This is a genomic window from Gordonia sp. NPDC058843, assembly GCF_042743165.1.
Taxonomy (GTDB): domain Bacteria; phylum Actinomycetota; class Actinomycetes; order Mycobacteriales; family Mycobacteriaceae; genus Gordonia.
The window spans coordinates 172,887-230,557 of record NZ_JBHYNC010000003.1 but is presented as its reverse complement, the minus strand read 5'-3'; the positions used below and the strand labels follow the sequence as shown (position 1 = coordinate 230,557).

Here is a 57,671-nt window from a genome sequence, read left to right as displayed (position 1 = left end):
CGGTCTGGTGATGCGGTTGTTGTTACGTCGGTGACTAGGTTCGATATAGAACCGCCTCCAGTTGCGCAAATATGCGCAACTGCGAGTGATTTTCTGCGCGCAACCGTAGGTGAGATTCCGCCGTAACTCCGGCGCTGTCCCTGTACCGCAAGCGTCTTATACGTTTGGGCGGGACCTCATCTCAGGTCGCTGCGCTCGGCCGTCCATCTCGCGTCTTCAGGATCCAATCTGTCAGTGCTCCTCGACGTCCACCCCATGCCGAACTGCAAACTCGGCGAGGCCGTCGTCGTAGCCCTGGCCGACTGCGCGAAAACGCCACAGGCCATTTCGTCGATAGATCTCCGCGATGATCATCGAGCGTTCAGTGGTCGCGGCATCCAAAACGGCTGTTGCAAAGGTGAACTCGGCTGCGTCAACCGTTACTGAAATAGCGCCGACATCCCCGAAGGTTGCGTCGCCGTCGATTGCGGCTCCGATCGTGAGCCTCTCAATCTCGTCTGGAGCCGCGGTGAGGTCGATGCTGACGCCTTGCTCGCGGTCACCGTCGATCGAAAGTCGTGCGACACCATCTGGACTGGCCGGTTGGTTGTAGAAGATGAACTCATCGTCCGACGGGACTTTCCCATCCCCCGCCAACTCGAATGCGACGACGTCGACTTCGGGGTCGTAGGACGGGTTGCCCTGCGTAGATGTCCACGCGATGTTGACTGTGAATCCATCCACCCCCTGTGGAATGTCAACGACGGCGCCGGCGGACAACGAAGTCGGCGCGGAACTCGTTTCCGCGCTGCCGTCGTAGACGCCCTGTGGTTCAGGTATAGCTGGGGCACTGGTGTCCGCGAGACTCGAGACATGATGGGCCTCAAGGACCGGGAGACCCCGATCCCGCGCTTTCGCAAAGCGACCATCGGCTTCTCCCCCATTCAAGACAAGAACGTGCGTGACTGCAGCCGTCAAAATGATGGCGGGCACAGCACCAAGCTGGACGAGGCGTGCCCGCACCGCCGTCGCGTCGCGGTGGAGTCCTCCCAGCACGAGAACCCGTCGACCGGACCATGGCAGTGAACTCGACGCCCGTGGCGGGGGTGTCCTGCGAGTCCGTGCCGGCGAAGGACTGATCTCCACCACCGGAACCGATTTCGGTGTGCCGGGCACGACGCGCTCGGCCAACGAGAGCGCAGTCGCTTCGTCAACCAATGAGATTCCCAGTTCTCGGGCGCGCTGCAACTTGCGGCTGTCCGGTGCCCCAGGATTGGCGACAAGCAACCCCGTCTTGCCGCTCACCGCGTTCATCACGTCCAATCCTGCATCGGCCAGGCGGCGAGCCAGCTCGAGGCGAGGCGCATGCGTCGGTCCTGTGATCACGACTTTGGTGCCCTGGATCAGTCCCACAGCCGAGTCATAACGGCCGGGGTCGGTCCACGGGCAAGGCACTCTGGTGACCTTGTCTGGATACGCACGAGTCGCAGCACCGCACGCGACGACGGGCAGTGGCAATCCCAAAGTGCTTGCAAGACCGGTACTCCGTCGAAACACCTCCAGTAAGGTTCGCACGTCATCGCCGGCGTCGTGGGCGGCTCGTTGTGGGACCGACCAGTGTTGAGCAAGTGTCGAGAGTTTGGCGTTGGGGACGTCCAATTGGAGCCGCCGCGTCAAGGTGATGGTGCACAGACGATGAGTGATCGGGAGAGTAACCCCTGCTCGTCGCGCCTCCTCGACGAGGAAGCCGTGGTCGAAGACCGCGTTGTGCGCAACCAGCGTCCGACCTTCGAGCAGTTCACGTAGGTGCTCCACTGCAGAGTCAAAGGTCGGCGAACCGTTGAGACGCTCGCGCGTAAGGCGATGGATGTGAACGGGACCCGGATCGCACCCGGGGTTGAACAACGACGAGTACTCGCCGACAACGTGTCCGTTTGCGTCCAACGCGAACGCGGCCAAACTGAGTACACGGTGCTGACGCGAACTCAATCCGGACGTCTCGACGTCGACAAGCGTCCAACCTCGCCCTACAGATGACACAGCAACCCCGCATTCGACAGCTCGACTGGTGCATCCGGCATGCGGATCCTCGGCCAGCGGACTGGCCCTGGGCGCAAGGCGCATCCGGACAACTCGGACACTGTAGCGGTTGGCCAACCGACGGGAGGCAAACCGTGGATTCGAACCACAAGTTCTGCACAGAACTCGATTCGTCTGCGGGCCTACTGTTTCCGCGACCTGGTGACGGGTGTCCATCCAGCACGCGAGACGTTGTAGTCCGTTCGGACCAACCGCGACGGTGTCGGACCTGTCCGATACATTCGGTGCGTTCCCACGCAGATAAAGGTCCGATGTCCAACGAGCTCGTCCAGGTACCGGTGTGGACGCTGGCCACAGATGAGGCGGATATCCCCGCTGTCTTGAGCGACACAGCGGTGACTCCCGAAAGACTTACGGGCCTTCGGCGTGCGCTCGCCGAGTTGAGCGAGACGCCCCTGACGACGCTGGAGGCTCATACGGCGCCCGAATCGCTCGACAGGTCGAAGGGGATCCACCTGCACGGCGTGAGTCCGTTGGCGCAGCAGCTCTCACAGCTTGTCAAGAACACGCCGCAGGTCGTCACAGACGGCGGCGAAACGCTCTACCGAATGCAGGTGCCCGCTAAGTTCGCGGCGCAGGTAGCAGGTGGGATGGTGAAGCCGATGGCGTCGTCGACCGCTGCGAGTGGGGTTCACACTGCGCTCACCGACGGATCAAGGATCGTCGGGCAGGCAACGATGGTTCCTGTGACCGCGGGAAAGGCAGCCGCTGCCGGTGCCGGTGCCGCGGCACTGACTGTCGCGGCGCCCTTGGTCCTGATGGCTGTGGCCGTTGGCGTGAGCGCATACGCCGACCAGCAGCGTCAGAAAACCCTCGAGAGGATCACTGAACTACTCGAGAAGCTTGTTGCTGACAACCTAGAGTCCGAACAGCACGCGCTGGAGGCATGCCGGGGTGCTATCCAGAAGGCGACCTCCATCGTCCTGGACGAGGGGCGAATAGGGGTGTCCCTGGGACTTGACTCCGCAGTGTTTGCGATCGACAGCGCCGTGTCCAAAGCGTCGTCCCGAATCGTCAAATGGGAGAAGGCACTGCAGACGTTCGACAGCGACAAGGTCGAACTGAACAAACTAGTTGGGGCGATCCCGGGTGTAGAGGCCGCAGGCAGCGAGTTCTACGTGCACGTCCAGCTAGCCCGGCTTGCTATCGCGATGAAGCGGCGAGTCATCGTGCTGCAAGCGGTTGAGCACGCGCAACTGTCCGAAGGGAACCCGTTCGAACGCTTCGCTGCGGTGCTGCATAAGGAGCAGCAAGATATCGAAGCAATCGATCGCCGCCTTGACGGCGTCTTGCTTCGCCTGTCAGCGCTGCAACTCGACCGGTCTCACGGCATCCGCGACATCATGTTCTCCTCCGGCGAGGTGGACAAACTGCTGAACACAACGCGTCGACTGCGCGATCTCGGGCAGACGGTGCAGATTGCCGGACGGCAGTCGGAGGTCACCATCGACATGGTCCAGGAGAAGGACGGTTCGGTGATCGTCTTTCCTGCGATCGCGTCGTAGGCTGCGATCTTGGGCACGGTAAACGGACGCAACGCGGACCCCAGCGTGGCCGCGGCGAAGATGGCGCGGATTCGCGAACCCCACGTAGCGCCACTCAACGAACTCGCCGATCGGGTAGCCGACACCGAAGGCCTACGTCGAGGTGAGGTGCCCTACGTCGACCCCGACACCGGCGGTGTCAACGCTCGGATGCTCGTGCTACTGGACAACCCGTCGACCAAGGCCGAATCGACCAGCGGCTCGGGCCTTTTGAGTCTGGACAACAACGACCGGACCGCACGGAACTGCCGCGAGGCGTATGCGCGCCACGGAGTCGACTGGGGCGATGTCGTGCACTGGAACGTGGTGCCGTTCCCGGTTGCCGGTGTAAAGAACGGTGGATCGACCCCGGCGGAGCGGGCGCGGGGGGTCCATTGGACCCGGGAAGTGGTGAGTCAGCTCCCTGACGTCGAGATCGTCCTGCTTCTCGGTGGTTCCGCTCGCGATGGTTGGCGTCGTGCATCCATCACGCGCGCCGGCATCTACGTGCCGGCAGGCAAGATTCCGCACTGTTCGATGCGCGGCTTGAACACCGCGGGCGGGCGCGAGCGGTTCGAAGCCGCGATAGCCGACGTATCGACGAGACTCATGCTGGCCTGAGCACCCACCTGGAACGGATGAGGACTGCGGTGACGTTCTCCCACCGGCGTGCAGTCGTAGCTTCGGGACGCCCACACGGTTCCGACGAGCACGGGCCAATGCGCTGTGCAGCAGAATCTCTCGCTGCCGTCGAACCGCCCTATTGTCATCGCATGACTACTGACACGGGTGGCGCGCAACCAGTGCCGAGAACACGCTCCGCGTCCACACCGTCCACGGTGTGGCTAGCCACGGGACTGATGATCACCGGAGCGAGCATCCAGCTCATCGGCTTGTTCCACGCGCTCTCGTTGGTCGACGCAGTTAGGGAAGAAGCACGTCTGCGGCAGTCCGTTCTCCTCAGTGACGGATCGACTTATCGGAGCTCTGACGCACTAGATGTCGCGAGCGAGACCGGGACCAACGTCGCGACCGGTTTGATCGTCGCGTCCTGCCTCGCTCTTGCCGGACTCTGGCTACTACTTGCGTACGCCAACCTGCGCGGTTTCCGCTGGGCACGCTTGGCGGCCACCGTCATCGGCGCGGTAGGCATCGTCTCCGGGATCACGTCCGTAGCAACCTATGACAGGTCAGTGACCAGCACGCTCGACGTCCTGCTGTTGGTCATCGAAGTCGCCGCACTGAGTCTCCTTTGGCATCCGCGTTCAGCGCCCCACTTCCGCCAGAAGTGACCTGACAGTCGGCCAACGCCCCGCTGCGTTTCGGCACGGTCGATGCTTCCGGAACGTTTGGCACAATGCGGGCATGGTCGAACAGAGCATCTGGATGCAGAAGTCCGCCGCCGATCCCAACCACTCCAGCTGGTACGTCGAACGCTTCCGCACCCTGGCGCGCGAGGGCAACGATCTGGTCGGTGAGGCTCGGCTCCTCGATGCGATGGCGTCGCGAGGGTCCCGCATTCTCGACGCCGGGTGTGGTCCGGGCCGCGTGGGCGGCTACCTCGCCGAAGTCGGACATGATGTCGTCGGCGTCGACGTCGACCCGGTCCTCATCCAGGCCGCCGAAGAAGACCACCCAGGCCCACGTTGGCTGGTGAACGACCTCGCCGAGCTCGACCTCCCCGCCCGCGGCATCGACGAACCGTTCGACCTCATCGTCTCGGCCGGCAACGTGATGGCGTTCCTCGCGCCGAGCACCCGTGTCACCGTCCTCGAGCGGCTGCGTGCACATCTGCGCGACGACGGTCGCGCGGTGATCGGCTTCGGCGCCGGCCGGGACTACGCGTTTGATGAGTTCCTCGAGAACGCCACCACCTCCGGCTTCGCTCAGGACCTACTCCTGGAATCCTGGGACGTCCGCCCGTTCACCGAGAAGTCGGAGTTCCTGGTGGCGGTCTTGCGGCCCGCATAGAGGTCACCTGCTTGGCATCTGTAATGCCAACCGTCAAGAGCTATGAGCGACACCCGAATCAGCCGTCGGCGGTCCCGAACGTCCCCTCGGTGATCTCGACGTCAGGTGACAGTGGCTGCCGCAGCCGCCAGCGTTCAGTCAGCTTCGACGCGGCGATCTTCCACTTGCCGTCTTCGACGACGTACTCGTCGTCGTACTCCCCCAGCATGACCGTCTCGGTCCGGTCGAGCAGGTTCACCTGTCGGAAGCGTAACGACCACCGCCCCGTCGCAGTCGTATCGCTGGTGAGGGTGATGTCCGGATGCATGCCGTGGTGCATGTCGAGGATGGCGAACCGGTCGTCGACCTTGTGCAGAGCGACCCGCCGAAAGATGTCCGTCAGGGCGTCGGCATCGTCGAAGCTGCCCATCGGCCCGTAGTCGATCCGCGCGCCGGTGCGGATGAAGCAGCCGCGAAATGCGTCCGCGTCTTTGGCATCTGACGCTCGCCAGTAGCGGTACTTGAGTCGCTCGATCGCAGCGACGTGATCATGCTCCGAATCAGTCGTCATCGTCATCCGTTCTCAGTTGCACAGGCCCCGCCCGCGGTCCGCTGGGGCGTCAGGGGCAGCCTATTTCCGATCGCACCAACCTGGACCGGATTCGCGGACACCGACGGGCTGGTCTGCGGAGGCGTTCGCAACGATGTTTCGGGGCGCTACCGCGAGTTGGATCACACTTATGGACACTTTTGATCGAACTGCTAACAGGGTAAGCTTTTGCGGTTCATCAGGGTGTTGGCTACACTTTGCCGCCGAGATGTTCGATCAACCGCCGCATTTCATCATCCGTGACATGCACAATGTTCGGTCCACCTCCAGCCGCGACGCGCACACCGTTCGAGATTTCCTTGGGGATTGGATCATCGAAACGATTTCGTAGTTGTATTCCGAAAGCCACCTTCTCGACGCCGAACCTGTACGGATAAAGCAATTGACGACTGTCGACCTCGTCGGGCCAGAAATGGTCGGAGAACTCTTGGATTCGGGACGTAGCCCGCAACACATAGATATCCGTCTTGCCGGTTACCCAAGTCTCTGGTTGGGATCTTGGTCCATGTGGCAGGCCCTTCGTTCGGGTACCCAACACCATCCATTGGAATCCGACGCCGCCCTCGGAACTGATTGGAAGCCGGGGCAGACCCCATCTCCCCTGCCTTAGACCCCATTTGAGGTTGACCTGTGAGTTCGGAGCAACCGGAACGTAGGTTGCGAGGACCGCGGTCATCGCGCCGACATCTCATCAGAGACCAGGGTTTGCAATAGCGCCTGGGTCTCTGGGTCTGTTGAGTAGATACGCATGCCCCTCATGCCCCGAGTGAGTAGCACCTTGTAGGTATTGCGGATCGCCCGATCGAAAGACAGGCCCTCGCCCCGTTTGACCTGCTTGTCGTGGCTGTACTCAGGGCGGGCTTCCCAATGATCCGTGCGCCACACCAGATCGGGTCCGAAAATTACTGCGCCATAGTCGTACTCGAACCCTTGCGCGGTATAAACACAGCCGACTTGCCCGAAGCCGGCCGGGTCAAACGCCCAGTAGGGAGTGCCAGGCGCGCCACCGTGCGAGGTCGACTTCTTGTTATTCCACGGGCGTTTCCATTCGCCTATTACAACGTCCTCAACGAGGCCTCCACCCTTCACGGGATCACTCCACTCCCAGCAATAGCCGGCCGCGATCCGGGCAGAGTAACCCTCCTCTAGCACCCGGCGGAGTTCCAGTTCGACCAGCGAGGGCGCCTCATCGACGTGAACCTCGAAGGCTTCGTCTCCCTCCCACTTGACCGGGCCTCCGGGCTCCAACTGGAGAAGACGGTGGACCCAGTGCTCATACGCCCGACTACCCCCACATCGGAACTGTCCGTCGAGATCAATCTCGGTGACTTTGCAACCCATCTTGCTGGCCGCTCTTCTTATCTCAGCAACACTTCCGCGTTCTGACGGCTTCACTACCTGATGCTCGTCGAGCAGAAAGACGGGCACCCGCGCAGACTCAATCAGTTCCTCCACCTGCGGACGTCCCGTGCGCAGCAGTGCCTTTGTGAACCGGTTGGTGGATGTCTCGCGTATGCGGTGCGCTTCGTCGCAGATCAGCACATCAACACCATTCGGCTCTGCGTTGATGAACTGGTTGTAGTACGTGAAGAGTCGCTGAACCCGGGGCTGCCTTGCCCCCGCAACTTTCCGTAGGGTCTGGGTGAACGCTGACGATCCAGTTGCGTGGAGTGTCGTGCGTCCCTGACGCGACAGTTCTCCAAGAAGACTGAGCGCGATAACAGACTTCCCCGAGCCAGGTCCACCCTTGATGATCACGACTTCCTTGGTCGAGGCGCGGGACGCGTTGCGAACGGCGCGCATGACGTCTTCGTAGGCAACCTGTTGCTCGTCTAACAGGACGAATTGCTCGCGGCGCTGCACCTCGTCCGCGGCCAGCTTCATGAGTTGCTTGCTGGGACGGACGGCCGAGTTCATCAGCTGATCTGCTGCTGCAGCGCCGTTCGAGGCGGACAGCCTTGACTTCAGGAAGGTGACAAACTGCCCTCTGCGGTCGGCTGTGAACAATCGGCCGGTTTCGGATTGCTCGAAGTCCCACAGTTCGTCGACGCCACCGCTGGATGCGTTGTGAAGGTACGCAACTCCGGCGAGTTGTTTCGTACTTCCATCGAGAGTCGCGATGAAGTCAGCGATATGCGTGCAATACCGACGAACCTGCTCGACAGGGTGAAGCCGCTCCAGCGCGCCGTCGAGCAGGACCACGCTCTCGGTGCCCGGCGACTTGCTTGCCTTCGTCCACTGCTTCAGTTCGACGACAACGTATGAAGGTTCGCCAGTCTTGGGATGCTCGCCGCACAGGACGACGTCGGCACGTTTGCTGGTCAGCGGGAGCCGATACTCAATCAGCATCTCGACCTTGTCGAGGCCGGCATCCTCCAGGTCGCTAACGAGCACCTGGAGGCTGCGTTCCCACGAACGCACCTCACCGGGCGATGGCTGGTATCCGAACTCGTAGGCGAATTGACTAGTCAGCGTTCCGACCAGACCACTAGAGGCGATCTGGCCACGCACACCGGCGACCGAGGCTCTGTACAGCGACAATGCGGCTCCAGGAAGACACGAAGGACTTCCCGCTCGGGTTGGAGCCTTGTCGTAGAGACGCGTCTGTCGGGCCGTAGCGGATTACCGGACTGAGTGTAGTGACACCGTCCGACATTCAAGGGGCCGGACACGCAGATGCCAGCCGCTTAGTGGGCGGTTTCGATCTCGCTGACGGACGGCGGGATCACACTCAGGGAGTCCGAAGCGTGATCGTGTCCATAGACAAGCGGCGCCTCCCCGACCCGGTTCCATTCCTAGCTAGGATCAGCATCATGCATGGGATGGAACCGAAGTAGTGGCGCTCGGAGTGCTGTCGAAGGAAGCGATCGACCGCGCTATCGGCGAATTTGACGAGCTTGGCAGGGATGCTTTCCTCAGCAAGTACGGCTTCGGGCGCGCTACGCACTACGCGCTCGTCGTTGATGGCCGCGAGTACGATCCGAAGGCCATCGCCGGGGTTGCGCACGGATTTGACCATCCAGACGAAGGACCATTGAAGAACACCCACTTCAACGGCGGCATCGAACTTCGGAAGGCGTATGAGCCTGCCGGATACGACGTGGTGCTAAAGGTACCTGCAGGTGAGACTGCGATTCAACAGTCGCTCGAACAGTTCATGGGGTCGTACCTTGACGCAAGACGCGACAAGTTCACTGGCTCGCACCCGATAATGAGCACGATGAACACGCTTGTCGAACAAATCCGTCAGAGCGGGCCCGTCAAGTCACGTCCCAACGTCATGGTTAAAGGATCCAGTGGACAGGGAAACTGGGCTTTCATACCGTGGATCGCATTTCTCGATGATCGAGAAACTACAACGACAAAGACCGGGGTCTACCCAGTACTGCTCTTCAGCCACGACATGTCAGGTGTCTTCGTTACGGTCGCTCAGGGTACAACCGAACTCAGGGACCAGCTCGGTAGGAGGGAGATGTTAGCGCACCTCCAAGCCACAGCAACACGGGTGCGAAGGCTCGACACGAGTGAACTCGCCGCGCGCGGATTCGCGTTGGACAATTCCATCTTTCTTGGCGACGGGACCCTCGCCCGCGACTACGCAGCCAGCACAATCGCTTTCAAATACTACGAGCGAGGTCAGGTGCCAGAAGACTTAGAGATTCTCCGTGATCTGGACGCAGTCCTTGAACTTTCCGACAGGAACATTGAGAGCACCTCGGTGGGCCAATCTGCCGTCACTGTTTCCACACTTGACACCATCGCTATCGAGTTTCGGGCGGCTGTCGATTCGTCGGGTCTACGCATACCGCGCGGACACGGCGACCTCGTTATTAGTCTGCTCGCCGCGTTAGTGACGAAGCCATTCGTAATCCTCTCCGGGCTTTCAGGTAGCGGTAAGACGCAGCTTGCGCTGCGACTCGGCGAGTGGTTCGGCAGCGGCTCCAACGGACGCAGATTCTTGCCCGTAGCCGTACGACCAGACTGGACCGGACCGGAAGCGCTGTTCGGCTACGAAGATGCTCTACGCCCTCCAGCAGATGGGCGCGCCGCCTGGTTCGTCCCTGACACACTTCGGTTCCTGCTCAGCGCCGCAGACGAACCGGACATGCCTCACCTCCTCCTACTGGACGAGATGAATCTTGCGCACGTCGAGCGGTACTTCTCGGACTTCCTCTCGGGCTTCGAGTCTCGCGATGCTGTGCTGCCCAACCTCGCTCTCGGCGACGATGGCGAGTGGCGACTGCGCAATTCACAGGAACGACTCGTTGCCATCCCGCGCAATGTCTTCGTCATCGGCACCGTCAACGTCGACGAGACCACCTACCAGTTCTCGCCGAAGGTGCTGGACCGAGCCACGACCTTCGAGGTCCGAACAAGCACGGACGATCTCGTTGATGATGTAGTCCGCCCAAACGCAGTACATCCGGCGGAAGTCGCACATCTCCGCGGGCTTGTCGAGCTCGCCCTAGATGACACTTGGCAGCGAGACTCCCCTGGAATTGGCCCAGTCGCGAACGCCCTTCGCGACCTACATGGGCGACTTGCCGAAACCAATGACGAGTTCGGGCACCGTGTCTTCTACGAGAGCCTTCGATTCGCGGCCGCACTCGCGAAGTTAGGAGTGACCGAACGAAACCACGCGCTGGATCACCTCGTCCTGCTCAAAGTCCTTCCGAAGATCCACGGTTCGAGGCGGCGAGCTGAACCGGTGCTAAAGATGCTGGCCGATTTCGGAGCGGATCCCGATGGCGCCCCGGGGCACCAGAACGTCGACCCTGCAGCAGTAGCTCTGCCACTGAGCGTGCTAAAGATTCAAAGGATGTTGCGGGACGCCGAGGTAAACCAGTTCGTGAGTTTCACGGTCTAACAGTGGAATCGGTCGAAGTCCACCTAGCGTCAGACGTTAGCTCCAGCGGCACAATGGTGCTATCCAGGTTGCCAAGCTCCCAATACGCACCCGGAACCACTCCGATGGACCAGTTGGTCACACTCCGCGAGGCGACGGCTTACCGATACGCCCTCGCCCTTCCCGGAGACATCCGCGCTATTGAACCTGCCGAACTATTCAACTTCGACGACGAGACTCAAGCTACCGGCCGTTTGAACACGGGCGAGACTGTCGGCGTCGTGTCGATCGAGATCACCACAACCGACGAGACGGTGTACCGGGGTCGGATCGACATACGAAGTGCCAAGTTTGCCGACGAGCAGGCCTTCGGGACCATGCTGGCGGACCTTGCTCAACTTGCTATCGAAGCGATGCATCAAGGATTCGCGCCGGGTGCCGGCGAGTTCGGAACTGGTGCCGGTGGCTCCCCACGACTTCTGTATCAACGATTTGCGGTCCTCCACTCCCTGCTCGTCGGTTCGGATCTCGGCTGGGCTATATCCCACGTGTTTCACGACCCTCACCGTGAATGGTCTGTGCAGCATGAACTGCGCCCACCCGGCCTTCCACTGCGTGGGTCCTCACGACTCAGAAGTCAACTCACCAAACCGGGTCCCCGGGTTCCGACTCCGACGGCGCGGCTTCCGACGATGCCCCGGATGATGCCGGTTGAGCGGACAGAAGAGACCTTTGACACCATTCCGAACCGATTCGTTCGCTTTGTACTCGAGGGTTGGAGGGCACTCGCGGCCGAGGTCGTAGCGAAGGCGGACAGCCTTGGCGGCGCCGCCAAGCGACGAGGTGTGCACCAAGCGCAGCATGTTGTAGCGCTTGTCGATGAGTATTTGCACGCGCCGTTGATTTCCGAGCTGGCGCGTCTAACAGTCTTGCCCGGCGACAACCAGGTGCTTCGGCGACGTGAAGGGTACCGGCAGATTTATGCCGCGTGGGCTCTAGTCGAAGGGACTCTCGGACTTGAACTCGACCTCGAGGATCCCTTACTCGTTTCGCGCAGGAATATTGCGACCCTCTACGAGTATTGGACGTTCACTCGACTCGCTCGCGCCCTTGCCGAGGCGTGTGGAGTTCCCGAGAAAGCGTCGGAGCTCTTCTCTCCGTCGGAGTCCGGGATGTCAATGGTCTTGAAGGCCGGCGCGACGACTCGTCTCCACTTCGCGACACACGTCGGGAACGACGAAGTACTCGGCGACCTTTGTTTCAATCAAACGTTCACCAGTGAGTCGTGGACCCGACCCATGAGGCCCGACGCGAGCCTCTTCCTGCGTACACCAGGCGGCAATGAGATGTGGTTGCATTTCGATGCGAAGTATCGCGTTGACTGGACTACACCGTTTGGGCGGGACGAAGGCGAGGACGCAACAGGGCCATTCAACGGCACCAGCAAGCGTTCTGATTTGTTGAAAATGCACGCGTATCGAGATGCCATCCGAAATTCGGCTGGTTCGTACGTGCTGTTCCCGGGATCAGAGTCGGCTTCATTCAATCTCACAAGTGAAGAGTTTCTTCCCGGGCTTGGAGCCATTCCCATGCGACCCATGGCGGCGTCAGAAGACTCGGCGGCACTTGTGACCTTCCTGCGTAGAGCTATTAGGCACACCGCGGCCTTAGGAACGCGACACCGGCGAGCGCAGTACTGGACCGCGCGCGCATACCTGGGTGCCGGAACCGATCAGCCAGAGGCGAAACCACCAGTAGGCGCGCTTCCTCCCGCGGACACACCGGTCCTGCTCGGCTACGTACGATCGAGTGCGCAATGGAACTGGATCCGCAGTAACCTCCGTTACAACCTACGGAGCGGAGATCGGCGCGGAGCCGTGGACACTGACGCGAAGGAGCTCGACGCACCTCTCATCCTCTTGTACGGGCGGGACGTTGAAGTAGAGCAGATTGAGCTGTACGAGAGGACAGGGGCCTGGATCGGGACGACCGCCGAGACCCTGGAGCGCCTCGGCTACCCGAATCCGCGAGGGGACACCTACCTGGTGTCGCGCATCGCGAAGATCGCTGACCCCCTCTGGATAAACGAAGTGCGAATTGACGAACTACTCCCAGCTCGATGGACGACTGGTCGCCCTAGCACTACTACCTGGCTGGACGTAGTGTTGTCGACCCAGGATTGATTAGGCTCACGCGGCGCTAGTTAGATGATCAAGAAAATCGTCAGACTGCTTATATGTGTTTTTCCAGGTCTTCATGATCTCAGGGCGTAGTGCCTCAAGTATCTCCGCGACTTTGTCTGCCGGCCTTACATGATTCGAGACGTAATGATATTTAATAGATCGAACAATCGCCGCGATTGCGGCGTCGTCGCTGGCGGAGTTCGGCTTTTTCAGAGTATCTAAGTCGGGACCGAAAGTGGTTGCGCATTGTGTTGATCCACTTGGCGCAAGGGTCCATTCTTTGTATATCGCGACACGGTCAGGCGACTGATGAGCAGCGAAGAAATCCTGGTTACCTTTTAGTCCGTACGTCGCTGGATACTCCAACTCGATGCCCACACCAATTTTCTTCTCTGTCTTCGCAGGTAAATGAGCGCTGAGATCTTTTGAAAACTCGAGTGATCGACCATCGATCGAGTCATTGAAGAAAAGATCCAATGCGCGGAGAGTGTTCGACTTACCCGCTGAGTTTAGTCCCAGGATGGGAGTAGCATCACCGCCTAATTCGAAGAAAGACTTGCGGAAAGAGCGACAGACAGGTTTTCAATATAGATCCCGCTGATTATAGTTGCCAACTCTGACCCTTCGTTCACTCGTGCCACCGCAGCAGGGCGACCTTAACTCTGCCGCGACTTGCGCCTCCTCGCCGGAGGTCTCGCGGTCTTCTACGTTATCGAACGGGAACACGATTGCCATGTGATCACTTACAACGGTTACTTCGACTTTCGCGAGTACTCAGCGGGCGAGTTCCTCTATACCACCAACTGACTCCCAGACCGCCGCAGCTCCGAGAACGCCTTAATCCCAGTGGACGTGGCCGTAGCAACCGGCCGCAACTCGGGCCCGGCCTCCGTCTTCGACACCATCACGACGTTGTCCACGTACGGCTGGATCGTGCTGGTGTTCTGGACGGTCGCCACGATGATGAGCTGGAACCCGAACTTGCGGAACGCCGATAGTGCCTGCTGCGCGAACTGCGGGTCGGACTTTGAGAAGGCCTCGTCGAGCATCAGCTGGGCGAAGATGGGCCGGTTGTCGTTGCCGTGGGGGCTGGCGAGGTTGAAGCTCAGTGCGCCCGCGAGGCAGAAGGCCATCAGCTTTTCCTGCTCGCCCCCGGAGTTGTCGCCGGCGTTCGAGTAGGTGCGGATGGTCTCCCCCGACTCGGCGTCGTGCTCTTCGCAGTAGAAATCGAAGCGGTTGCGCACGTCGAGGGCGTCGCGCGTCCACTGGCGGTCCTCCGGGGTGTTGCCGGCGAGGCGTTCGCGCAGCAGCAGGATGTCGGAGTACTGCTCGAGGATCGCCTGCTCGTCACCGAAGGAGACTGCCGTGGCGCGGTTGGAGATCTGGCGGGCCTTCTCCGTCAGCTCCTCGACCGCCGCGAGCTTCTTGCGGCCGGGTCGCAGCCGTAGTCGGGTACCACGGTTGAACGCCACCGCACCAAGGCCAGTGTTGACGCGCTCGATCTGCTCGACGATGCGTCGTTCCTCGGCGTCGGCGGCCATGTGCAGGCCCAGGATCGCACCCGGGGCCTGCTCGGTGATCAGACGGCGCATCCGCTCGTAGGCGGCGGGCAGCTCGCGCTCGTCGATGCGGCGGCAGACGGCGACATAGTCGTGCAGACGTTCGTCGAAGTCGTCGCTGTCGTTCGGGATGGCGTCGGGGAACTCCTCGTCGTAGGTGTCAAGGATGCGGGCCAGCTCGTCGCGGGAGCGTCGCGCATCCGACCGCATTCGGTCGCGCTCACGGCTCGCGGCCTTGACGATCTCCTGGCGGTACGGCTCCGGGTTGAGCACGTCGAGAGTCGCCGAAAGGTCTTCACGGAAGCCGTCGAGGGTCTTCTCCGCCTGTGCAGGAACGTCTTCGGGCTTGAGCCGGTCGATGAGGTCGAGAAGCTGGGTACGGCGGGAGTCCTGGCGGGCGATCTTGTCCTTGACCAGCGCGGCCTGCGAGATCGCGTTGCGCACCTGCTCCCACAGGTCCTCGGCCTTGCGCTGCAGGGCTTCGACGTCGGGGTTCTCCTCGATCAGCAGGTCGTACTGATCGGTGAGCTGATCGACCCGGTCATCGACGGAGTCGACGTCGATCTCGTTCCACTGCGTGAACTGCTCGCACACACGGCGATACGCGTCGCGGCGTCGTTCCTTGGCACTGCGCTCACGATCGAGCTCGGCGCAGTCCTGCCGGGCATCCTCGAACGCCCGCTCCTCGTAGTCGAGTTCGTCGCGCAGCGCAGCGATCTTGGATGCGACGTCGCCGACGAAGATGTACTGCGACCGGCGGAGCTGTTGGCGGTCGTCCTTCACTGCGAGCTTCGCCGAATCCTTGCGCAGGCCATGTTCGGTGACGGCCTTGGCGTATTGGGAGAACTCGCCGGGACTGTCCACGCACATGTGGTTGCCCAGCTTCGACAGGACCGTCATCGCCTCGGCGGCGCAGGGATGCGAGGCGTCGACGGGGCGGAGCTTCGACGCCAGGGTCCCCGGCTCAAGGATCGGCATCGGGCGAGAATCGGCCTGGTGCAGCTGGATCCGGCCGCGCATGTCGTGCGAGTTCACGAAGCGCAGGGCTGCACGGAAGTGCTTGTCTGGCACCAGCAGACGCAGACCCACGTTCCGCAGGACCTTCTCGACGGCCAGGCGCCAACGCTCCTCATCAGGGTCGAGTTCGACGAGTTCGGCGACGTAGCGCAGCTCGGATTCGTCGATCTGCAGCGCGTGTGCGATGACCCGACGCATCTCGTGTTCGGTGCGCGGAAGCGCGGAGCCGGCGTTCTCGACGCGACCGAGCTCCTCCATCGCTGCGTCGCGGCGGGTTCGCGCAGCGACCTCGCTAGCCAGCGCCTCGGCATAGTGCGCGCGTCCGGCGTTGAGCTGGCCGTCGATCTTGGCGGCCTCCTCGGTGAGTTCCTCGCGGAGCAGCCAGAATCCCTCGGCCCGGGTGGGCGGGGTGAAGCCGAGCGCAGAGACCTTGTCCTCGTAGGCGTTGCGTCGGGCGGTGACCTCGGTGCTGAGTTTCTGTGCGCCACCGAGCTGTTCACGCAACGGGGCGAGGTCGCCGGTGGAGGTCGCGATCCGGGACAGCAGCAGGCTGTGGTCCTGGCGGAGCTGGTCGTGCTGGGTGGTCAGGGCGGCGAGATCGCCGTCGAGGCGGGTGATCTGATCATCGAGGTCGGCGACCTCGGGCTGCGCGTTGTGGATCCGCAGGTTGTTGACGTAGCTGCGGATGGTGGTGTTGTCGATCGTGTCGAGCACGGAGAATGTGGCCGCCTCCCCCGCGTACCGCTCGTGCACCTCCTCGATGTTGCCGAGGATGGTGCGCTTGCGGCGCGCGACGTCGAGCAGTTCGCGGGCTTCGACGAGCGGATCGATCTGGTCCAGGGCGTCGGCGATCCCGACGATGCTGGTCGGGGCGTCGAGCATGAACTCCCGCACGAACTGCGCGAGCCCGCCGACGCTCTTGAGCGACTTGGCCTTTCCGAGGAGCTGCTGCGCGGCGTCGGAGCCGCGGATGCCGATGAGCGAGTACAGCGTGGAGAGGTACTTGCCCTCGCCGGGTCCGCCGCGCCAGCCGCGGTCGCGGAACTTGGCCGAGTTGTAGTTGTTGGCGGCCCACTCGTTGCAGGCCTCGACGATGTCGGCGTCGCCGTCGTAGATGAAGTACGAGCTGTGCGCGTCGGTCATCTTGCCCGCGGCAAGCCATTTGAGCACGAGGCCGGTGATGGCCTCGCCGGAGCTGGAGGTGTAGGTGACCGAGATGGCGGCCCAGGCGGGTCCGGTACCGCGCAGGTACATAATCTCGCGGTGGGCGTTGGTGCCGTCGCGCCGCTCACCCCACGCGCCGCGCACGTACTTGCCGACCGTGCGTTTGCCGCTGGACGACCCGGCTGCCGTCGCGTCGCCGGAGGCGTTGAAGTTGCGCCGATGATCAGGCAGGAAGGCCAGCGAGATGGCGTCGAGCAACGAGGACTTACCGCTGCCCGACGACCCGGTGATCAGAGAACCGTTGGGGCTGAACGGGATCGAGTGATACCCGTCGAACACGCCCCAGTTGATCAGCTGCAACCGGGACAGGTGGTATTGGTCGACCTGCCCGCTCACCAGTCGTCTCCTTCGTCGTTCTCGCCGTAGGCGCCATCCAGATCGGCTGGGTCATCGTCGCGTTCCGCAGGCTCGTCGGCGAGGTCCTCTGGCGGTACTTCCCCGGTGTCACCGGATCCGATGAACTGCTCGAATTGCCTTTGCAGATCGGTGATCACCGATGCCGTCATCACCGCGGAGATCACCGGGCTGACGATGAAGGTGCCGGCGTCGTCGCGCTGCTTGCGCAGGAACTCGAGCTCCTCCATCTTGTCGAGGGCGCGTTCGATGCGTTTGTCGAAGAGCGCGAGGTCGCGGTCGATGGTGTTGGTGACGCCGGCGAAGAGCTCGTGAATCTCCTCGCGGGTGATCAGGACGGGCTCGTCACGAGCTGCGCGCACGTACTTGGCCAGATGCAACGCCAGGATGGCGTCGTAGGTGTGAATCGTCTCGCGCTTGAGGATCTTTCGGCCCCAGCGGGAGTCGTAACCGGCCTGCTCGACGAACGCGACCTGCAGTTCGTCGACGATGCGCAAGCGGAGGTCGAGTTCGGAGAGGCGGCCGCGCAGCACGTCCTGATACTCGGCCACCCACGACCACAGCTGCGGCTGCCGGTCTCCGCTGATGTAGCGGCGGGTCAGCAGGTTCTGCAGCGCCCAGCACGCGCGGTCGGGCAGCTCGCTGACGTCACCGTCGAAGCGCGGTGCGTTCGGCGTGTGGGTCGCCGCGCGGTTCGCAACGGTGGGGAGGTCGTCGAAGCCGGCGAATTCTTCGGGGGTGCCCTTCGTGGCTCGCTGCGCTCGCACCTCAGGGGGCAGGGGGTCGTCCGCTCGCACCTCAGGGTCGCCCTTCGTGGCTCGCTGCGCTCGCACCTCAGGGAGCGAGGGGTTGGCTCGCTGCGCTCGCACCTCAGGGAGCGAAGGGTCGGTGTCATCGGTGGTGGTCATTCGGCGTCGACCTCCGCAGTCGGAATCGGTTCGGTGAAGGTCAGGTCGGGCACTTCGATGGCGTGGTCGTCGCCGATGAGGGACCGGAATCGCACGGTGGTCATCGGCACCTTCTCCCCTGCCGCTTGCTGTTTGGAGGCCCACGACCACAGGACGATGACGTGCGCGAGGTACGGCTCCTCGAGTCCTTCGATCACGTCGGCGAGGGCGACGGGCCCGGTGGCGACCGCGGCATTGACTGTGTCGGTGAGTTCGGTCGTGTCGACCTGACCGGACAGCGACGCGAACGAGGTGAGGTCGGCGTCGAGGGTCGCCGGGAGCGCCGGTGCGGGCGGCACGTGTTCGCGGATCTCGAAGGCGAGCCGGCCGATCGAGTTCACCGTCGGCGCGGCCAGGGGTAGCTCGTAGCCGATGCGACGGTCCGCGAGCGACGTCTTGAGCAGCTCGTTGGCGGTGGCCAGGGCGTCGTTGAGCTGACGGGCCAGGCCGCGGCTCTGCTCGAGCGTCCCGGACGCGACGAAGCGTCGAATACGGCGGGCACAGCGCTGCCGGGTGCGCCCGACCTCGGCCATCTGGTGGGTGACGAGACCGAAGAAGTTGTCCATCACCGACCGGAGCCCCGCGTCCATGCCCGGGAAGTTGTCGACGATCGTCTCGATGTCGGCTTTGAGGCGCGCGCGGCGTTCCGGGTCCTGGATCATCTGCGAAAACGCCTGGTACGACGCGGACTGCGGCGAGTCGAGAAGCGCCTCGTAGTCGTCGAACAGTTGTCGCTGACGATCGCGGTAGGCGAGGTCGGAGTCGCCCGGGTCGTCGAGCAGCGCGGTGGTGATGCGGTCGAGCATCGTGCCGTACTGGCCGATGTCGGAGATGATCTGCTCCATCTGGTAGCCGATGGTGCGCGCGGCGTCCTCGGCGATCCGGAGGTCGACCGGGGGTCTGCGGCCGGCGTCGAGGTCGGCGAGTTCGGCGTCGAGGTCGGACATCTGCGCTTCGATGTCGGAGCGAATCTGATCCGGGTCGTTGCTGACTTGTCCCGCCACACGGTGCAGTTCGGCCGCGATTCCGGTGATCGAGCCGCCCGTCGCGATGGAGTCCTCGCGCCGCTGGCGTCGCATGAAGTCCAGGACCGAACGCGCCTCGCTGGTGAGATGGCACAGGTTGGGCGCGTCCGGGTCGGAGGCGTCGGTCACCCGGTGCAACCAGCCCTGGCGGGCCCACATCTTGACGAGTTCGAGGCCGTTGGCCTGATCGGTGAGCTCGAGGTCGGCGAGGTCGCGGTCCAGGCGCACCGTCAGCTCGGTCTCCGACAGTTTGGTGCCGTAGTCGAGGTGGCGTTCCATCAACGTGACGTAGAGGGCCGAGTTGGTGGCGGCGAACAGGCGGCCCACCGCCGACTTCTGGATCGAGCGGTTCGATTCCCACGCGTCGGCCAGCGTGAGCTGCACGGACTCGGGACCGCTCGACGCGCCGGGGGCCTCGACCGGAGCCGGGAAGGCTGAGAACTCCATCGCCGCCTCACGGGGATCTCGGGGACTAGAGGACCCGGGTAGTCTGCCACGCCTGGCAGCCGCCGCCCCCACCCGGTGGGTCGCGTGTCCAGCCGCGTGCGAGATGCGTCGCTACCCTGAGCGGCATGGTGATGGCTGATCGTCCGGAGGTCCAGACCGCGTCGGCGCCGGTGACCGCGCTGACTGTTGTCGGACTCGCGCAGAGCATGGTCAACGGCCTCGCGCGGGTGCCGTTCCGCAAACCCTGGTCGGGTCCGTCCGGGCTGCTCGACAATCTCGGCCAGTCGGTCACCCGGCAAACCATCCGCGCGTTCATGGGCTACTCGATGGGGCTGCCGATCGAGGAGTTCCGGTCGATGGAGAAGATCCTCGACGACGTGTGCCGTGTCGTGATGCCGCCCTTCGTCGAGCTGACCGACGGCGTCGAACTCACCGACGACATCGTCGGCGGCGTGCCCGGGCTGTGGTGTCGGGCCAAGGCGAGTTCCGACGCGTACGTCGACGACGATTGCGAAAAGGAGGAGATCGGCGCGACCATCCTCTACCTGCACGGCGGCGGATACATCGGGACCTCGCCGATGATGTACTCGGCGTTCGCGTCGTCGCTCGTGCGGATCTCCGGCCACGAGGTGTTCATCGCCGACTACCGGATGGCCCCCGAATTCCCTTTTCCCGCAGGTGTTCACGACGCCGCGGACGTGTACCGGGGGCTGTTGGGGCGCGGTGTCGACCCCGATCACATCATCGTCGCCGGCGACTCCGGCGGCGGCGGGCTCGCGGCGTCGTTGGTCGCCTACCTTCATGACCACGACCTGCCGCGACCGGGCGCGCTCGCGCTGTTCTCGCCGGAGATCGATCTCGACCTCGACCATCCGTCCATCACCGAGAACGCCCAGTACGACATCCTCCCCTGGAGCATCCCGGTGACTCCGTACCTCCACGGTGTCCAGCCGAACGATGCGCGGGTGTCTCCCATCAACGGCGAACCCGACCCGTCGTGGTTCCCGCCGACGTTCGTCTGCTGGGGCGGTAGCGAGATGTTCCGCGACGGCATACGAGACTTCGCGGCCCGGCTCGAGGCGTCGGAGGTACCGACGCACGCCATCGAGGAGGACGGCATGTTCCACGTCTTCCCCATCCTCATGCCGTGGGCCGAGGCGTCGAAGCGGGTGTTCCGGGCGTTGTCGGAATTGGCCGACGGGCACGTGGCGGCCGATCCGGAGGCTGCGCAGACGCACTGAGGTGGCCGCCAGTCGCGGCCTCGGCTGACATGCGCCCCAGAGTCGGCCCGTCGTCGAGAACCGCCCCAGTGATGCGCCCTCCATACGGGAGGCGCCGACATAGCGTCGACGCGGGCGTCCTCGAGGGTGTGTTCCAGGGGTGGTTTTCGGCCCGGGGTGGATCCCGGGGGTGGAAATCCGGGGCCGCGCTGCGAAATCGATGCGGTGGAACCGGCGCATCCCGGCCGGCTCAGCCGAGGACGAACGCCAGCAAGAACCCGCCAGCGGTCGCCAGGCCGACCCACCAGCCGCCTTCGCGGTACGCCTCCGGCATCAGCGAGTTGGCGAGCACACCGAGCGTCGCGCCGCCAGCGAAGGCCTGGACGACGCTGATCGCCGTCGTCGGAATGGCGTCGGCAATCGCATAACCGCCCACCGTGACAGCAACGAGAACCACAGCAGTGAACATCCACATCGCCAGCGCCGAGCGGATCGAGGCGTCGTGCTCACGACGCATCAACGACGCTCCGCTCACCGCCTCCGGCACGTTACCGACGGCAATCGCGACCACCAGGACGAGCGAACCGCCGGCCGTCAGCGAGACACCGAGAGCGGTGTTCTCCGGCACGCCGTCGAGGAACACGCCGATCATCAGTGCGGGGCCGATCGCCGACGACCCGAGCTTGGTCTCGACGAGTCGGTCGGCGACGACGTAGACCGCCGTGCCAGAGAACAGCGCCAGTGCCGCCACCCCGGTGCCGGCCTGGCTGAAGGCGGGCTCGAAGAGTTCGGTCGAGACGGCCGCGATCATCGTGCCCGCGCCGAAGGCCATGAGCGTCGCCAAGATCGCATTCGGCAGATTCCATCGCAGACCGATCGCCGCGCCGACCGCGATGGGGATGGCGGTTGCGAGCCCGTACAGAACCGCAGTGAGCATGAGGACAACGTTGCTCTGTGTTGCGGGTGATTGCGAGTGCGACGCGCAGGGGTGTGGTGACTGGTTGCGGGGACCCTTCGTGGCTGGTCGACCTCGACGCGCTCCTTCGTCGTTTGCTCGCCCGGCGGCTTGCGCTCCTCGTACCTCGGGGAGCAAGAGGTGATGAAGGATCCGCAATCTGACAGGTCACAGAATTGCGGATACCTCGGTGGACCCTGCTGGGGCGCGAGGGATACACTGGGTCTTGTCCGACGAACCGGTCAGACCCCCGACCCGACCGGTTCGTCGGATATTTTTATGCCCGGCTGCGCGAGTCGGTCGACCGACCAGGGTCGTGTTACGCGATTTCGCGGCTTCTTTATTCCGCCGGAAACCATTCGGTAATCGATGGCGAGTGAACTGAGTGTCGTAGCAAGCAATAGCTACTCGATGAGACCGGATCTCCGGTCGAACGACTCAGGGCAATGATGCCCGATCCACCCTCGCACGTCGAGCCGCCATGCGGCCGAACACTCAGAGACACCGTCTCGTCTCGCCATCCCAGGAGTTCTTGTGCCTTCATTCGACGAAACCATCACCGAGAACATCGCCGCGTCGCTGGCGGAGATCCCGCACCCCTCACTTCCCAAGGGCTCCAACATCTATGGCGGCACCAAGATCTTCCCGGACTACCAGGCCGAGAACGGTGAGTCGTACTTCACCCTCGTGCACGGCATCGCTCACGAGTCGTCGGTGTCGTTCGTCGCCGTGCTCCAGGCGACTCGCGCACTCCGCAAGGGCTTCGAGTCGGCGATGTACTTCTACGGTCCGGGTGCCATCAACTGCCTTGCCACACGAGGATTTCCGACGACCGGCGACTCCGGGTTCCCGGGCGAGCAAAACATCAACAACTCGCTCGAGACCTTTATCTCCGAGGGCGGGACCGTGTTCTGCTGCCGCTTCGGGCTCGCCCTGCACGGTGGGCGTGAAGAGGATCTGATCGAAGGGGTCATCCCGGCACATCCGCTCGACGTCCAGGATGCACTCATCCACTACGCCCGCAAGGGCGCGATCATCAACTCGACCTACATGGTCTGAGCTCGGTCCAGATGTGTTGGGCGGGAGTGGTTTCGACACGGCTCGTCGCTACGCTCCTCGCCTGCTCAACCAGCGGAGGCCCGGGCGCCGCTCGTGCGCCTGGGCTGCTCAACCAGCGGAGGCCCGGGCGCCGCTCGTGCGCCTGACCCCCTCAGCCCACAGAACCATCACCGACTTTGGGAATCACATGACCACCATCGGAACCGTCGCGGCGAACTTCACCCGCGATCTCGAGCAGAACTACGCGACGATCGAACAGTACGTCGCCGAAGCACGAACGCGGGGCGTCGACTTCCTGGTGTTCCCGGAGGCGGCGATCGGCGGATACCTGTCGTCCCTGGGCAACCACGGCGACACGCAGAAGAACAGCAGCCGGTCGTTGCCGCCGGCGATCTCCCTCGACGGGCCCGAGATCGCTCGGGTGCAGTCCATCGTCGGAGACCTGGTGGTGGCCATCGGGTTCTGCGAGCTCGGTGAGGACGGCGAGACCCGCTACAACTCGGCCGCAGTCCTCGACGGGAACCGCATCTACGGCAGTTACCGAAAGGTGCACCAACCGCTCGGCGAGAACATGTCGTATTCGTCGGGCACCGGGTACGACGTCTTCGACACTCCCGTCGGCCGAATCGGCCTCCAGATCTGTTATGACAAGGCGTTTCCTGAGGCAGCGCGGATCATGGCGCTCAAGGGCGCCGAGATCATCGCCAGCCTGTCCGCGTGGCCCGCGGCGCGCACCGCAACCGCCGAGAATCTGCAAGAAGACCGGTGGACATACCGGTTCAACCTCTTCGACACCGCGCGCGCTCTCGAGAATCAGGTGTTCTGGGTTGCGGCCAACCAGAGCGGCACGTTCGGTTCGCTGCGCTACGTGGGCAACGCCAAGATCGTCGACCCCGGTGGGAACATCCTCGACACAACGCTTCTCGGCAGCGGCCTGGCCGTCGCGGAGGTGGACATCGCGGAGAGCTTCACCGCCATGCGGGCCGGCATGTTCCACCTGCGGGACCGGCGTCCCGAGGTGTATGGGATGCTCGTCGAGGCCGATACCGACCCTGACGCCACCGCTGGCTTCGCGTGGCGGGACCTCGCCCATGCCTGAGATGACCGTTCAGGTGCGGTGGCCCGACGGCCTGTTCCGCCAGTACTACTCCCCCAGCCTCGTCCTGCACGACCACCTCGCGCCGGGCACGTACCGCGTCGACGACTTCCGCTCGCGCGCAACGACAGCGCTTGATGAAGCCAGCGCCAGGGTCCGTGCCAAGTACGGCTTCGCGTGTACCTCGGCCGCTGCGTCGGCGGAGGAGATCGCTGTCGATGCAGGACGGCACGCGGATTCGGCTGAGGTCGAGGTGGTGTCGATGTACCCGCCGCTGCCGGGTGCGGAGGTGGCTTCGACTCGGGGCGTCGCTTCGCTCCGGCCCGGCTCAACCAGCAGTGGGCGCCCCGGCTCAACCAGCGGTGGAACCGGCAGTGAGGAGCAGTCATGAACGCACACGTTCCGGTTGTCGTCATCGGCGGCGGTCAAGCCGGCCTCTCGGTCAGCTGGTACCTCGGGCAGGCGGGCGTCGACCATCTCGTCGTCGAGGCCGACACCGCGGTTCATGCGTGGGCCGACAAGCGCTGGGACAACTTCACCCTCGTCACGCCCAACTGGCACTGCAAGCTCCCCGGATACACCTACGACGGTCCGGACCCGGACGGGTTCATGACCCGCGACGAGGTCGTGGAGTGGCTGCACGGGTGGCTGGAGACGTTCGAACCGCCGCTCGTCGAACACACGAAAGTCACTCGTCTGCAGCGGTTGTCCGGTGATCGGTTCGAGCTCACACTCGGCGGTCCGGATGGGGTGCGCTCGCTCACCTGCGACCAGGCCGTCATCGCGACAGGTGGATACCCGTTGCCGGTGGTGCCATCGTTCGCACCGTCGCTCAATCCGGCTGTGCACCAGCTGCACTCCGAGGAGTATTTCAACCCCGAGCAACTGCCCGACGGTGCCGTGCTGGTCGTCGGGTCGGGTCAGTCGGGCACGCAGATCGCCGAAGACCTCCACCTCGCGGGCCGGCAGGTGCACCTCGCGATCGGCAACGCGCCGAGAGTCGCCCGGTTCTACCGGGGGCGCGACTGCATGACCTGGCTATCGGACATGGGTCTCTACGACACCCCTACCCAGGAGTACCCCGGCGGACGGGCCGCGCAGGAGAAGACCAATCACTACGTCACCGGGCGAGATGGCGGCCGCGACATCGATCTCCGACGCTTCGCAGTCGAGGGAATGAAGCTCTACGGCGTTCTCACCGACGGCAAGGACTCGACGCTGCGGTTCGCCCCGACGCTGTCCGCTGCCCTCGACCAGGCCGACGCCGTGTACAACTCGATCTGCGGCGACATCGACCGGCACATCGAGAAGCTGGGTATCGAGGCGCCGGAAGCGTCGCGGTATGAACCGGTGTGGTCGCCTGAGATCGATCCCGCGGAACTCGACCTCGCGGGAGAGGGCGTCACCTCGATCATCTGGGCGATCGGCTACCGACCCGACTACCGGTGGATCGAAGCCAGCGCCTTCGACGGTGGTGGCCGGCCCATGCAGACTCGCGGGATCACTGAGGTTCCCGGACTCAGTTTCGTCGGACTGCCGTGGATGCACACCTGGGGGTCGGGGCGGTTTCTCGGTATCGACCGGGACGCGCGGTTTGTGGCGGAGCATGTCGTCGAAGCGGTGTGTGGTCGTGTGCGATTGGTTGTTGCGCAGTAGGTTTGGGGCATTTTGTTGAGCTGCGGTTGGGTTGGGCAGATCGGGTCACCAGGTGGCTTCGACTCGACGCCTCGCTGCGCTCGGTGTCGGCTCAACCAGCGTGGGGTACGAACCCCTTCGCGGCTCGTCGCTTGCGCTCCTCGCACCGCAGGGAGCGATGGGGGTCGGGTCGCAAGGAAGATCACGAACCCTTCGTGGCTCGTCGCTTGCGTTCCTCGCACCTCAGGGAGCAAAGGGGCCGAGTCGCAGCGCAACTCGCTTAACCCTTCGAGGCTCGTCGCTAGCGCTCCTCACACCTCAGGGAGCAGAGATAAGGAGTACCCATGACGGTATCCACACGAGTCGACCTGGCGTTGCTCGGTATCCGCGGTGATCCGCCGTTGCAGCGCAGTGGCGGTGCGGGGCCCAGCGACGATGGACACCTTATGGTCGATGGGTTGCATGCCGCGATCCCGCGGAACCCGCGGAGTCCGTTCGTTTTCGACGGTGATCGCGTGCTGTACGACGGGGTCGACATCGGTGTCGAGGTGAGCGCGATCGGGCGCCCCCGCTTCTACGACCTGCAGACCGCGGACGGGGTGAGCTACGAGAAGATCGCCCGCCTGCACGGCCGCAACGTGCTGGCGACCACGGTGCTGCAGACCTGCATTCGCTACGCCGAAGACCAGCGGTGCCGGTTCTGTTCGATCGAAGAGTCGCTGAAGTCCGGCTCGACGATCGCGGTGAAGAAGCCCGAGCAACTTGCCGAAGTTGCCCGGGCAGCTGTCGATCTCGACGGGATCACCCAGATGGTCATGACCACCGGCACCAGCGGTGGGCGCGACCGCGGGGCCCGTCATCTCGCCCGGTGCGTCCGCGCCATCAAGGCGGCGGTGCCGGAACTCCCGATCCAGGTCCAGTGCGAGCCACCGGCCGATCTGGCCGTCCTCACCGAACTGCGGCAGGCAGGCGCGGACGCCATCGGCATCCACGTCGAATCCCTCGACGACGACGTGCGGCGTCGGTGGATGCCCGGCAAGTCGACGGTACCGATGGCGGAGTACCGCGCGGCCTGGGGCGAGGCGGTCCGGGTGTTCGGCCGAAACCAGGTGTCGACGTACCTGCTGGTCGGTCTCGGCGAGGACACCGACGAAATGATCGCGGGCGCCAAGGAACTGGCCGACATGGGCGTGTACCCCTTCATCGTGCCGTTCCGGCGTCACGCGGGGACCCTCGCCGTCGACGTCGACAACGCTCCCGCACCCGACCCGACGATCGTCGAGAAGATCAGCCGGGAGGTCGCCGGTCATCTGAGTGTCATCGGGATGTCCGGGTCGGAGCAGCGTGCGGGCTGTGCGGCCTGCGGTGCCTGCAGTGTGTTGCCGACGGTCGGAGGCTGAGGTGTTGTCACGGGGCGAACTGTCGATCCTGTCCGGGCTACCGCGAACGACTCCCCGGTCGGAGTTCCTGATCACCGTTGCGGACAACTCGCAGGAACACGCTTCGTATCGCGCGCTGCGACACCGCGAATTCGTCGAGCGCCAGGCACTTTTCGAGCGCACCGATCTCGACGACACCGACGATGACCCACGTACCACGGTCCTGATCGCGACACTGCCCGACGGGACGATCGCGGGCGGGGTGCGGATTGCACCTACACCGTGGGCGGGATCTGAACACGTCGACATCGGATGGTGGTTCGGGAGCCGGCTCGTCGTCGCCGATCCCGGACTCGCCGCCGGAATCGGTCCGGCGCTGGTGCGAGCGGCATGCGCGCACGTCGAGCAGTTGGGTGCCCTGCGTTTCGACGCCACGGTGCAGGATCGGTACGCACCGATGTTCATCCGACTCGGCTGGTACGACCACGGCCCGGGTCCGCGCATCGAAGGACGGTCGCATCGAGAGATGCGGTACCCAGTCGACCGAATCCAACGCACGGTCGACGGGACGAAAGCGGTTCTCGCCGAGGCGCTCGCGCCGTTCGCGAACATGCCGGGCGGCCTGGGGTCCGCCGGGTTCCGCGGCGACGACGGCGTTCCGGTCCCCGGTACCGACGTGATCGCGGCCTGCGACGCGATCATCCCGTCGATGATCGAACGCGATCCCGAATGGGCGGGTTGGTGTTCGGTGCTCGTCAACATCAACGACCTCAGTGCGATGGGCGCCCGGCCGCTCGGCCTGCTCGATGCCGTCGGGGCGCCGACGACGTCGCATCTGACGCGCATCATCCGCGGCATCAGCTCGGCCGCCGCAGCCTGGCGCACACCGGTTCTCGGTGGTCACACCCAGGTCGGCGTGCCGTCGGCGCTGGCGGTGACCGCGCTGGGCACGACGGATCGCCCGCTCCGCGCCGGCGGCGGCACGGTCGGTGACACCGTGACCCTCCACGCCGATCTCGGCGGATCGTGGCGTCCCGGCTATCACGACCGTCAGTGGGATTCGACGAGCTCACGCAGCAGCGACGAACTCTGCGCCATGGCGTCGCACCTGGCGAACCTGGCACCTGCGTCGGCCAAGGACGTCAGCATGGCCGGCATCGTCGGCACGCTGGGCATGCTCGCCGAGGCATCGGGAACGGGTGCCGAACTGGACGTGACGGCGGTGCCACGACCCGTCGACGCGTCGATGGGTGCGTGGCTCACCTGCTTCCCGGGTTACGCGATGCTCAGCACCGACCGTCCCGCCACCCGACGCGCGGTACCCGCACCGGACACCGTGACGACCGTCGACTGCGGTCGCTTGACCGCTGCACCGGGGATCCGGCTGCGGTGGCCCGACGGTGAGACGACCGTCGCCGTCGCGTCGACCGTTACCGGGTTGGGCGCCGCGTGAACCACTGGGGCGTGACTCTCGTGCGACCGAGCCCGGGGACGGATTCGACCGGTACAGTTCGCCCATGAGGACGGTCACCCTCGGAGCCCTCGCCGCGCACTTCGGACGCGACGTCGACCGCGGTGTCGCCAAAGCGGTCGGCATCGTCGAATCCGCGGCACGTGACGGCGTCGATCTCCTCGTCTTCCCCGACGCCTCGCTCGGCGGGTACCTCGGCGACCTGCGAAACCCCGACCCGGCCGAGTTGCCGCCCGCGCTGCACCCCAACGGTCCGGAACTTGCCGCGATCGCGGCCGCCGCCGGTGACATGACCGTGTGTATCGGTTACACCGAGGCCGTCGGCGAGCGGCGCTACAACACCGCCGTCTGTGTCACCGGCGACGGCATACTCGGCGCCCACCGCAAGGTCCACCAGCCGGCCGGCGAAGCGCTCGCCTACGCGGCCGGCGACGAGTTCAGCTCCTTCGACACCCCGGTCGGCCGCCTGGGCATGCTCATCGACTACGACAAGACGTTCCCGGAGTCGGCGCGCACGCTGGCACTCGACGGCGCCCGGATCATCGCGGCGCTGTCCGCGTGGCCCGCCAGCGTCACCGACCGTGCCGCTCGCCTGCCCGCCGACCGGCAGTCACGCCTGTTCGACCTCTACGACTGCGCCCGAGCTGCGGAGAACCAGGTCTTCGTCGTGTCGTCGAACCAGACCGGGGTGATGGGTTCGCTCCGCTTCCTCGGACAGGCGAAGGTCGTCGGACCCGGCGGCGACGTCTTGGCCACCACCCGATCGAAAGGTGGATTGGCCACGGCAACAGTCGATGTCGATGCCGAGGTCGACCGCGCCCGGCGGGTCCTGAGTCATCTCGGCGAACTCCGGCCGGACACCTACCGGTCGACGACGTCGGCGGACCAGCGATGACCGGGGCGCCGAATCCGTCACTGCGCGTCGCACTGCTCACCTACTCGACGAAACCCCGTGGCGGCGTGGTCCACACGCTGAACCTGGCGGAGGCGATGGCCCGGCTCGGTGTCGATGTCACGGTGTGGTCATTGGCCCGAGGCGGCGACGAGGGCTTCTTCCGTGCCGTCGACCCGGCTGTCCGGGTGCGGCTCGTCACCTTCCCCGATCGCGAGAACGAGACGATCACCGAACGCATCGTCCGGTCGATCGACACCCTGCGGGCGGCCTTCGAGCCCGGCGCCTATGACATCGTGCACGCGCAGGACTGCATCAGCGCCAACGCCGTCGGGACGTGTATCCGCACGATCCACCATCTCGACCAGTTCACGACGCCCATCCTCGTCGACTGCCACGAGAAGGCCGTGGTCAATCCGTATGCGCGGATCTGTGTGTCGCGCGCGGTCGCCGACGAGGTCGAATCGGGCTGGGGCCTCACCCCCGAAGTCATCCCGAACGGCGTTGCGTATGAACGCTTCGCCCGCGCAGCGTCGGATGATGCCGATGCCTCCGAAGCGCGTCGACGCTGGTCGGATCAGCTCGGCGACTACGTGCTGGCCGTCGGCGGGATCGAACCGCGCAAAGGCAGCATCGACCTGCTCGACGCGTATGCCGTTCTGCGCACGGCTCATCCGGAACTGAAGCTCGTCTTCGCCGGTGGCGAGACCCTGTTCGACTACCGGGACTATCGCGCCGAATTCGACCGTAGGCGAGCCGAACTCGACGTCGAGCCGATTGTGCTCGGCAACGTGCCCGACGACGACCTGCCGTCGCTCGTCGCCGGCTGCCGCGTGCTCGCCTTCCCCTCGGTCAAGGAGGGCTTCGGCCTGGCCGCGATGGAGGCCCTCGCCGCGGGAAGTCCCGTTGTCGCGAGAGATCTCCCCATCCTTCGGGAGGTGTTCGGCGACACCGTCACCTATGCCTCGACCGTCGCGGAACTGACCGATGCCCTCGGCGCGTCGCTCGTGCCCGACCCCCGGCGCGTGGCAGCGGGCCGCACCCTGTCGGCGTCGCTGACGTGGGACGACGCGGCACGGCGGCACCTCGAGTTCTACGCGCGGCACCCGCATCCGGCGACACTCGCCGACGCACAGTGATGAACGACCAGCGCACGACCGAACGCGCCGGGATGCTGGCCGTGGCACTCACCGCGATCCTGTGGGGCACGTCGGGCACCGCTGCGGCGATGGCGCCCGAACTCAGCGCGGTGACCATCGGCGCGATCGCCATGTCCGGCGGTGGCCTTCTGCAAGCGGCGGTGAACGCCCGCGCCATCCGTGCGGCGTGGTCGTCGTTGATCGGGCAGTGGCCGGTCGCACTTCTCGGCGGCATCTGCGTGATGATCTATCCACTGTGCTTCTTCGGGTCGATGCGCATCGGCGGCGTCGCGCTCGGAACGGTCGTGTCGTTGGCGTCGGCGCCGCTGTTCTCGGCGGTGATCGAACGAGTTGCCGACGGGCGGAGGCTGACCCTCCGGTGGACGATCGCCTGCGCGCTGGGCATCGTCGGCAGTGCGGCGCTTGCACTGTCGCGGAGCGAGTCGTCGCACGGGGACACGTTGTCCGGCAACCATTCCGCTGCGCTGGGTGTGGGACTGGGCCTGCTCGCGGGCATCACCTATGCGGGGTTGTCGTGGGCGATGCGTCGCCTGATGAACAGGTCCGTGCCGCGCGGGGCCGCCGCCGGAAGCGTCATGGGTCTGGGTGGTGTGTTCCTGCTGCCGATCGTCGCGGTCGGCGTACCCGCGGTGGTCGCGCACCCCGAGACGTTGGGCGTCCTCGCCTACCTCGTCCTGGTCCCACAGTTCCTCGGATACGTGCTGTTCAGCCGAGGGCTCGGGCGGATCGACAGTTCGACCGCCACCACCATCACGCTGATCGAGCCCGCGGTCGCGACCGCGCTGGCCGTCGGGGTGCTCGCCGAACCGATCACCGCGGTCGGGTGGGTCGGCATCGCATTACTGGCCACCGCTCTGCTGGTACTCCTGGCTCCTCGCCTTCCTACATCAACCGGACCGGCATCCACTAGCGTCGAAGCAGAATCATCGACAGGGAGGTCGACGCATGAAGCAGTTCCGAGAGGCCGTCGAGGCGCGTGACGAGCAGGCAATGAGGGCACTGCTCGCCGACGACGTGGTCTTCACCAGTCCGGTCGCATTCAAGCCGTATCCGGGCAAGGCGATCACATCGGCGATCCTGCGGGGCGTGCTGCGGGTCTTCGAGGACTTCCGCTACATCCGCGAGATCAACGACGCCGGCGGGCACGACTCGGCGCTCGTCTTCGAAGCCGTCGTCGGCGGCAAGAAGATTACCGGCTGCGACTTCATCCACGTCAACGACGACGGAAAGATCGACGACCTCATGGTCATGGTCCGCCCGCTGTCGGGCGCGCAGGCCGTCGCCGCCGCGATGGGCGCGCAGTTCGACCAGATCGCCGCGGAGGCTGCCGCCGAGTCGGCCTCGGAGTCCAAGGGGGTCAGCCAGTGAAACTCGGTCTGCAACTGGGCTACTGGGGTGCGCAACCGCCGACCCACCACGCCGAGATCGTCGCCGCGGCCGAGGCCTCCGGCTTCGACAGCATCTTCACCGCCGAGGCCTGGGGATCCGACGCCTACACGCCGCTGGCCTGGCTCGGGTCGTCGACGGAACGTGTCCGGCTCGGGACGTCGGTGCTGCAACTGTCGGCTCGTACACCGACCGCATGCGCGATGGCCGCGCTGACCCTCGATCACCTGTCCGGCGGACGGCACATCGTCGGGCTCGGCGTCTCGGGACCGCAGGTCGTCGAAGGCTGGTACGGGCAGAAGTTCGCCAAGCCGCTGGCCCGGACCCGCGAGTACATCGACATCATGCGCCAGGTGTGGGCCCGCGAGGCGCCGGTCAGCAGCGCCGGGCCGCACTACCCACTCCCGTTCGACGGTGCGGGTGCATCGGGACTGGGCAAGACACTCAAGCCGATCACTCATCCCCTGCGCAGCGACATCCCGGTGATGCTCGGTGCCGAGGGGCCGAAGAACGTTGCGCTCGCCGCCGAGATCGCCGACGGCTGGCTGCCGCTGTTCTACACGCCGCGCATGGCCGACACGTACAACGAATGGCTCGACGAGGGATTCGCACGGCCCGGTGCACGACGCAGCCGCGAGGACTTCGAGGTGTGCGCGACCGCCCAAATCGTCGTCACCGACGACCGCGAGGGCACCTACGCGGCGATCAAGCCGTTCCTGGCGCTGTACATGGGCGGGATGGGCAGCGAGGACACCAACTTCCACGCCGAGGTCTACCGTCGGATGGGCTACTCCGACGTCGTCGACGAGGTGACCGCACTCTTCCGCAGCAACCGCAAAGACGAAGCGGCGCAGATCATCCCCGATGCCGTCGTGGACGACTCGGCGATCGTCGGCAACGTCGATCACGTACGCGAACAGATCAAGGTCTGGGAGGCGTGCGGCGTGACGATGATGCTCGTGTCGCCCGGCAGCGTTGCCGAGGTCGAGCAGCTGGCGGAACTGATCCGCTGATGCTCTCCCCCGCCCGCGTCACCGTCATCGACACGGTCGTGCAGTTCGACGCACCGATCGACGTCACCTTCGAATACCTCGCCGACCCCGCCAATCGGCCGGAATGGCAGTCGAGTCTGCGTCGGATCGACGACCTGCGGCCGATCGGTGACCTGGCGGGTGACGTCGGCACCAGCTGGACCGACATCACCGTCGTGCCCGGGGTGTCGCCGCGGATGGAGGTGACCGCCTGTGAGTCTCGTCGACGGTGGCAGGAGATCGGACGGTGGCGGTCCGTTGATGCGGTGCTGACGTTGACGTTCGCCGAACGCGGCGGGGGCGACCGGCACGGAGGCGAGCGGGATGGGGGCACCGACGTGCATGCTGAGGCGGTGTTGACGGTGCCCGCGGTCGCCGGGCTGGTACTGAGCGCGACGCGATGGCCGGCCGCGCAAGCCGTGCGGGCCGATCTCGAGCGGGCTGCCCGACTGTTGGCCGGTCGGGGCTCTCGGTGAGGGGCCGTGCCTCGGGTAGCGTTCCGAGGGTGAACATCAAGAACGTGACCCTCGCCCTCGGCACCGCTCTCGTCCTGGCTGTCGCCGGTTGCAGCTCTGACTCCGATTCCGGTTCGGGCACAACGGAACCCACTGCGACTGCGGCGACCGGTGGCGCTGAGACACCGGCGGCAGGAGCGGAGAGTTGCCCGACCGCACCCGCGAACGCCGAGGCCGCACCGCAGTGGACCGAGCAGGGCACCACCGGCAGCCTGCAGATGGTCGCATCCACCGCGACCGAAGCCCCGGACATCACCGTCGAGAACCCGTTCAGCGTCGATGCCACCCAGGTCAAGACGCTCGTCGAGGGTGACGGCGCCGTCGTTCCGGAGACCGCATCGGTGTCGGTCTGCTACGTCGGCGTGAACGGCCGCACCGGCGAGACCTTCGACAGCGCCTACGCCAACGGCTCCCCCGCCACCTTCCCGCTCGACGGCGTGATCCCAGGATTCAGCAAGGCCATCGCGGGACAGAAAGTCGGATCCAAGGTGGGCGTCGCCATGACGTCGGCCGACGGTTACGCGCAGGGCAATCCGCAGGCGAACATCGAGGTCGGTGACACCCTCGTTTTCGAGATCAGCATTCTCGGCGCGTCGTAGAAGGCATGCGCGGGAATCACTTGGTGACTTCGGGTCACCAAGTGATTTCGACTCGGCTCCTCGCTGCGCTCGGTGCCGGCTCAATCAGCGGGGGTGGCTCATCGACCACCGGCCCATCAGATCCTCATGGACGGCTCGTCCTACCGACCCCGTGAACGACACGGGCGGCCAGCGAAGTAGACCGCCTCACCCCACCCGACCTACTCAGCTTCGCTGAGCCCAGAGCGCTGAAACAAGGGCAACTACTCGACGGAAAACCCTGGGGATCTACGTGACCGTCGACACGGTACGTCCAGCGCCCGGGAGGATTTCGTGTCGGCCGATGTCGCGTGCGCGTAGCGCCGCCGCGCGATCCGCTTGCTCCCGTTCAGCGCGTCGTTGAACCGGTCGAGGGCCCAGGCCGCTCGGACGCCGAGGCGCCCCATGATCAGGCCGACCGCGCGGCCGAACCGCGGCTGGTCGGTCCACACGGTGCGCAGGTCCTCCGGCATCGTTCCCGTCGCGATCCGATCGGCGATGAGAGCACCGATGTACGGCGCTTGCGCCAGGCCGTGGCCGTTGCACGCGAGTGTGTAGTAGACGTTGCCTCCGGTCGTTCCCGCCACGGGTAACCAGCTCGAAGTGATGCCGATCCAGCCGCCCCATGCCCGGGCGACGGCGACGTCTGCGAGCGTCGGGAACCGCCCCGCGAAGGCCTCCGCCAGTTCGGCGACGACGGACGGATCCGGGGTGCGTTCCGGGAGAGGGTATTCGACGGCGCGCTCGATCCGGCGCACCCCGAACACGATGGTGTTGCGCGCGGTGAGGCGGTAGTTCTCCATGATGTTGTGCTGCGTGACAAGCCCGGATCGGCTCGTCCAGCCGAGCGCGGCAAGCCGCTCCGGGTCGATCGGCTCGGTCTCGACCTCGGTCACCCACATCGGCGAGGACAGCCTCTTCGGGGTGATGTCCCACTCGCCCGCGTGGGCGTTCGTCGCGAGGACGACGTTGCCCGCCCGGACGATTCCACCGGGGGTCTCGACGACCACGTCGCCTCCATCCCGGACGACGTCGGTCACCTTGGACTGCTCGAAGACCCGGGCCGACGAGTCGAGCACCGCCGCGCGCAGCCCGCGGAGGAACTTCCCCGGGTTCATGATGCCGCCGTGGACCTCCCGCATGCCGCCGACGAATCCGTGCGGGATTCCCAATTCGCGGGCGTCCCCCTCCTCGACCTCGGCGCCGGCCCTGCGGAGGATCTTCGCGATCCGCCGAGTTCGCCCGAGCTGGCCGCGGGATACGGCGGCGAAGACGTTACCGGTGGCTTCGTAGTCGCAGTCGATCCCCTGTGTCGCGATGACGTTCTCGACGTGGGCCGCCGCGTTCTCGGTGAGGCGGATGATCGCCGGCATCCGCGTGCGGTACAGCAGATCCAGGAGCTGGATGTCGCCGCCGGGCGCGCTGGCGAGCTGGCCGGCGTTGCGCGATCCGGCGCCGTTCCCGCAGAACTGCGCCTCGATCAGGATCGTGTCGACGCCGTGCTCCGCGAGGCGCAGCGCAGTCGCCATGCCCGCGAGCCCGCCTCCGATCACAGCGACGGAGCAGGTCAGGTTCTCAGTGAGCGGAGGGCGTACGTCAGTGGGTGGATCGATCCAGCCCGTGAATTCGGTGTAGACCGTGTTCGTCGTGGCGCTCATGCGTTCTCGGCCCCCTGGACGACGGCCGCGCCGGCGCTACGCGCACCGTCCAATCGCTTGTTGTGCGCGTCGAAGGCGATGTACGAGCGGTAGATCACGAGCATGGCGAGCCCCCAGGTGAACAGCGCGAGGATGTAGAAGAGCGTGTGGGCGTCGTCGTCACCTGGGATGTGCCAGAAGTCGTAGATCGACGCGACCACGACGTTGAGCGCCGTCGCGATCCACACCCAGACCGCGTGGGCGTGCTCGCCCAGCGCCCACAGACGCTGCCCGTAGTAGACGAGGTAGGCACTGACGCCGAGCGCCATCACGAGGAAGAACACCTTGCCGGGGGTGCCGATCTCGGTGGCGAACTCGGAGAGGAAGTAGCCGAGCACTGCGGCGAGGGCGAAGGCGCCCACCTCGATGGCCTTCGTCGGCTTGTATCGGTGCGTCACCTGGAGCAGGCCGAGCACAAGGATCACGGTGAAACCGATCGACCGGGAGAAGGCGTCGAGGAAGTACGCAAAGTGGTACATCGGCGAATCGGTGCCGGCCTTCGTCACGCCGTAGATCAGGAAGTTCGTGCCCGAGGTCGCCATGATCATCCACTCAAGGCCGATCAGCCAGTTCGAGTGATTCCTGATGAACTTCACGCCGCAGATGAATCCGATGGCGATCATCCAGATGTCCGCTGCGGCGAAGAGCAAGTCGCGCATGGTTCCTCCGTGAGATGTGATCCGTGTCTCGTGACGCTTCTCACGTTGTCGCGGCGAGCCCTCCGCGCGCTACAGCGAGGTGCAACATCCTGGGCCGACCTGCGCAACACCTTGCACCAGATGATGCGATCACCGGTGGCCGGAGCTGACCACCGTGTGCACACTGCACTGCTCCTCGGGAGAAATGGAAGCAGTGTGTTGTGGCTCATACGACGGCTGAACCGGCACCGTCATAGGCAACATCACGTGACCAACGGCACACCGTCATCACCGAAAGGCCCACGATGAAGACACTCTCGCAGACCGAGGAATTCGACATCGCCATCATCGGTGCCGGCATCTCCGGCATCGGCGCCGCGAAGTACATCACCGAGGCGTTCCCCGGCAAGCGGGTGGTGATCCTCGAGGGGCGCGCGAAGATCGGCGGCACGTGGGACCTGTTCAAGTACCCCGGCATCCGCTCGGACAACGGCCTGCACACCTTCGGCTACGAATTCAAGCCGTGGACCGACCCCGACGCCATCGCGGAAGCCCCGAAGATCGTCAACTACCTGCAGGAGACGCTCGACGAGTTCGATCTCAACCGGCTCGTCCGGTTCGAGCACAGCGTGCAGCATGCCTCGTGGTCGAGCGAGAACGCCCGCTGGACCCTCGACGTCCACACGCCGGACGGCGGCCGGCGGGTCACGACGAACTGGATCTTCGCCGGCACCGGCTACTACCGCTACGACGAGGGATACACCCCGCACTTCGAGGGCCGCGAGGACTTCCAGGGCGACATCATCCACCCCCAGCACTGGCCCGAGGACTACGACTACGCCGGCAAGAAGGTCGTGGTCGTCGGCAGCGGTGCCACTGCGGTCACGCTGATCCCGTCGATGCTGAACCACGCGGGCGCCGCCGCTCACGTCACCATGCTGCAGCGCACGCCGACCTACGTCGTGCCGTGGCCCAAGGTCGACAGCTTCGCCCAGCTGCTCAGCCGAGTGTTCGGCGAGAAGCGCGGCTACGCGATGACCCGGTTCACCAACATCTGGACCGACCTCGGCCAGGTCAAGTTCATGCGCGCGTTCCCGAAGCTCACGCGCAAGATCATCCGGCGTGTCAACGCCAAGTCCCTGCCGGATGGCTACGACGTGGACACCCACTTCAACCCGCCGTACAACCCGTGGGACCAGCGCCTGTGCCTGTGCCCCGACGGCGACTTCTTCGAGGCGCTCAGCACCGGCGCCGCCTCCATCACCACCGACAAGATCGACCGGTTCACGGCGTCCGGGATCGCGCTCGAATCGGGCGAACACCTCGACGCCGACGTCATCGTCACCGCGACCGGCCTGAACATGCGCATGCTCGGCGGCATCGACCTCGAGGTCGACGGCACCCCGATCCACCTTCCGGACACGGTCGCGTACCGCGGCGCACTGCTCTCGGGCATCCCCAACCTGGCCATCTCGATCGGTTACACCACGTCCGCATGGACGCTCAAGGTCGGGATCCTCGCCCGCTACTTCTGCGACTTGGTCAAGCACATGGACGTTTTCGGGTACGACAGCGTCCGTGTCGAGGCCGACCCCGGCATGGAGCGCCGGCCGATCGTGGACCTGAGCTCCGGCTACGCCCAACGCGCTCGCGACGTCATCCCCAAGCAGGGCACGGGCCTGTTCCAGATGTCCATGTCGTACCAGCAGGACGCCAAGATCCTCCGCGGCCCGCTGCTCGACGACGCCCTGGTGTTCGGCTCCACGACGGACGACGCCGCACCGTCGACAGCGAAGGAGGCCGTCCGTGCCTGAGCACACCGAGGACAGGTTCGCCCCGCTCCCGGGTGGCACCCGTATCTGCTACCGGATGGACGGCCACTACGGCGCATCGCCCGTGCTGATGGTCGCCGGACTCGCCGAGGACCTGACGACCTGGTCGGACCGATTCGTGTCGGCGTTGACCGCCACGGGATTCCTGGTGATCCGCATGGACAACCGGGACTGCGGGCGGTCGACGTACGCGACGACACCGCCACCGAACACGCTGCAGCAGCTGCTCGGCAAGGCCCGCCGCGACGCCTACAAGCTGGCGGACATGGCCGACGACGCGACCCAATTGATCGAGCATCTCGGGCTCGGACCCACCCACGTCGTGGGGCGGTCGATGGGCGGCATGATCGCGCAGACCGTCGCCGCGCGATATCCCGAACTGACCGCGTCGCTGACGTCGCTGTACTCCACCACCGGGAACGCGAAGGTGGGGCAGCCCGCGGCGTCGACCATGGCGCTCATCGCGAGCCCGCCCCCGCGGGACCGGGTGGGCGCTGTCCGGGCACACCTGCGGATGACGGCCCATCTCGCCGGCACGGCGTACCCGATCGACGAGGTGGAGGAGGCGGCGCATGCCGTCACCACCTGGAACCGCACCGCGGGCGACGGTGTCGCCGGCACCGCCCGGCAGATCCAGGCGATCGCGGCGTCGGGCGACCGCACCGCTGAGCTGGCACGGATCAGCGCGCCCACCCTGGTGATCAACGGCGACCGCGATCTCATCGTCGCACCGTCGGGCGGCGATGCGACCGCCGCCGCGATCCCCCACGCCCGCCACATCGTGATCCCAGGGATGGGGCATCACCTTCCCGACGCGCTCGCCCTGCGCATCGCAGACCACGTCGCCTCCCACATCGAGAAGGTGGCGGCATGACCGAGCAGCGCACTGTGGACGTCGTGGTGATCGGCGCCGGGATCTCCGGGTTGACGGCGGCGCGGCGGCTCACCCGGGCTGGACGTTCCGTGGCCGTGATCGAGGCCGGCGACCGCGTCGGCGGCCGCACGATGAACCTGCAGGTGAACGGCGACGTGATCACCGAGGGCGGCGGCCAGTGGGTCGGCCCCGGCCAGGACCGCGTCCTCGCACTGATCGACGAGTTGGGCCTCACAACGTTCAAGACGTTCATCGACGGCAAGTCGATCTACCACCGGCGCGGCAGGTCCAGGCGCTACGACGGAACGATCCCGCCGATGAGCCCCTTGGCCCTCGCCGACTTCGCCCAGCTGCAGCTCCGGCTCGAGCGGATGGCGAAATCGGTTCCCCTCGAGGCCCCGTGGACGGCGCGCCGGGCGCAGGAATGGGACGCGACGACGTTCGGCCGGTGGCTGGATGCGCACTCGTTCACCGCGGAGGCCAAGGAGATGTTCACGATGGCCTTCACCGTGACCAACGCGGAGGACCTGCACAGCACCTCGCTGCTGGTCCAGCTCGCGCGGATCAAGGGTGGTGGCGGTGTTGATCACGCCGTCAACATCACCGACGGTGCGCAGGAGTGGCGGGTGGTGGGCGGCACGGCGGCGATCGCCGACCGCATGGCGGCCGACCTCGGGCCGGCAGTGGTGCTCGACTCCCCGGTGTCCGACGTCCACCAGGACGCCGACGCCGTGCTCGTCCGATCCGCCCGCGCCGATGTCCGGGCCGACCGCGTCATCGTCGCGATGTCGCCGGCGGACGCGACCCGTATCCGGTTCACGCCCGACCTCCCGACCCGGCGCAGCATGCTGCAGCGACGGTGGAGCACTGGCTCCGAGAACAAGCTGTTCGCGGTTTACGACCGCCCGTTCTGGCGCGAGCAGGGGCTGAACGGTCAGGCTGTCACCGACCTCCCGGTGGCGAACTACGTCGTCGACAACTCTCCGCCCGACGCGAGCGTCGGCATCTTGCTGACCTTCCACGGCACCGCCGGCGCGGGCTTCGGCCAGCACTGGTCCGACGCGATCCTCGACGATCCCGCGGCGCGCCACGACGCCTTCCTCGCCGATCTGACCACCCTGTTCGGGCCTGAGGCCGCGAATCCGGCGGCGTACCTGGAGAAGGACTGGACGCACGAGCAGTGGATCAGCGGCTGCGTCGGTTCCCGCGCGCCCGGTTCGCTGACCCAGTACACCGACGCCGACCGCCGGCCGGTGGGCCGGATTCATTGGGCCGGCACGGAGACGGCGATCCTGAATCAGGGCTACATCGACGGTGCCGTCAGCGCCGCGGAGCGCGCCGCCTCGGAGGTTCTCACCGCCGCGGGCGCCCGGGTCGGCGGGGGCGTGCTCTCATGAAGCGGCAGAGCGAAGTCCAGGCACCGGAGACCGGCACCGGCCTCAACCGAACCCTCGGCGTCCCGCAGATCGTCTTCATGGTGGTGGCGTTCGCCGCACCGCTCACGGTTTTCGCCGGGCTGATCCCTCTCATGCTCGGTGCCGGGAACGGCATCGGCACCCCCGTTGATTTCGTGATCGTCGGGATCGTGCTGGTGCTGTTCACCGTCGGCTACTCCGCGATGACGCCCGAGGTCCGCAACGCCGGCGCCTTCTACTCGTACGTGCAGCGAGGCCTGGGCACCATCGTCGGCCTCGGTGCGGCGGCGCTCGCCCTGGTCACCTACGCCGTCCTGATCGTCTCCGTGACGGGTTACCTCGGTGCCGCCGCCCGCAACGTGATGACCACATTCACCGGCGTGTCGGTGCCGTGGTGGATCCTCTCCGCGGCCGGGCTCGGGGCGATCGGCTACCTCGGGTACCGGAACGTCGAGGTGAGCGCCCGCGTACTCGGTGTGCTGCTGGTCGCGGAGATCGGGATCGTCGCGCTGGTCGACCTCGCGATCGTGCTGCGCGGCGGCGCCGACGGTCTCTCGGCCGAGCCGCTGTCCTGGGGCGCATTCTCCAGCGGGGCCACCGGAACCGGAATCATGTTCGCGGTCTTCGGATTCGTCGGCTTCGGGGCGACCGCAGTGTTCCGGTCCGAGGCGAAGGACCCCGACCGCACCGTCCCGCGCGCCACCTACATCGCGGTGATCCTCATCGCCGTGATCTACGCCTTCTCCTCCTGGGCGATGATCAGCGGACTCGGTGTCTCCCGCGCCGCCGAGCTCGCCGCGCAGGACCCCGAGGGGCTCGCGCCCGGGCTCGCGACGCGCTACGTCTCGCAGGTCGCGCACGACGGTGTGCAGGTGCTCCTGGTGACCAGCTTCTTCGCATGCATCCTGACCGCGCACAACGTGGTCTCGCGGTACCTGTTCGCCCTCGGCACGCAGGACGCCCTGCCCCGGCGCCTCGGCGAGGTGCACGCCGCACACCGGTCGCCGCACGTCGCATCGCTGCTCACTTCTGCGGTCATCGGCGTGCTGGTGGCGGTGACGGCGATCGGCGGGTTGGATCCCGTCACCGAGGTCTACGCCTGGTTCGGCGGCGCCGGAACGCTCGGTTTGATCGCCCTCCTGGTGCTCACCTCCGCCGCGATCGTCGTGCACTTCCTTCGGGTCCGTACGGCCGGCGTGTGGCGTGGCACCGTCGCGCCCGTCCTCGCGCTCCTAGCGCTCGGCACGATCCTGGTCCTCGTCGTCGGCAACTTCGACCTGCTCATCGGCTCGCACGGCCTGGCCGACATGTTCCTCGCTGTCCTGGCCACGGCCTTCCTCTCCGGCCTCGTGTGGGCCGTCGCGCTGCACAGGAACCGGCCGGACGTGTACGCGACGCTCGAATGACTCCGGCCGCGCACAGCGGGCCACCACCTTCCCGAAAGTAGGACATGCCATGGAAATCACCACCCTCCCCGCAGCCGGAGTTGCGAGCGCGATCCGGATCGAGATCGACGATGACGCGACGCCGATCGTCCGCCTCCTCGGCCGGATCCTGCGGGATGCGAGCCGGACCGGCCACGCGGCCGACGTGCTCGGGCGCGGTTCTGGATCTGTCGCGATCCGCTCTCACTCGACCCCGCAGGCCGCCACTGTCACCTTCGCCGACGGCATGATCGCTGTGACCGGAGGCGTTTTCGCCCCGGTCGACGCCACCGTGGTCGTCGATCTCGACAGCCGGTGCGCGCGGGTCTATAGCGAGGGCGACGCGGACCTTGCCGACGCGGTGCTCGGCGCCCTGCAGGTTCCCCTGCCCGATTGGCAGGAGGCGGGTGCCCGCTTCTGGGAACAGACCCGCACCATCCCCGGCATGCCCGACGGGTTGGCCGTGGTCGCCCGCGGAATCGAGGGCTCGCAGGAGGCGAGATTCGGCGGCGGGGACGTCGCCTACCGCATCGTCGGCAGCGTAGACGCATTGGCCGGATTCTTCACCGGCACCGATTTCCTGTTCACCGCCCTGGAGCGCGGCCTGCGGGTCCAGGGCTCTCTCGCGCAGCTGTCGGTCATGACCGCTGCCTCCTGGAAGGCCCGTTACGATGTCTGATCCCAGCCGACCCGGAGCCGGTGCACCCGGCCCGGCCAAGGCGTACCGCGTGGAAGCAACGAACCACGACGGCAGCTTCATGGGGAAGAACGTCACCCCCGCGAAGTTCGTCGCCGGCAGGGAATCCGGCTTCGCGTTCGCCGACGTGCTGTTCGCCATCGACATGGGCACCGACATCGTGTTCGGCGACGCCTATCCCGAGTGGCGCGGCAACCTCTACGACATCTCCCTCCTCCCGGACATGAACACGCTCGTCGAGTGGAAGCCCGGCGTGCAGTCCGTGATCGGCGACTTCTGGATGAAGGACGGAAACCCCGTGCCGATCTGTCCCCGGAACATGGTGCGCCGCCTCATCGACCGCCTCGGATCGCTGGGCTACACGGCGACCGTCGCCGTGGAGATCGAGACCACCCTGTTCGAGGAGTCGATCCAGGAGGCCAGAGCCCGCGGCTATCGCGACCTCACCGCCCTCGGCGGCGAGACGGGTGCCACCTACAACCTGGCCCGGTCCGCGGACTGGATCGAGTACATGGAGGCGGTCACGGACCGGCTCGACGAGCTCGGCATCGTCTGGGAGGCGTGGACCGACGAGGCCGCGCCGGGCCAGACCGAGCTGAACATCGCTCCCTCCGAGCCGCTCACCCTCGCCGATTCCTGGGTGCGCACGAAGCAGGTCATGCGCGAAATCGCCTGCGAGCACGGCCGGTCGGTGACGTTCATGGCCAAGCCGACGGCGGGCTTCGGGCAGGGAGCGCACCTGAACGTCTCGTTGCAGCGGGACGGCGTCAACCAGTTCTACGCGCCCGACGGGCCGTCGGAAACGATGTTGCAGGCTGTCGGCGGCCTGATGGCGACCATGGCCGGGAACACGCTGCTGGCGCTGCCGCAGATCACCTCGTACCGCCGTCTCGTCGACGTATCGGGGCCGCCCACCACGATCAGCTGGGGCGTGAACAACAAGACCGCGGCGCTGCGGGCGATCACCGGCCATCCGAAGTACTCCCGTCTCGAATACCGCGTTCCCGGCTCAGACGTCAACCCCTACTATGCGCTCGCGGGCCTGCTCGCCGGGATCGTCGCGGGGATCGAGAAGGGGATGGCGCCCCCGCCGCAGGTCGACGACATGGCGTGGTGCCTGCCCGACGACTGCGGCGTCGCGCGGATCCCCGACTCGATGACCAAGGCGATCGACGCGCTCGACGGCGATCCCATCCTCCGCGAATACCTGGGCGACGAGTTCGTCGACTTCTGGACCGCCTCGCGCCGGTGGGAGTGGATGCAGTTCCACACCACCGGGGGTGATCCGTACGCCGAGCTCTCCGAGTGGGAGTCCCGACGCTACTTCGAGTTCGCATGAACCGCCCGCCACTCATCGGGATCACCGGTCGCCGTTTCGAACTGAGCCTGATCGCCGGCTCCGACACGCGCTACGGCAAGGCGTGCATGGACTCGTTCATGTCCGCGTTCGCGACCCGCATCGCCCGGGCTGGCGGTCTGCCGGTGCACCTGCCCTACGACGCCGCCCCGGACGACTGCTGCGAATGGCTGTCCGGCGTGGTCATCACCGGAGGGCAGGACGTCCACCCCGCGCGCTGGGGCGGGGACACCGCGCTCGTACGCGACGTCGACCCGAGGACCGACACGAACGCGCACGATCCGGAACGCGACGACTACGAGTTCTCGCTCACCCGCGCGGCCGTCGACCGCGGGATCCCGGTGCTGGGGGTATGCCGCGGCCTGCAGGTGCTCAATACCGCGCTCGGGGGGACGCTGATCGCCGACCTTCCGGCGGGGCCGATCCCGCACCTGTCGCCGCAGTCCGCGCCCACCGACGGCGACGCCGTTCACGTGGTGCGGTTCGAGCCCGGGTCGACGGCCGCGCGGGTCTTCGGCCCGAGCATGACGACGAACTCGTGGCACCACCAGGCCGTCGACCGGTGCGGCGACGGCCTGATCGTGACGGGCCGGACGTCCGACGGTGTCGTCGAGGCCGTGGAGATGTCCGGCGCGCCGATCCTCGGCGTGCAGTGGCACCCCGAATGGATGGACAGCGATGACCCGGCGATGGCCTGGATCGTCGACGAATCGAAGAACCGACAGGAGGCCTGGCAGTGACCACCACATCTCATCCCGAAGAGACCGCGCGACGCCCCGCCGTCGCCGTGGACGAGCTCGGTGACGCCCCGCGGATCGGCACGGTGATGGGCCTTCTGGCCGACGGTGCCGCCCGCACGCCGGGTGCGGAGCTGCTGCGGTTCGGCGACGAGTCGTGGACGTACGAGCAGGCCGATGCGGCGTCGTCGCGGCTCGCGCACCTGCTGATCACGGATCACGGCATCGCGCCGGGCGACCGGGTCGCGATCATGCTGCCCAACGTCGCGGGCTGGCCGCTCGCCTGGTTCGGCGTGCTCAAGGCCGGCGCGGTCGCCGTGCCCGTCAACTCCGCCTACCGCGCGGCCGACCTACGGTTCGTGCTCGAGGACTCGGGCACCCATGTGATCGTGACCGATGCGGACCATGTGCCGCTGGTACGCGAGGTGATCGCGAGCGATGACGCGCTGGCCGGCGTCGCCGTCGTCGACATCGCGGAGACCAGCGGCACGGAGCACTCGTCCACCGCCCCGGACGTGGACATCCGCGCGGACACCCTTGCGAACCTGCAGTACACGTCGGGGACCACCGGTTTCCCGAAGGCGTGCATGCTCACGCACGATTACTGGACCCGAATCGCGTGGACCTGCGCTGGAGCGGCCGGCCTCGGTCCCGACGACGTGCTGCTGACGGCCCAGCCCTTCTCGTACATGGACCCGCAGTGGAACACCGTGCTGGCGTTGACGACCGGCGCTCCGCTGGTGGTACTGCCGAAGTTCTCGGCGTCCGGCTTCATGCGCGACGTGCGCCGCCACGGCGCGACCTTCTGCTACGTGCTCGGCTCGATGCCCACGCTGCTGTTCAAGCAGCCGCCCGGTCCCGACGATCGCGCGAATCGCCTACGTGGCGTCTTCTGCTCCGCCATCCCCACGGCGCTGCACGGCGCCCTGGAGGAGCGCTGGGGCGCACCCTGGCGCGAGGTCTACGGGATGACGGAGAGCGGGATCGACCTGTTCAGCCCGTTCGACGACGTCGCCGCCGTCGGCAGCGGAACCCTCGGGCATCCCGTGCCCACCAAGCAGGTCCGGATCGTCGACGCCGACGGTGCCGAGGTCCCGGCCGGGACACCGGGCGAGCTGACCGTGGCCGGAACGCCGATGATGCTCGGCTACTGGAACCGTCCCGAGGAGACCGAGAGGATCCTGCGCGGCGGTCGCCTGCACACCGGTGACGTCGCCGTCAAGGACGAGCACGGAGGGATACGCCTCGTCGGCCGTCTCAAAGACATGGTGCGGCGCGGCGGGGAGAACGTCGCCGCCGCGGAGGTGGAAGCCGCGCTCGAGCGCGACGTCGCCGTCGTCGCGACCGCCGTCGTCGCCGAACCCGACGACGTGCTCGGAGAGGAGGTCAAGGCCTTCGTGCAGCTCGCGGCGGGTGTCGCCGCCGACCGTTCGACGGTCGAGGCGATCGTCGCCCGCGTCGCCGAAGGCCTTGCCCGCTTCAAGGTTCCGCGCTACGTCGAATTCGTCGCGGACTTCCCGCGCACCCCGTCCGAGCGGGTGTCCAAACCCGCACTCAAGGCCCGCGCCGAGCAGGCCCCCGGCACCGTCCACGACCTGCGCGCGCCGGCACCGTCGACCAAGGAGAACAAGGTGAACGACACCGACCAGGCGGCCGAGCACGTGCTCGTCGAGGTGACCCGGGAGGTCGCCGTCATCACGCTGCGTCGGCCCGAGAAGCTCAACGCTCTCACCGCACCGATGCGCAGGTGCCTGTCCGCGCTGATCCGCGAGTACGGCACCGGCGACAAGGCCAGGGGCATCGTGCTCACCGGGACCGGACGCGCGTTCAGTGCCGGCGAGGACCTCGCCGTCGCGCCCACATCCTTCGAGGAGATGCGGGAGAGCTTCGAGAGCTTCCACGACGTGACCCGCGCCGTGATCGAGACCAGGGTGCCCGTCATCGCTGCGATCAACGGCATCGCCGTGGGCGGCGCGTCGGAGATCACGCTGTGCTGCGACGCCCGACTGGGCACGCCACAGACGGAGTACTACCAGCCCGAGAACGGACGCGGCCTGACCATCTCCAACGCGTCCAGCATCCTGCTGCCCCGCATCGTCCGCGGTCACGCGATGCGCATGGTCTTGGCCTCCGAGCGCGTCGGGGCCGACGAGGCGCTGGAGATCGGCCTGCTCGACGAGATCGTCGAGCCGGAGGCGCTGCTGAATCGCGCCATCGACACCGTGCACGCGTGGACCCCCGAGGGCGTCAACAACACCGCTCTGCACCTGGAGCTGCTGCGGCCGTCGATCGAGGAGATCGAGCGCGCCTTCGAGCGTGAGGACGCGGCCGCCGACGAGTCCTGGAACAGCGGCGCGCTCACCGCCGGCGTCCAGAGCTTCTGGGACGCACGCACACCCGCCACCGCGAACGGAGCAAGCCGATGATGACCACCCGCGCCGCTGTGCTCACCGAGGTGGGCCGGCCCCTGCACCTGACCGACATCCACGTCGACGATCCCGAGCCCCACGAGGTGCGGGTCGCCGTCACCCACGTGGGGCTGTGCCACAGCGACCTGCACTACATGACCGGCACCGTCGAATCCGAGATGCCGGTCGTCGTCGGGCACGAAGTGGCGGGTGTCGTCGAGTCGGTCGGCTCCGCCGTCACCGACCTCGAGCCCGGCGCCCGCGTGACCGGCGCGCTGACCCCGTCGTGCGGGCAGTGCGCGAACTGCAACGCAGGTCGCTCCACCCAGTGCCAGCGGCAGGCGGAGATCCGGCGCCGCCCTCGGCCCGCGTACTCGCTGCCCGACGGGACGCCCGTCGCCCGCCTCGGCGACGTCGGCGCGTTCTCCGAGCACATCCTGCTCCGCGCGAACGCCGCGGTGAAGCTGCCCGACGACGTACCGACCCGCGTGGGTTGCCTGCTCTCCTGCTGCATCGTGACCGGCGTCGGCGCTGTGTTCCGCGGGGCGCAGGTGCGCCCGGGTTCCACCGTCGCGGTGATCGGCTGCGGCGGAGTCGGTTCGGCCATCATCCAGGGCGCGCGGCTGGCCGGCGCGTCCGCCATCGTGGGAATCGACCTCGACGACGCCCGGCTGAAGGCCGCGCACCAGTACGGCGCCACGCACACGGTGAACGGTGCGGGCGACGTGCGAGCCGAGATCGCCGAACTGCTCGGCGACGGCGTGGACTACGCCTTCGAGGCCGTCGGCTCGGCGCGCACCGCCGCGACGGCACTCGCGATTGCGCGTGCCACCGGCACCGCGTGCCTGGTCGGCATCGCGCCCGACGGCACCGACGTACCCGTCGCCGCCGCCGACTTCTTCTTCAGCGAGAAGCGCCTGATCGGCTCGTACATGGGCTCCGGCCAGGCACGCGAGGACATCGGGCAGTTCGCCCGCCTCTACCAGCAAGGCCGGCTGCTGCTCGACGAGATGGTCACGGACGTCATCGGATTCGAGGCGATCAACGAGGGCTTCGAGGCCATGAAATCGGGCGACGTCACGCGGATCGTCGTCGCCATGTCCACCCGCTCCGAGACCGAGGTGACCTTATGACCACCAAGACCACAACCACCCTTGCCCAGCCCCGCAGCTACATCGCCGGGGAGTGGATAGAGTGCGAGACGCTCGACACCTGGAACGTCGACCCGAACACCGGCGCCCCCGTCCACCGCACGGTGACCACCACCCAGGCCGATCTGGACCGCGCGCTGGACCTCGCGCAGCGCGTCTACGACGCGACGGACTTTACCGCCGACGACTTCCGGATCGAACGCGCCGAGGCCCTGGAGCGGGCCGCGGCGAACGTCGAGCAGCGGCTCGAGGAGATCGCGCGGGTTGACGCGCTCACAAGCGGCACGGCGATCGGCGCCACCCGCAAGATCGCGGCGTTCCTTCCGCACCGCCTACGCGGCGCGGCCGCCGAGGCGCGGAACATCGCCCGCGTCACTGAGCTCTCCGCGGGCGGCCGCGACGTACGGCTGCACCGGATCCCGTGGGGCCCCGCGGCGATCCTCACCCCGTGGAACGGCCCCAGTTTCATCCCGGCGGCCAAGGTCGCGAGCGCTGTCGCCGCCGGCTGCCCTGTCCTCCTCAAGCCGTCCGAGCACGCGCCCGCCAGCGCGCAGGTGATTGCCGAGTGCCTCGTCGATGCCGGCCTGCCCGACGGTGCCCTCCAACTGGTCCACGGCGCCGGCGACATCGGTGCCGCACTGACGGGTGACCATCGGATCCAGGTCGTGTCCTTCACGGGCGGCCCGGGCGCAGGGCGGGCGATCGCCCGCGCCGCAGCGGAGGACTTCAAGGTCCTGCAGCTGGAGCTGGGCGGAAACAACCCGGTGATCGTGCTCGACGACGCCGACCTCGACGCGACCGCCGACGGGATCCTCACGGGCATGACGAACCTCAACGGACAATGGTGCGAGGGCCCGGGCAAGGTACTCGCGCCAGAGCACCTGGTGCAGCCGCTCCGTGTGGCGCTGGCAGAGCGCATCGCGAAACTGCGGATCGGGCACTCGCTGGACGAGGCCACCGACATCGGCCCGATCTCCAACGAGCCGCACTACCGCATGCTGCAGCAGCGAATCGACGGCCTGCGCGCGCTCGGAGCCGAGGTCGATCAGCCGGGCCAGCTGCCCGCCCTGGCAGGGTTCTTCCTGTCACCCACGGTCGCCACCGGTTCCGACCCCGACCGCACGACGGCGGAGCTGTTCGGGCCGGTCGTCTCGCTGCACGGCGTGGATTCCGAGGAGGAGGCGCTGCGAGCGGCCAACGCGCACCCGTCGGGCCTCGACGCGTACGTCTTCGGCACCGACACCGACCGCGCGATCGCGGTCGGCGCCCGGATCAGGTCCGGCGAGGTCCGCGTCAACGGCGCGAAGGTCGCCGACCTCGGCGACGACTCCGCGCAGAGCTTCTGGGGGCCGTCCGGAATCGGCGGACACGGTCCGGCCGAGTCGATCCGGGTGTTCTGCGGCGACCGGGTGGTCGGCGTCGACTCGCCCGACCTGCCGATGTAGACCGGCCACCATGACGCCGACCGACCACGAGGGAGACACACCCGTGGAGAACAGACCGCTCATGACGTCACGGTCCTCGGCTGCTTGCCGCACCCGTACGTCCGCCGGCCGATGCCGGCTACAGGGTCGCCGTGTGGAACCGGACCCACGCCAAGGCCGCGGCGATCCTCTACTCCGGATCCGAATCCGCCTGATCTGCACACGGCCAGGCGACGGTCGTCGCCGTGGGATGAGCCGGGAGCACGACGGCTCCGGTCGGGGACGCCGCGGGCGTCAGTCGCGCAGTTGCACCAGCATGAGCGCGGCGACGACGCTCGCGGCGCTCTCGGCGAGCGGCACTGGCAAAAGCTGGTCGGCGCGCGCCAGCCTCCGCTCGACGGTGTTCCTGTGGGTGAACAGACGCTCGGCGGCGGCGGAGCCGTTGAACCGCTCCTGGACGTAGGTGAGCACCGTCTCGCGCAGCGCGGGATCGGCGGTGGCCAGGTCGCCCAGGGTGTCGGCGACGAACTGATCGGCCTGGGCCATGTCGGCGGTGAGCACCGAGACCAGCGCGACGTCCTCGTAGCGCACGACGGTCCGGTTCGAGCCCAGTCGGGCCAGCATGCGCTGCGCCGACGCCGCGTCGAGGTGGCTGCGGCGGAAACCGTCGAGGTCCTGGCCCGGCCGCCCGAAGGCGAGGTGGATTCCCGGGGTGTCCGCGACGATCTGTTCGGCGACCTCGGCCGGTGGGACCACGTGCGCCGGGACCCACACCCACAGGGCGGTGGTGCTCGCGTTGAGCGTGAGCCGGCGCCCGCCGCCGCACATTCGCATCACCGCCTCCGCGGCGGTGTCGAGGCCAGCCGCCTCGTCCGCCGAATCGCTCCAGATGATCGCGGCCACGTGGTGCCCCGTCAGTGCGTACCCGAGACGTGATTCCGCCCGCGCGCGACCGATCGGCGCGCCTTCGAGCAACAGCTGGACCGTGGCGTGCCGTTCGGCGTTCGCCCCCTTGGCGAGATCGGCGCGCTCCCGCTCCACGAACTCGTCGAGCGCGGCGATCGAATCGTCGATGAACGTCGCCATCGAGCGCTCGGACACCTTTATCAGCTCCCGGAGTTCGTCGAGGTCTGTAGTGACGGCGAAGCAGCCGTCGACCCACATCGACCACGCGCCGTGCTGAGCGCCGCGCCAGGAACCAAGGTCGTGCAGATCCAGCCCCCGGCGCACTACATCCCGCGCGAACTGCAGGATCTCCGGATCCATGCTCGGCGCAACCCGCATGCCCGGAGCCTGGATGTTCGCGGACAACCAGTGCAGCATGTTGGTCCTGTTCATCCGGCGATCCGCGTCGACGAGCTGCGGATCGTCGAGCACGGCGCGGTAATCCGCCGACTCGTGTGCCGCCGCCGTCACCTCTTCCGCAGCGGCGTCGGCCGCGGCGAGCATGTGCTCCGCCACCATCCGGATGAGCGCCGAGATGCGCACGCTCGGACCCGGCCACGATGTTCTCACTGTCGAACTGTAGCGCTGCGCCGGTCCGGTCGTTCCGCTCCGACACGCAACGTCCACAGTGACCGATGCGCGTGTAGAGCTGAAAACAGAAGCGCGACTCCCGTTGTCGGAAAGGGCGCTCCTGTTCAGCGGCTCAGATCTTGCGGTGCCGCAGGTTGATCGGGAGGCCGTCGGCGGGGGTCGGGCCGGTGCCGTAGGTCAGTTCCGGGCGGTAGCCGGCCGGGACGTCCCACTCGAAGCGCAGCAGCATCTGGTGCAGGATCGACTTCACTTCCATCCCACCGAAATACAGTCCGATGCACTTGTGGGCGCCGCCACCGAAGGGAGCCCACGCGAACCGGTGGACCTTGTCTTCGCGGCGTTCGGCGGAGAAGCGTTCGGGATCGAAGTGGGTCGGGTTGGGCCACCACTCTTTGCGGAGCATCGTCGCCCAGGGGTGGATCCCCAGCAGCGTGCCCTTCGGGATGTAATGCCCGCAGACCTCGGTGTCCTCGATCGCCATCCGGAAGAGCATGCCGACCGGGGCGTTGAGCCGCAGCGTCTCCTTGAACGCGAGCTCCATGCTGGGGAGCTTGTCGACGTCGTCGTAGTCGATCGTCGGCTTGTCGAGGGCCAAGGACTCCTCGCGCAGGCGCTGCTGCCATTCGGGATGGCGGCCGAGGAAATAGGTCATCATCGACAGCGCGATGGTGCTGGTGTCGTGTGCAGCCATCATCACGAAAATCATGTGGTTGACGATGTCCTCGTCGGAGAACGTCTCGCCCTCGTCGCTCTCGGCGTTGCAGAGCACGCTGAACAGGTCGTCGGCGTCGTTGCCTCGTCGCAGCGGGATCTCGGAGCGGAAGTACTCCTGCAGTACCTCGCGGCCGCGTAGGCCTTTCGCCCACGTCCAGTTGCCGACGTCCTTGCGAACGATCGCCTGGCCACCACGGACGGCCGCCTCGAAGGCGTGCTCGAGGCGGTGGGCCTCGGACTCGCTGACGTGCGCGCCCATGAAGACCTCGGTCGCGAGCGACAGCGTGAGGTCCTTGGTGCGGGAGTACATCTTGAAGCCGTTGCCCACCTCCCAGTTGGCGAGGGTCTTCTCGATGTGCGGGGTCATGATGTCGAGGTAGCCCGTGAGCCGCGGACGGCTGAACGCCTGCTGCATGATGCGGCGGTGCTGCATGTGCTCGTCGAAGTCCATCAGCATGACGCCCCGGCGGAAGAACGGGCCGATCATCGGCTCCCAGCCGAGTTCGCTGGAGAACGCCTTCTTGCGGTTCATCCAGACCGCTTCGATCGCATCCGGACCGACGAGCGTGACCATGTTCATGCCCAACGCGCCCGACCACGAGACCTGGCCGTAGCGCTCGAACCGCTCCATCGCCGACTTCAACGGGTCGACCAGCGCTTCGAGCGTGTTGCCGAGATACGGGATGCCCGGGTCCCCCATCACCGGCTTGAGGTCCGACCCGGCGGGTGGCTCGGCCAGCGGACGTTCGGAGCTCGGATACATGCTGCTCGCCTTCGCCAGCACCTGCTGCATCTGCCTCTTGCGACTCGCCATTTGTCTGCCACTCCCCACTGATCCGATGTGCGTTACATCACTATGCACCATTGGAACGGATTCTAGCGGTTGTTTCAAGAGGGTTGCGCGGACAGGGTGTTCACGCAGGTTGTGTGAGCGTGTCCGATGCGCGCCGCGAGGCAAGCACCCGGGGCGCCGAGACCCCCAGTGCGATGAGGACCGCGAGGCCCCAGAGCAGGTACGACGACCCGACGACGTGCTGCCACCAGGTCCAGGACAGTTCGGCGTCGTAGCGCTGCGGTATCCGCTGATGCGGTGCGATGAGGAAGATGAGCAGCCCCGAACCGAGGAGCCACCACCAGAGCGCCGACGCCGTGGTCCTCGTCGCCAGGTACGTCAACAGGAGGAGCAGCGGGACCGCCCAGACCCAGCTGTGGTCCCAGGCGACAGGCGAGCAGTACAGCGCGGCGAAGGCGACCGCGATGAGGGCCGCGACATCCTGTGGAGTCGCTGTCCGGGTTTCGGCCGGCGCCGTGGCCAGCAGACGCCACGCGACCCACGCGATGAGCAATCCGACAACCAGTGAGACGAGGAACCAGGCGAGTTCGGACTCCACCTCCAGGCGCCCCAGTTCGCCCTTGATCGACTGATTGTTCGCGAAGTGCGGGCTACCGATGCGGTCGGTGTCGAAGAGTGTCGAGGTCCAGTAGGTGGTCGAGTCGTTCGGGGTCAGCAGGTGGCCCAGCGCGGCGTAGCCGACTGCCGACGTCGCAGCGACGCCCAATGCGCGCCAGTCCCGGCGGACGAAGAAGTACAGCAGGAACACCGCCGGAGTGAGCTTGATCGAGATGGCCAGGCCGACGAGGAGACCGTTCCACCACCTGCCCCGGCCCAGCAGGGCGTCGACGACGACGAGCGTCATCAGCACGATGTTGATCTGACCGAAGTTGAGGGTGTCCCGGACCGGTTCGAGCCAGAGGCCGACCGTCGTGGCTGCTGTGGCGAGCCACCACAGATCTCGCGCCGGCCGGTCGAGGAGACACGACAGGACGATTCGGCACACCACGAGCAGACAGCCGATGGAGATCGCGGTGAACAGGGCCTGACCCAGGCCCAGCGGGACGATGGTGAACACGGAGAACAGTGCGGCGGCCAGCGGCGGATACGTGAAGGGCAGATTCGACCCCTCGGCGAGCGGCGGCAGGAGCCCGTACAGGTCACCACCGTCGAGCAGGACCTGTCCGCCCATGCGGTACACGTCGAAGTCGATGCGATAAGGCGCGGGCGGCTGAGTCGGCAGGACGACGATCGCGACCGCCGCACTGATGAGGAAGGCGACCAGCGTCCCCCATCGGGTCAAGGGCGATCCCAGGTAGCGGTCCAGCGCACGGCGGGTGTTCTCAGCTGCAGTCACGAGCCCTCACTTCCGAGCGGGATCGTATCGCGGGGAGCCCTCGGTGCTACTCAGGCCGCCCCGGCGCCGCGTCGACGTCCACGTGCCGGAGTGGTCGACTCCTCGGGGTAGCCGTCGAGCATGATCGTCGCGACTGCGCCGAGCGCACGGTCCCACGCCTGCGTCATGGCCGGAGTCCAGGCGTCACCGCCGATCTCGCTCATCGCGGCGATCATGCATTCCGCGACGGCGCAGTACATCGGCCTGGTGACGCCTAGTCGTGCGTGCCGCCGTCCCAGTGCGTGCAGGGTGGTCGTCAGCCATTCGGCGTCGTCGACATGGTCCACCACCGACACGATCGCGCTTCGTAGCGTCTCCGCCTGGACGCGGGTGCCGCGGCCGAACATCGCGCGGACGGTGGGATAGCGGTCGAACAGGATCTCGTAGAAGCGGACCGTGAGACCCGCGTTCGGGAGGTCGACAAGACCGAAGCTGTGGTGGAGCAGTTGCTTGTCCATGTAGGGACCTTGGTGCGCGGGCATTGCGGCTGGAGTCGTGTCGGGGAAGGCCGAGGTAAACGTGATCTCACACCGAACCGCAGCCGGTGAGAGGTTCGGGATGGTTCGGGCCGCATGTGCTCAGGAGTCCCAGTCGACCGTGGCGGCCAGGTCCAGAAGACGGCGTCGGCGTGCTTCCCCGGTGGCCCCCATCCATGCGATGAGTCCGTAGACGTGTGCGCGGAAGTCCGGATGGTCGTGCCGATTCTGCGACGACGCCCCGTGGACGCGTGCGTTGTGGAGCAGCGCTCGCAGGTTGTCGTACTCGGATCTGGCGACCTGGGGACGGTCGTTGACGACGAGCCCGGCGAGGCGCTGGCGCTGATGGCTGCGCATGATCCGGACCTTGTCCGGGTGGACGGTGAAGCGCTCGTCCTCGACGATGCGGAGCACGGTCCACAGTGCGCGGTCGGCGTCCATGGCGTCGCCCGAGATCGCCAGGTCGTCGCCGTATCGGGTGTACCGCAGACCGTTGCGACGGGCATAGCCGTCGAGTCGTCTGTCCAGCGATCGCATCACCAGATTCGCGAGGTGGGGCGACGTCGGCGCCCCCTGTGGGAGATGACGTTCGCGAAGCAGCGCGGCGTGCGTACGATCGACGCCGCGGAGCTCGTCGACAGGCGTTGTCGTGGTGCACAACTCGGCGAGCAGGCGTGCGATGTGCGGTTGATAACCGGCATCCCGGAACACCGCACGCACGCGTTGGACGGTGATGGTCTCGAAGCAGTGTCGGAGGTCGACGCGCACCACGACTGGCCGGTCGGTGTGCGGCCAGGCGAAAGCAGCCGGCGACGATCCGGGTACGAAACCGCGTGCCGCGGAATGCGCCGGAATACGTTCGATCAGGCGTCTCAGCAGTCGCCGTTGGGTCTCGCGCATCCGCGGCTTCGGAGCTTCGATGACACGGACACCGTCCCGCTTCTCGCGCCGCCAGATGCGGTAGTGCCGCAACGGAGGTCGTCCGGTCCGCAACCACTGACCGCGGTCGGCGAACCACTCGAGCTCTGGGACGGTGAAGTCGAGCCAATGCGCGAACTGTTCCACGTCGTAGAGATCGGGCAGGGCTTCAGGCAGGGTCACGGTCGGCTCCGGCTCGTGGAGAAGGATGGGCCGGCGGGCTTCGGACGCAGGGTGGGTCCACGGGACGAGGGCTTCGACGACCACCCGTGCGGGGTGTCGGGGTTCGTGAGTCGAGAGTTCGAAGATGCGGTCGGCCACATCGGTGGTGACCTCAGCGGGCAGAACACTACGCAGCGCGTCGACGATCTCCGGCCACGTCCACGCCGAATACGTACGCGAGAACGCCGCAGCGACTTCGGCGGTCTCGTGGGCAGACAGGAATGGCTCGGTCACGGCGTCGTCGTGGGGTGTCGTGCGCTGGGGTGTCGTGCGCTGTGGCGTCGCGGGCTGTGGTGGCGTTGGCCAGGGCGGTGATGAACGACGGGTGTGGTAACCAGAACTGTGGTGCAGCGGCGCCGCGTGGCACGTGAAGCGTGCGCGCCGGCGTCGGACGCAGGAACCAGCTGTGAAGTGCACCCAGGGGTTACCCCTGAGACGGATCGCGACGATCCCCTCTCACCTCGCCCGTCGTTCATCAACGACATGGTGCCACGGGCGTCCGACACCGCCGGGGAAGACGCATGTGTCCACGTGTCTCTGATGTGGCCCGGGTCTGGTAGACCCGGGGTCTATGGGTGACTACGAGATTCGGCCCGTCGACGCGAGTGACATCGAAGAGATCTCGACCGCGCATACCGCCATCTGGAAAGCGACCTACGCGGGGATGGTGGCGCAGGACAGACTCGATGCGCTCACGCCCGCCGTGTCGGCCTCCCGCTGGCGGGAGACTCTCGGAGAGTTCGCGGACCATGCTGCGCGCGGAGTTCGCCTCCGGTGCGCGACCTCCATCGCCACACACGAGATGGTCGGCTTCGCAACGAGCGGCCCGGCTCGCGACCACGACGCTTCCGCACCGATCGAACTGTGGTCCCTGAATGTCACTCTCCGGCATCACGGCACCGGCGTCACGCTGGACTTGATGACCGCAGTCCTGGGCGGAACCGGCACCCGGGCCTACCTGTGGGTTGCACGCGACAATGCACGGGCAGTGGCGTTCTATCGCAAACACGGATTCGACCTCGACGGGGTCACACGTTACGACCCAGCCTGGGATTGCCATGAAGTACGCATGACCACTGCATAGATGTGAACGGCGAGCGACAGGACCACGAGGTCACTTCGGGGGCGATGCCGCTCGCGAGCTACCAACTGGAAGCAGAGCACCACGATGCGATCATTGCCATCGCGATCCACCTGACGCCGCGCGAGCTTGAGGCCATCCCGCAACGTGCGCAGTTGATGGACGACGCGAAGCTCGGCCTGCCAAGCCACTTGACGTGCAGGCGCGAGTCCGTCCTGCGCGCACTCAGGACCGAGACCAGGTGGACACCCGGACCAGCCGACCGCACCAATATGGAACCTGGTGGGTCTTCGTGATCGTCCGATCCTGTTCCGTTCACCGGGTAGAACGACTACCCAACAGCCACAGCATGTACGAGAAACCGCGTCATTCCTCGGATTGTCGGGATAGACCGTGCACAAGCCGACCGTCCTGCGCTCGAATCGGAAGCCCGGAGCGGGGCACGCTCGGAAACGCGCGGATTCCGTGTCGCCTTCCCGCCGGCAGAGGATCATCAGCTCACTACTGCAGCACTACTTTCGACGGAAGTGGCGATACGGATGTGACTGAAGTTCACCACAGTCAACGATGAACGCACAGTCAACGAAAATAGGCGCACAGTCGACGCAATCGCCTGCACAGTAGACGATTTCGTCGATTCAGACCCTGTGGACAAACCTCGA

General features: G+C 66.3%; 49 protein-coding genes and 1 pseudogene (1 of these 50 only partly in view). 33 read left to right on the top strand and 17 right to left on the bottom strand.

Annotated elements, in window-relative coordinates; all coding sequences use genetic code 11:
* Positions 1 to 126: the final stretch of a DUF3558 family protein gene (locus ACFW3F_RS03960; protein WP_388054507.1), read on the top strand. The gene continues 513 nt to the left of window position 1, outside the view; only the last 126 of its 639 coding nucleotides appear in the window; the start codon falls outside the window, past its left edge; it ends in the stop codon at positions 124 to 126.
* Between the two features lie 105 nt (positions 127 to 231).
* Here ACFW3F_RS03960 and ACFW3F_RS03955 read toward each other — a convergent pair whose 3' ends face one another.
* Both ACFW3F_RS03955 and ACFW3F_RS03950 read right to left on the bottom strand, forming a co-directional pair.
* A complete protein-coding gene (locus ACFW3F_RS03955) occupies positions 232 to 1,392 on the bottom strand; it encodes a TerD family protein (protein WP_388054568.1) in 1,161 nt (386 codons plus the stop codon).
* 198 nt (positions 1,393 to 1,590) lie between these two features.
* A pseudogene (locus ACFW3F_RS03950) lies at positions 1,591 to 2,103 on the bottom strand (exonuclease domain-containing protein); the annotation flags it as partial.
* A gap of 227 nt (positions 2,104 to 2,330) precedes the next feature.
* On the opposite strand from ACFW3F_RS03950, the gene ACFW3F_RS03945 reads away from it, so the two are divergent.
* The 4 genes from ACFW3F_RS03945 to ACFW3F_RS03930 all read left to right on the top strand — a co-directional run bounded on the left by ACFW3F_RS03945 (position 2,331) and on the right by ACFW3F_RS03930 (position 5,573).
* On the top strand, positions 2,331 to 3,584 hold the full coding sequence (locus tag ACFW3F_RS03945) for a hypothetical protein (protein ID WP_388054505.1): 1,254 nt from the start codon (positions 2,331 to 2,333) through the stop codon (positions 3,582 to 3,584).
* 9 nt (positions 3,585 to 3,593) lie between these two features.
* Positions 3,594 to 4,223 carry a uracil-DNA glycosylase gene (locus tag ACFW3F_RS03940; protein ID WP_388054503.1) on the top strand — a complete coding sequence of 210 codons (630 nt, stop codon included), beginning with the start codon at positions 3,594 to 3,596 and terminating at the stop codon, positions 4,221 to 4,223.
* Between the two features lie 152 nt (positions 4,224 to 4,375).
* Positions 4,376 to 4,894: a hypothetical protein gene (locus ACFW3F_RS03935; RefSeq protein WP_388054501.1), complete on the top strand. Its 519-nt coding sequence runs from the start codon at positions 4,376 to 4,378 to the stop codon at positions 4,892 to 4,894.
* Between the two features lie 73 nt (positions 4,895 to 4,967).
* Entirely contained in the window at positions 4,968 to 5,573 is a 606-nt protein-coding gene (locus ACFW3F_RS03930) for a class I SAM-dependent methyltransferase (protein WP_388054499.1), read from the top strand.
* Between the two features lie 58 nt (positions 5,574 to 5,631).
* Here the strand turns inward: ACFW3F_RS03930 and ACFW3F_RS03925 are convergent, their stop codons facing one another.
* The 3 genes from ACFW3F_RS03925 to ACFW3F_RS03915 form a co-directional block, all read right to left on the bottom strand.
* Positions 5,632 to 6,123: a nuclear transport factor 2 family protein gene (locus ACFW3F_RS03925; protein ID WP_388054497.1), complete on the bottom strand. Its 492-nt coding sequence runs from the start codon at positions 6,121 to 6,123 to the stop codon at positions 5,632 to 5,634.
* Positions 6,124 to 6,352: 229 nt separating this feature from the next.
* The gene (locus tag ACFW3F_RS03920) at positions 6,353 to 6,838 is read right to left on the bottom strand and encodes a hypothetical protein (protein WP_388054495.1); all 486 of its coding nucleotides are present in this window, start codon (positions 6,836 to 6,838) and stop codon (positions 6,353 to 6,355) included.
* Positions 6,835 to 8,703, bottom strand: coding sequence for a DNA/RNA helicase domain-containing protein (locus tag ACFW3F_RS03915; protein ID WP_388054493.1), 1,869 nt, complete (start codon positions 8,701 to 8,703; stop codon positions 6,835 to 6,837). Before ACFW3F_RS03915 ends, ACFW3F_RS03920 begins: the two co-directional genes overlap by 4 nt.
* A gap of 295 nt (positions 8,704 to 8,998) precedes the next feature.
* On the opposite strand from ACFW3F_RS03915, the gene ACFW3F_RS03910 reads away from it, so the two are divergent.
* Positions 8,999 to 11,029, top strand: a complete 2,031-nt coding sequence (locus ACFW3F_RS03910) for an McrB family protein (RefSeq protein ID WP_388054491.1) — start codon at positions 8,999 to 9,001, stop codon at positions 11,027 to 11,029.
* 104 nt (positions 11,030 to 11,133) lie between these two features.
* A complete protein-coding gene (locus tag ACFW3F_RS03905; protein WP_388054489.1) occupies positions 11,134 to 13,191 on the top strand; it encodes a DUF2357 domain-containing protein in 2,058 nt (685 codons plus the stop codon).
* A gap of 6 nt (positions 13,192 to 13,197) precedes the next feature.
* Here ACFW3F_RS03905 and ACFW3F_RS03900 read toward each other — a convergent pair whose 3' ends face one another.
* The 4 genes from ACFW3F_RS03900 to ACFW3F_RS03885 form a co-directional block, all read right to left on the bottom strand.
* Complete coding sequence (locus ACFW3F_RS03900; protein WP_388054487.1) at positions 13,198 to 13,668, bottom strand: hypothetical protein; 471 nt, start codon at positions 13,666 to 13,668, stop codon at positions 13,198 to 13,200.
* Positions 13,669 to 13,982: 314 nt separating this feature from the next.
* Positions 13,983 to 17,327, bottom strand: coding sequence for an ATP-binding protein (locus tag ACFW3F_RS03895; protein WP_388054485.1), 3,345 nt, complete (start codon positions 17,325 to 17,327; stop codon positions 13,983 to 13,985).
* Positions 17,324 to 18,253 carry a DUF4194 domain-containing protein gene (locus ACFW3F_RS03890; RefSeq protein WP_388054484.1) on the bottom strand — a complete coding sequence of 310 codons (930 nt, stop codon included), beginning with the start codon at positions 18,251 to 18,253 and terminating at the stop codon, positions 17,324 to 17,326. Before ACFW3F_RS03890 ends, ACFW3F_RS03895 begins: the two co-directional genes overlap by 4 nt.
* Positions 18,250 to 19,764 carry a DUF3375 domain-containing protein gene (locus ACFW3F_RS03885; protein WP_388054482.1) on the bottom strand — a complete coding sequence of 505 codons (1,515 nt, stop codon included), beginning with the start codon at positions 19,762 to 19,764 and terminating at the stop codon, positions 18,250 to 18,252. The genes ACFW3F_RS03890 and ACFW3F_RS03885 overlap by 4 nt, the downstream gene beginning before the upstream one ends.
* Before the next feature lie 125 nt (positions 19,765 to 19,889).
* Between ACFW3F_RS03885 and ACFW3F_RS03880 the strand changes: the two genes are divergently transcribed.
* Positions 19,890 to 21,005, top strand: a complete 1,116-nt coding sequence (locus ACFW3F_RS03880; RefSeq protein WP_388054480.1) for an alpha/beta hydrolase — start codon at positions 19,890 to 19,892, stop codon at positions 21,003 to 21,005.
* Between the two features lie 229 nt (positions 21,006 to 21,234).
* Here the strand turns inward: ACFW3F_RS03880 and ACFW3F_RS03875 are convergent, their stop codons facing one another.
* Positions 21,235 to 21,921: a ZIP family metal transporter gene (locus ACFW3F_RS03875; RefSeq protein WP_388054478.1), complete on the bottom strand. Its 687-nt coding sequence runs from the start codon at positions 21,919 to 21,921 to the stop codon at positions 21,235 to 21,237.
* A gap of 552 nt (positions 21,922 to 22,473) precedes the next feature.
* On the opposite strand from ACFW3F_RS03875, the gene ACFW3F_RS03870 reads away from it, so the two are divergent.
* From ACFW3F_RS03870 to ACFW3F_RS03810, 13 genes are all read left to right on the top strand, one after another.
* Positions 22,474 to 22,998, top strand: coding sequence for an MSMEG_0572/Sll0783 family nitrogen starvation response protein (locus tag ACFW3F_RS03870; RefSeq protein ID WP_004019804.1), 525 nt, complete (start codon positions 22,474 to 22,476; stop codon positions 22,996 to 22,998).
* Positions 22,999 to 23,185: 187 nt separating this feature from the next.
* On the top strand, positions 23,186 to 24,097 hold the full coding sequence (locus ACFW3F_RS03865) for a carbon-nitrogen hydrolase family protein (RefSeq protein ID WP_388054476.1): 912 nt from the start codon (positions 23,186 to 23,188) through the stop codon (positions 24,095 to 24,097).
* Positions 24,090 to 24,485, top strand: coding sequence for an MSMEG_0570 family nitrogen starvation response protein (locus ACFW3F_RS03860; protein ID WP_388054474.1), 396 nt, complete (start codon positions 24,090 to 24,092; stop codon positions 24,483 to 24,485). The genes ACFW3F_RS03865 and ACFW3F_RS03860 overlap by 8 nt, the downstream gene beginning before the upstream one ends.
* Positions 24,482 to 25,750: an MSMEG_0569 family flavin-dependent oxidoreductase gene (locus tag ACFW3F_RS03855; RefSeq protein WP_388054472.1), complete on the top strand. Its 1,269-nt coding sequence runs from the start codon at positions 24,482 to 24,484 to the stop codon at positions 25,748 to 25,750. Before ACFW3F_RS03860 ends, ACFW3F_RS03855 begins: the two co-directional genes overlap by 4 nt.
* 323 nt (positions 25,751 to 26,073) lie before the next feature.
* Positions 26,074 to 27,129 carry an MSMEG_0568 family radical SAM protein gene (locus tag ACFW3F_RS03850; RefSeq protein WP_388054470.1) on the top strand — a complete coding sequence of 352 codons (1,056 nt, stop codon included), beginning with the start codon at positions 26,074 to 26,076 and terminating at the stop codon, positions 27,127 to 27,129.
* Position 27,130: 1 nt separating this feature from the next.
* Complete coding sequence (locus tag ACFW3F_RS03845) at positions 27,131 to 28,561, top strand: MSMEG_0567/sll0787 family protein (protein ID WP_388054468.1); 1,431 nt, start codon at positions 27,131 to 27,133, stop codon at positions 28,559 to 28,561.
* A 64-nt stretch (positions 28,562 to 28,625) separates the two neighbouring features.
* Positions 28,626 to 29,474 carry a carbon-nitrogen hydrolase family protein gene (locus tag ACFW3F_RS03840; RefSeq protein WP_388054466.1) on the top strand — a complete coding sequence of 283 codons (849 nt, stop codon included), beginning with the start codon at positions 28,626 to 28,628 and terminating at the stop codon, positions 29,472 to 29,474.
* Entirely contained in the window at positions 29,471 to 30,610 is a 1,140-nt protein-coding gene (locus ACFW3F_RS03835) for an MSMEG_0565 family glycosyltransferase (protein WP_388054464.1), read from the top strand. The genes ACFW3F_RS03840 and ACFW3F_RS03835 overlap by 4 nt, the downstream gene beginning before the upstream one ends.
* Positions 30,610 to 31,611: a DMT family transporter gene (locus ACFW3F_RS03830; protein ID WP_388054462.1), complete on the top strand. Its 1,002-nt coding sequence runs from the start codon at positions 30,610 to 30,612 to the stop codon at positions 31,609 to 31,611. Before ACFW3F_RS03835 ends, ACFW3F_RS03830 begins: the two co-directional genes overlap by 1 nt.
* Positions 31,577 to 31,999: a nuclear transport factor 2 family protein gene (locus ACFW3F_RS03825; protein ID WP_388054460.1), complete on the top strand. Its 423-nt coding sequence runs from the start codon at positions 31,577 to 31,579 to the stop codon at positions 31,997 to 31,999. Before ACFW3F_RS03830 ends, ACFW3F_RS03825 begins: the two co-directional genes overlap by 35 nt.
* On the top strand, positions 31,996 to 33,030 hold the full coding sequence (locus ACFW3F_RS03820; protein WP_388054458.1) for an LLM class F420-dependent oxidoreductase: 1,035 nt from the start codon (positions 31,996 to 31,998) through the stop codon (positions 33,028 to 33,030). Before ACFW3F_RS03825 ends, ACFW3F_RS03820 begins: the two co-directional genes overlap by 4 nt.
* Entirely contained in the window at positions 33,030 to 33,524 is a 495-nt protein-coding gene (locus ACFW3F_RS03815) for an SRPBCC family protein (RefSeq protein WP_388054456.1), read from the top strand. Before ACFW3F_RS03820 ends, ACFW3F_RS03815 begins: the two co-directional genes overlap by 1 nt.
* 29 nt (positions 33,525 to 33,553) lie before the next feature.
* Entirely contained in the window at positions 33,554 to 34,162 is a 609-nt protein-coding gene (locus ACFW3F_RS03810; RefSeq protein WP_064570258.1) for an FKBP-type peptidyl-prolyl cis-trans isomerase, read from the top strand.
* A 242-nt stretch (positions 34,163 to 34,404) separates the two neighbouring features.
* On the opposite strand, the gene ACFW3F_RS03805 is transcribed toward ACFW3F_RS03810, so the two are convergent.
* Both ACFW3F_RS03805 and ACFW3F_RS03800 read right to left on the bottom strand, forming a co-directional pair.
* Positions 34,405 to 35,838: an NAD(P)/FAD-dependent oxidoreductase gene (locus tag ACFW3F_RS03805; protein WP_388054454.1), complete on the bottom strand. Its 1,434-nt coding sequence runs from the start codon at positions 35,836 to 35,838 to the stop codon at positions 34,405 to 34,407.
* Positions 35,835 to 36,536 (bottom strand): transporter, encoded by a 702-nt coding sequence (locus ACFW3F_RS03800; protein WP_388054452.1) that lies wholly within the window; start codon positions 36,534 to 36,536, stop codon positions 35,835 to 35,837. Before ACFW3F_RS03800 ends, ACFW3F_RS03805 begins: the two co-directional genes overlap by 4 nt.
* A 284-nt stretch (positions 36,537 to 36,820) precedes the next feature.
* On the opposite strand from ACFW3F_RS03800, the gene ACFW3F_RS03795 reads away from it, so the two are divergent.
* From ACFW3F_RS03795 to ACFW3F_RS03750, 10 genes are read left to right on the top strand one after another with little or no spacing between them, the layout of a single operon-like run.
* Entirely contained in the window at positions 36,821 to 38,329 is a 1,509-nt protein-coding gene (locus ACFW3F_RS03795; RefSeq protein ID WP_388054450.1) for a flavin-containing monooxygenase, read from the top strand.
* On the top strand, positions 38,322 to 39,221 hold the full coding sequence (locus tag ACFW3F_RS03790; RefSeq protein WP_388054448.1) for an alpha/beta fold hydrolase: 900 nt from the start codon (positions 38,322 to 38,324) through the stop codon (positions 39,219 to 39,221). Before ACFW3F_RS03795 ends, ACFW3F_RS03790 begins: the two co-directional genes overlap by 8 nt.
* Complete coding sequence (locus ACFW3F_RS03785; protein WP_388054446.1) at positions 39,218 to 40,618, top strand: flavin monoamine oxidase family protein; 1,401 nt, start codon at positions 39,218 to 39,220, stop codon at positions 40,616 to 40,618. Before ACFW3F_RS03790 ends, ACFW3F_RS03785 begins: the two co-directional genes overlap by 4 nt.
* Positions 40,615 to 42,042, top strand: a complete 1,428-nt coding sequence (locus ACFW3F_RS03780) for an APC family permease (protein ID WP_388054444.1) — start codon at positions 40,615 to 40,617, stop codon at positions 42,040 to 42,042. Before ACFW3F_RS03785 ends, ACFW3F_RS03780 begins: the two co-directional genes overlap by 4 nt.
* Before the next feature lie 49 nt (positions 42,043 to 42,091).
* Positions 42,092 to 42,739, top strand: coding sequence for a hypothetical protein (locus ACFW3F_RS03775; RefSeq protein WP_388054442.1), 648 nt, complete (start codon positions 42,092 to 42,094; stop codon positions 42,737 to 42,739).
* A complete protein-coding gene (locus ACFW3F_RS03770) occupies positions 42,732 to 44,096 on the top strand; it encodes a glutamine synthetase family protein (protein WP_388054440.1) in 1,365 nt (454 codons plus the stop codon). The genes ACFW3F_RS03775 and ACFW3F_RS03770 overlap by 8 nt, the downstream gene beginning before the upstream one ends.
* Positions 44,093 to 44,854, top strand: a complete 762-nt coding sequence (locus ACFW3F_RS03765; RefSeq protein ID WP_388054438.1) for a gamma-glutamyl-gamma-aminobutyrate hydrolase family protein — start codon at positions 44,093 to 44,095, stop codon at positions 44,852 to 44,854. The genes ACFW3F_RS03770 and ACFW3F_RS03765 overlap by 4 nt, the downstream gene beginning before the upstream one ends.
* Entirely contained in the window at positions 44,851 to 47,277 is a 2,427-nt protein-coding gene (locus ACFW3F_RS03760; protein ID WP_388054436.1) for an AMP-binding protein, read from the top strand. The genes ACFW3F_RS03765 and ACFW3F_RS03760 overlap by 4 nt, the downstream gene beginning before the upstream one ends.
* Complete coding sequence (locus ACFW3F_RS03755) at positions 47,274 to 48,392, top strand: Zn-dependent alcohol dehydrogenase (RefSeq protein WP_388054434.1); 1,119 nt, start codon at positions 47,274 to 47,276, stop codon at positions 48,390 to 48,392. Before ACFW3F_RS03760 ends, ACFW3F_RS03755 begins: the two co-directional genes overlap by 4 nt.
* Complete coding sequence (locus ACFW3F_RS03750; RefSeq protein ID WP_388054433.1) at positions 48,389 to 49,855, top strand: aldehyde dehydrogenase family protein; 1,467 nt, start codon at positions 48,389 to 48,391, stop codon at positions 49,853 to 49,855. The genes ACFW3F_RS03755 and ACFW3F_RS03750 overlap by 4 nt, the downstream gene beginning before the upstream one ends.
* Before the next feature lie 273 nt (positions 49,856 to 50,128).
* On the opposite strand, the gene ACFW3F_RS03745 is transcribed toward ACFW3F_RS03750, so the two are convergent.
* The 5 genes from ACFW3F_RS03745 to ACFW3F_RS03725 form a co-directional block, all read right to left on the bottom strand.
* Complete coding sequence (locus ACFW3F_RS03745) at positions 50,129 to 51,349, bottom strand: PucR family transcriptional regulator (RefSeq protein ID WP_388054431.1); 1,221 nt, start codon at positions 51,347 to 51,349, stop codon at positions 50,129 to 50,131.
* Between the two features lie 133 nt (positions 51,350 to 51,482).
* Entirely contained in the window at positions 51,483 to 52,898 is a 1,416-nt protein-coding gene (locus ACFW3F_RS03740) for a cytochrome P450 (protein ID WP_388054430.1), read from the bottom strand.
* 100 nt (positions 52,899 to 52,998) lie between these two features.
* A complete protein-coding gene (locus tag ACFW3F_RS03735) occupies positions 52,999 to 54,273 on the bottom strand; it encodes a glycosyltransferase 87 family protein (protein ID WP_388054428.1) in 1,275 nt (424 codons plus the stop codon).
* A gap of 50 nt (positions 54,274 to 54,323) precedes the next feature.
* Entirely contained in the window at positions 54,324 to 54,770 is a 447-nt protein-coding gene (locus tag ACFW3F_RS03730) for a globin domain-containing protein (RefSeq protein ID WP_388054426.1), read from the bottom strand.
* A gap of 120 nt (positions 54,771 to 54,890) precedes the next feature.
* Complete coding sequence (locus tag ACFW3F_RS03725; protein ID WP_388054424.1) at positions 54,891 to 56,162, bottom strand: reverse transcriptase family protein; 1,272 nt, start codon at positions 56,160 to 56,162, stop codon at positions 54,891 to 54,893.
* Between the two features lie 337 nt (positions 56,163 to 56,499).
* Here ACFW3F_RS03725 and ACFW3F_RS03720 point away from each other — a divergent pair, with 337 nt between their 5' ends.
* Entirely contained in the window at positions 56,500 to 57,012 is a 513-nt protein-coding gene (locus ACFW3F_RS03720) for a GNAT family N-acetyltransferase (RefSeq protein ID WP_388054422.1), read from the top strand.
* 2 nt (positions 57,013 to 57,014) lie between these two features.
* On the top strand, positions 57,015 to 57,305 hold the full coding sequence (locus ACFW3F_RS03715) for a hypothetical protein (RefSeq protein ID WP_388054420.1): 291 nt from the start codon (positions 57,015 to 57,017) through the stop codon (positions 57,303 to 57,305).
* Positions 57,306 to 57,671: the final 366 nt, after the last annotated feature.

Excerpts from the sequence above, each read along its gene's own strand:
- ACFW3F_RS03945 (WP_388054505.1), top strand. The coding sequence starts at position 2,331 with ATGTCCAACGAGCTCGTCCAGGTACCGGTGTGGACGCTGGCCACAGAT.
- ACFW3F_RS03935 (WP_388054501.1), top strand. The coding sequence starts at position 4,376 with ATGACTACTGACACGGGTGGCGCGCAACCAGTGCCGAGAACACGCTCC.
- ACFW3F_RS03930 (WP_388054499.1), top strand. The coding sequence starts at position 4,968 with ATGGTCGAACAGAGCATCTGGATGCAGAAGTCCGCCGCCGATCCCAAC.
- ACFW3F_RS03925 (WP_388054497.1), bottom strand. The coding sequence starts at position 6,123 with ATGACGACTGATTCGGAGCATGATCACGTCGCTGCGATCGAGCGACTC.
- ACFW3F_RS03920 (WP_388054495.1), bottom strand. The coding sequence starts at position 6,838 with ATGACCGCGGTCCTCGCAACCTACGTTCCGGTTGCTCCGAACTCACAG.
- ACFW3F_RS03905 (WP_388054489.1), top strand. The coding sequence starts at position 11,134 with ATGGACCAGTTGGTCACACTCCGCGAGGCGACGGCTTACCGATACGCC.
- ACFW3F_RS03890 (WP_388054484.1), bottom strand. The coding sequence starts at position 18,253 with ATGACCACCACCGATGACACCGACCCTTCGCTCCCTGAGGTGCGAGCG.
- ACFW3F_RS03885 (WP_388054482.1), bottom strand. The coding sequence starts at position 19,764 with ATGGAGTTCTCAGCCTTCCCGGCTCCGGTCGAGGCCCCCGGCGCGTCG.
- ACFW3F_RS03880 (WP_388054480.1), top strand. The coding sequence starts at position 19,890 with ATGGTGATGGCTGATCGTCCGGAGGTCCAGACCGCGTCGGCGCCGGTG.
- ACFW3F_RS03875 (WP_388054478.1), bottom strand. The coding sequence starts at position 21,921 with ATGCTCACTGCGGTTCTGTACGGGCTCGCAACCGCCATCCCCATCGCG.
- ACFW3F_RS03865 (WP_388054476.1), top strand. The coding sequence starts at position 23,186 with ATGACCACCATCGGAACCGTCGCGGCGAACTTCACCCGCGATCTCGAG.
- ACFW3F_RS03860 (WP_388054474.1), top strand. The coding sequence starts at position 24,090 with ATGCCTGAGATGACCGTTCAGGTGCGGTGGCCCGACGGCCTGTTCCGC.
- ACFW3F_RS03855 (WP_388054472.1), top strand. The coding sequence starts at position 24,482 with ATGAACGCACACGTTCCGGTTGTCGTCATCGGCGGCGGTCAAGCCGGC.
- ACFW3F_RS03850 (WP_388054470.1), top strand. The coding sequence starts at position 26,074 with ATGACGGTATCCACACGAGTCGACCTGGCGTTGCTCGGTATCCGCGGT.
- ACFW3F_RS03840 (WP_388054466.1), top strand. The coding sequence starts at position 28,626 with ATGAGGACGGTCACCCTCGGAGCCCTCGCCGCGCACTTCGGACGCGAC.
- ACFW3F_RS03835 (WP_388054464.1), top strand. The coding sequence starts at position 29,471 with ATGACCGGGGCGCCGAATCCGTCACTGCGCGTCGCACTGCTCACCTAC.
- ACFW3F_RS03830 (WP_388054462.1), top strand. The coding sequence starts at position 30,610 with ATGAACGACCAGCGCACGACCGAACGCGCCGGGATGCTGGCCGTGGCA.
- ACFW3F_RS03825 (WP_388054460.1), top strand. The coding sequence starts at position 31,577 with ATGAAGCAGTTCCGAGAGGCCGTCGAGGCGCGTGACGAGCAGGCAATG.
- ACFW3F_RS03815 (WP_388054456.1), top strand. The coding sequence starts at position 33,030 with ATGCTCTCCCCCGCCCGCGTCACCGTCATCGACACGGTCGTGCAGTTC.
- ACFW3F_RS03805 (WP_388054454.1), bottom strand. The coding sequence starts at position 35,838 with ATGAGCGCCACGACGAACACGGTCTACACCGAATTCACGGGCTGGATC.
- ACFW3F_RS03800 (WP_388054452.1), bottom strand. The coding sequence starts at position 36,536 with ATGCGCGACTTGCTCTTCGCCGCAGCGGACATCTGGATGATCGCCATC.
- ACFW3F_RS03795 (WP_388054450.1), top strand. The coding sequence starts at position 36,821 with ATGAAGACACTCTCGCAGACCGAGGAATTCGACATCGCCATCATCGGT.
- ACFW3F_RS03785 (WP_388054446.1), top strand. The coding sequence starts at position 39,218 with ATGACCGAGCAGCGCACTGTGGACGTCGTGGTGATCGGCGCCGGGATC.
- ACFW3F_RS03780 (WP_388054444.1), top strand. The coding sequence starts at position 40,615 with ATGAAGCGGCAGAGCGAAGTCCAGGCACCGGAGACCGGCACCGGCCTC.
- ACFW3F_RS03775 (WP_388054442.1), top strand. The coding sequence starts at position 42,092 with ATGGAAATCACCACCCTCCCCGCAGCCGGAGTTGCGAGCGCGATCCGG.
- ACFW3F_RS03770 (WP_388054440.1), top strand. The coding sequence starts at position 42,732 with ATGTCTGATCCCAGCCGACCCGGAGCCGGTGCACCCGGCCCGGCCAAG.
- ACFW3F_RS03765 (WP_388054438.1), top strand. The coding sequence starts at position 44,093 with ATGAACCGCCCGCCACTCATCGGGATCACCGGTCGCCGTTTCGAACTG.
- ACFW3F_RS03755 (WP_388054434.1), top strand. The coding sequence starts at position 47,274 with ATGATGACCACCCGCGCCGCTGTGCTCACCGAGGTGGGCCGGCCCCTG.
- ACFW3F_RS03750 (WP_388054433.1), top strand. The coding sequence starts at position 48,389 with ATGACCACCAAGACCACAACCACCCTTGCCCAGCCCCGCAGCTACATC.
- ACFW3F_RS03740 (WP_388054430.1), bottom strand. The coding sequence starts at position 52,898 with ATGGCGAGTCGCAAGAGGCAGATGCAGCAGGTGCTGGCGAAGGCGAGC.
- ACFW3F_RS03730 (WP_388054426.1), bottom strand. The coding sequence starts at position 54,770 with ATGGACAAGCAACTGCTCCACCACAGCTTCGGTCTTGTCGACCTCCCG.
- ACFW3F_RS03720 (WP_388054422.1), top strand. The coding sequence starts at position 56,500 with ATGGGTGACTACGAGATTCGGCCCGTCGACGCGAGTGACATCGAAGAG.